The following is a 53,703-nucleotide window of genomic DNA, read 5'->3' on the forward strand; positions in this document are numbered from 1 at the left end:
GCCTCGGGGGTCCCCGCTCCGCCCACCTGCGCTGTAACGCGTGGGTCGTCGGGTGAGGCGCGCGAACGATCTGCGCGCCTGTGCCACTGGTGAGAAGCCGTGCGGAAGGGGGCCTGATATCGCCGGATGTGGCGCGCCGTGACGGCGCCCGCCGCGGGTCCCGCAAGAGACTCGCGGAACCTATCAGGATCTTGCGCCAAGCGGCGCGCCACCCCCCTCATCGCGAGGGGATTTCATGGGAGCCATGGGATGACAAATTAGGTCTCGTGGGCTTGGACCCCGCTAGACGGCATTGGCATGCTTGCGTGCTCCACCTTCTCATCGCCGGAACAAGCCCCGCGATTGACGAAGAAGGACGAGAAAGGACGAAAGGGTTTGTTGCCGACTGGACTGCTAGGATCGCCAGACCTGGACGCAACCCGCCCACACTTCTAAAAGAACCCATGTCGCACAACAGCTTCGGTCATCTCTTCCGCATCACCACCTGGGGCGAAAGTCACGGGCCGGCGATCGGCTGCGTGGTCGATGGCTGCCCGCCCGGCATTCCGCTGACCGAGGCCGACATCCAGGGCTATTTGGATAAGCGCAAGCCCGGCCAGTCGAAATACACGACCCAGCGCAAGGAGCCCGACACGGTCGAGATCCTCTCCGGCGTGTTCGAGAGCGAGGGCGGCGAGCAGGTGACCACCGGCACGCCGATCGCGCTCGAGATCAAGAACCAGGACGCGCGGTCGAAGGACTATGGGGACATCAAGGACAAGTTCCGCCCCGGCCACGCGGACTACACCTATTTCCTGAAATACGGCCTGCGCGATTGGCGGGGCTCGGGCCGCGCTTCGGCGCGGGAGACGGCGGCGCGGGTCGCCGGCGGCGCGGTGGCGCGCAAAGTCGTGCCGGGCTTGCGCGTGCGGGGCGCGCTGGTGCAGGTCGGGCCCTACGAGATCGACCGCGGCAACTGGGATTGGGACGAAATCGACAACAACCCGTTCTTCTGCCCCGACGCCAAGGCGGCGCGCGTGTGGGCCGACTTCCTCGACGAGGTCCGCAAGAAGGGCTCATCGACCGGCGCGGTGATCGAGGTCGTGGCCGACGGCGTGCCCGCGGGGCTCGGAGCGCCTGTCTACGGCAAGCTCGATCAAGACATCTGCTCCGGGTTGATGAGCATCAACGCGGCCAAGGGCGTGGAGATCGGCGCGGGCTTCGCGAGCGCGGCGCTGTCGGGCGAGGAAAACGCCGACGAGATGCGCATGCACCCGAACGGGACGCCGGAGTTCCTGTCCAACAACGCCGGCGGCATATTGGGCGGCATCTCCACGGGCCAGCCCGTGGTCGCGCGCTTCGCGGTGAAACCAACCTCCTCGATCCTCACCGCGCGAAGGACGATCGACACGGCAGGCGGCGATACCGAGGTGTCCACCAAAGGCCGGCACGATCCGTGCGTCGGCATCCGCGCCGTGCCCATCGGCGAGGCGATGGTGGCCATCGTGCTCGCCGACCACTATCTCCGCCACCGCGGCCAGACGGGCCAGGACTGACCCGCGGGTTCAATGCAGTTCGCCAGCATCGTCATCCTGACCGGCGCCGGGCTTTCAGCCGAAAGCGGGCTCGGCACGTTCCGGGGGCATGACGGCCTGTGGGATCAGTACAATCTCGAGGAGGTCGCCACGCCGGAAGGCTTCGCCCGCAATCCGCCGAAGGTGCATGAGTTCTACAATCTGCGCCGCGGCTGGCTGAAACAGGCCAAGCCGAACGCGGCGCATCTGGCGCTCGCGCGGCTCGAGCAGGAGCACACGGGCGCGGTCCTGACCGTGACCCAGAATATCGACGGACTGCACGAGGCGGCGGGCTCGCATCGCCTGATCCACATGCATGGCGAGCTCGGCCGGGCGCTCTGCGCCCGCTGCGGCACGAGCCTGCCCTGGACGCAAGATCTGTCGCTCACCACGTCCTGCCCCGTCTGCCACAAGGCGGGCTTCATGCGCCCGGACGTGGTGTGGTTCGGCGAGATGCCACGGGAGATGCCCCACATCGCCGCGGCAATCGACGCATGCGATCTGTTCGTGGCGATCGGCACCAGCGGCTCGGTCTATCCGGCGGCGGGCTTCGTGGCGGAGGCGCGCCGTGCGGGCGCGCATACGGTGGAGCTCAATCTCGATCCGTCCGACTGCGCGAGCCTGTTCGCCGAAGCCCATTACGGGCCGGCGACCGAGGTGGTGCCGGCCTTCGTCGGGCGGCTTCTTCACGGCTAGCGCTCGAGATGGGCGACCACCTCGATATGGGCCGAGAACAGGAACTGGTCCACGGGGACCACGCGGGTGAGCCGATAGCCGCCATCGACCAGGATGCGGAGATCCCGCGCCAGCGTGGCGGGATTGCAGGACACGGCGACGAGCCGTTTCACCTTCGACTTCGCCAATTGCTGGACTTGCGCCACGGCGCCTGCGCGCGGCGGATCGAACACTACCGCGTCGTAGCGGTCGAGCTCCTTTGCTCCGAGCGGCTCGCGGAACAGGTCGCGGGGAATGGCGCGCACCGGCTTCAGCTTCGGCGTATGGCGGGCGGCGTCTTCGAGAGCGGCAAGCGCGGCCTCGTCGGCCTCATAGGCGTCGACCTTGGCGGACCCTGCGAGCGCGAAGGTGAAGGTGCCAAGACCGGCGAAGAGATCGGCGATGCGCTTCGCGCTGCCCACCGCTCCCTCCCTGACCAGCTCGGTCATCACCGCTTCGGCCTCGGCGGAGGCCTGAAGGAAGGCGCCCGGCGGAATCCGCACCGCGGCCGGACCGAAACGGACTTCCGGCGGCGCACCGGGCAACAGGCTGTCGCCGTCCACGGTCACGCGCGCCACACCGAGACTGATCGATTGGCGCGCCAGCCCGGCCAAGGCAGCCTCCTTCGGCCGCACGCCTTCGACGACCACGTCGAGACCGGTTGCCGTCTCGGTGATGCCGATACGCGCCTCGCGCTTACTGCCGAGAAGCGGCGCCAAAGCCGATTTGAGTGCCGGCAGGCGGGCGACAATGTCCGGCGACAGGATCGGGCAGACCTCGATGTCGATCAGGTCGTGGGAGCGGGCGCGGCGATAACCCAAAGCAAGCCCATCCTGGTTGCGCCCGAGGGTGAGCATGGCGCGCCGGCGGCTCCCAAGCGGCACGGACCGCACCGGCTCGACCTCCGCCTCGAGCCCCCGCGAGCGCAACGCCTGAACCACCTGGCCGCGCTTCCAGGCGAGATATGCGCCCTCATCCAGATGCTGGAGGGCGCAGCCACCGCACACGCCGAAATGGGGGCAGATGGGCTCGACCGCGAGCGGCGCCTCAAGGACCGCGAGCAGGTCCGCATGCTTACCGTCGGCATCGGGCTCGACGCGGACACGCTCCCCTGGCAGCGCAAACGGCACGAAGAGCGCGCCGTCGGGCCCGTCGGCCACGCCGTCGCCTTGGGCGCCGAGCCGGTCGATCGTGACCTCAAGCACCATCGGGAACCCCATGACGCGCGCCGATGAGGAACTCGACATTGCCGCTGCCGCCTTCGATGGGCGATTGGATCGCGTCCAGCACGGTCCAGCCCTCGTTTGCGAGAAAGTCGCGCACCCGGGTGACCGCGCGCGCACGGTCCTGCTCGTCGCGGACGATGCCACCTTTGCCCACGGCTTCGCGTCCGGCCTCGAATTGCGGCTTCACCAGGACCACGAGCCAGGCATCCGGCGCGGCGCGCTTCAAGGCGGCGGGAAGCGCCTGGGTGACGCTGATGAAGCTCACATCGGCGACGATGACGTCCACGGGCTCTGGGATGGCTTCGGTGTCGAGGCTGCGCGCGTCGGTCGCCTCCAGCGACACAACGCGGGGATCGGCGCGGAGGCTCGCATGCAACTGGTCGCGGCCCACATCAACGGCGTAGACCTTGGCCGCGCCGCGGGCGAGCAGCACTTCGGTGAAGCCGCCAGTCGAGGCGCCGACATCGAGCGCCACCCGGCCTTGCGGGTCCAGGCCGAAGGCTTCGAGCGCGGCTTCGAGCTGAGACCGCCGCGGGAGACGTAGTTGCCGGCGCGGTGCCACGGCAAGGGCCGCATCCTCGGCCACCAAGGCACCGGGCTTGGTCGCGGGCTCGCCCGCCACGGTGACACAGCCCCGGCGCACGAGGTCGGCGGCGCGGGCGCGGGTGGGCGCAAGGCCCAGTTCCACCAATCGTCGGTCGATGCGCTTTTTTTTGTAGCTGGCCAAATGCGGTTCTCATATGCTCGCGTCGCGTCGGGAGTCCTCGCGCGCGGATGAAGGCCGGGAGCGGCCGGCGCCGCCTCAATATACATGCTGCGAAGCGCCCCGCTCGGCGCGTGATCGCGGAGGTCTCGTGAGCCCAGACTCGACGGCTTACCTTTCCGACAAATGCCAAGTCAAAAATCGTGACGTGACCGGCGGGCATTCCGTCGTCGCCCGACAGGTGATCGATCCCGGCGAGCTCATCGGCGTGTGGACTGGACGCATCGTGCCCGCCGACGCGCTCGACACGCTCCCCGAGGAAATCCGGCGTCACACCGTTCAGATTGAGGAGGAGCTTTACCTCGCCTCGGTCCACGCGAACGAGCCTCCGGATTTCATCAACCACTCTTGCGAGCCGAACGCAGGCCTCGATGGGCAGGTCGCCATCGTCGCCCTGCGGCGCATCATGCCCGGCGAGGAGGTGACCATCGATTACGCCATGTGCGATGGATCGCCCTACGACGAGTTCGAGTGCGGCTGCGGCTCGAAGATCTGCCGGCGCACGGTGACGGGTGACGACTGGCGCAACCCCGCTCTATGGGAGCGCTATGCCGGCCACTTCTCGCCTTACCTTCAGCGGCGCATCGATGCCCTGCGGACCGAACAGGCGCCGCGGCGGCCAAGGCGGAAGCGGGTTCTCGCCCTCGCAGACGAAGCCCGTAGCGGTGTCCGATGAAACCCGGCGACTGTCCCCCCGGGCGCCGAAAGGCGCCCAACTCCCTCCCCTCAGTTCGACAATCCTAGGAGCGCAGCATGCTGCTCATCAGCACCTACGTCGGCCCAGAGCCCCATCGAAGGTCTGGGCGTGTTCGCAGACGAATTCGTGCCGTGTGGAAGCCTGATCTGGAGTCTCAATCCGAAGTTCGACATCTTCGTTCATGAAACCGAGATCGGCGCCCTGCCGCCCCATATGCGAGGCTTCATTGCCCATTTCAGCTATCCGCATTTGGATCGGCCAGGCTACCGGGTGGTGGATGCCGACAACGGCCGTTTCATGAATCACAATCTCACGCCGAACACGGATTTCCGCATCTTCGACAAGGGCTATGCCCTGGCGGACATCGCACGCGGCGAAGAGATCACCTGCAATTATCACGAGTTCGATCCGGAATTCGTGGGCTTCCTGCCGAGCCTCGCCGGCGCGCCGGTCGACGCCGCGCTGCACGCCAGCGCGCCTTAGGGACTTTTGCCCAGGATCACGAAGGCGTTGATTAACCGGTTCCCGCGCAAAAGCGGCAGCGCGTTTGCCAAGCGCCGCCTGAGCGCCTAAGCAAGAGCCGACCCTTGAACCGTCTCGTATCCGTCGACGGCGGCGGAGCCTTGCGAGGAGAGCCCGCGAGTTTCCCATGACAGTGAGCCCCTTCATGCGCGCCATAGTAACCGCCGGCCTCTTTGCGGGAGCGCTCACCGGCGTCAGCCTCGCTCAAGACAGCTCGGTGTGGACCGCCAAACTGAACGGCGATTTCGTCACGCTGACCTACGGTTCGCTCAACCCGGACAAGAGTCCTCTTCTCATGATCGCCTGCTTCAACAGCATGGGCATCGCCGTGCTCAACGTGCATGCGGAGCTGCCAAAGATGAAGCTCGGCACACCGCTCTCGGTCGCGTTCGCGTCCGATGGAAAGACGGCGCCTGTCGATGCGGAGGCCGGACAGGACGAGGCCGAGGATCCCATTTATGCCGAGGCGACCGATATCACGCTCGCGCCGATCCTCGAGGTGCTCCGCAGCGACAAGCCGGCGACCGTCACGGTCGGCGAGGTCAGCGCCGAGCTCGCCGTTCATGGCCGCGCGGCGGCGGTCGAGCAGTTCACCAAGGATTGCAGCCTGGACTAAGCGAGGCGCACCGCGCCTGAGCCGCGGGCGTCCTTGCCGAGCGCGTCTTTGCCGAGCGCGGCGAAGACCGACGTGACGATGCCGCGCGCATCGAGTCCGGCCTCGACATACATGGCCGCCGGCTTGTTCTGCTCGATGAACCGGTCGGGCAGCGTCAACGTGCGGACCTTCAGACCGCGATCGAGCAGACCTTCCGCGGCAAGCGCCTGGAGTACTTGCGCGCCGAAGCCGCCGCTCGAGCCCTCCTCCACGGTGACCAGAACCTCGTGGTTCTTCGCCAACTGGCGCAAGAGATCCATATCGAGCGGCTTGGCGAAACGGGCATCGGCGACGGTGGCCGGCAGGCCGAAGCCGGCAAGCTCATCGGCCGCGGCGAGGCACTCTTGGAGTCGCGCGCCGAAGGACAGTAGTGCCACGGCGGAAGCTTCGCGCACGACGCGGCCCTTACCGATCTCTAGCGGCGTGCCGCGCTCCGGCAAGGCGACGCCGGTCCCCTCCCCGCGCGGATAGCGGAAGGCGGACGGCCCATCGTCGATGGCGGCGGCGGTCGCCACCATGTGCATGAGCTCGGCCTCGTCGGACGCGGCCATGACGACCATGCCCGGCAGGCAGGACAGATAGGCGACGTCGAAGGAGCCGGCATGGGTGGGTCCGTCGGCGCCGACAAGCCCGGCCCGGTCGATGGCGAAGCGCACTGGCAGATGCTGGACGGCGACGTCGTGCACCACCTGATCGTAGGCGCGCTGGAGGAAGGTCGAGTAGATGGCCGCGAAGGGCTTATAGCCTTCCGCCGCGAGACCCGCGGCGAAGGTCACCGCGTGCTGCTCGGCGATGCCGACATCGAAAGACCGGTCGGGAAACGCGTCTGCGAACTTGTCGAGACCGGTGCCCGACGGCATGGCCGCAGTGATGGCGACGATCTTGTCGTCGGCGCGGGCCTCGGCGATGAGCGCGTTGGCGAAGACCTTGGTAAAGCTCGGCGGACCGCCGGGCGCGGCCTTCTCCTGCGTGCCGGTGACGACGTTGAAGCGGCCGACACCGTGATATTTGTCGGCGGACTCCTCGGCGGGGCCGTAGCCCTTGCCCTTCTGCGTGACGACATGAACCAGGATCGGCCCGTTCTGCATCTTCTTCACATTGCGCAGCACAGGCAGCAGGTGATCGAGATTGTGCCCGTCGATGGGGCCGACATAGTAGAAGCCCAGCTCCTCGAACAGCGTGCCGCCGGTCCAGAAGCCGCGGGTGAACTCTTCCGCACGCGCCGCGCGCCGCTGCCAGCTCTCGGGCAGCAAGCTGTGCGCGAGTTGCTTCATCCAGCGTCGGAAGCTGCGATAGGTCCCGCCGGAGATGAGGCGCGCCAAGTGCGCGCTCATGGCGCCGACAGGCGGCGCGATCGACATGTCGTTGTCGTTGAGAATCACGATCAGGCGCGAATCCATGGCGCCGGCCGTGTTCATGGCCTCATAGGCCATGCCGGCGCTCATGGCGCCATCGCCGATCACCGCCACGACATTGTTGGTGCCGCCGGACAGGTCGCGGGCCACGGCCATGCCGAGGCCGGCCGAGATCGAGGTCGAGGAGTGGCCGGCACCGAACGGGTCGTATTCGCTCTCGGCGCGCTTGCAGAAGCCGGACAGCCCGTCGCCCTGGCGGAGCGTGCGGATGCGGTCGCGGCGGCCGGTGAGGATCTTGTGCGGATAGGCCTGATGGCCGACGTCCCAGATGACCTTGTCGCGCGGCGTGTCGAACACGTGATGCAGCGCCACGGTGAGCTCGACCACGCCGAGGCCGGCGCCGAGATGACCGCCGGTCACGGAGACCGCGCTGATGGTTTCCCGCCGCAACTCATCGGCCAGCTGCTTCAACTCGTTGTCGCCGAGGGTGCGCAAATCCTCCGGCGTCCGGATCCGGTCCAGCAGGGGCGTGGAAGTCTCTGCGCTCATTCGTTTATCTGCCGCATTTTTGGGAAAAACACTCGGAGGATCAGCACCTTAATCCACCCTAATCGGCCAAGGGCCAGGCTTGCAACTTTTCCGGCAGCCCGAAAACGCGCGCCTGGACCGGGCGAAGCAGCCGACCATAGCGGAGAGACCCGGCCGCTACCAGCGACAGACGCCTAGTCGTCGACGTCCAAGGGCTCGGTCCCGGTGGGCTCGCCGTTCTGGTTGAGGGAGATTTTCTCCACGCGGGCTTCCGCTTGGCGTAGCAGGCCATCGCAATGGGCGCGCAACGCCTCGCCGCGCTCGTAGATCACGATCGAGGCCTCCAACTCCACGTCGCCCTTCTCCAGGCGGTCGACAATGGTCTCGAGCTCCTTCAACGCCTGCTCGAAGCTCATGGATTTGATGTCGGTGTTGTCGGTCGGATTGGCCATGACTTGGCTTAGCCCTTTCCGTCGAGGACAATCAAGGGCTAGCTCCCGCCCATCAGCGTCTTCACGTGGACCGCTGTCGAATCCGCCAGCGCCTCAAGATCGTAGCCGCCTTCCAGGGTCGAGACGAGCTTGCCCCCGGTGTGCTTCGCCGCGGCTTCGAGCAGCTTCTCGGTAATCCAGGCAAAATCCGGCTCGAGCAGCCGGAGCTGGGCCAGGGGGTCCTTGAGATGGGCGTCGAACCCGGCCGAGACCAGGATGAAATCCGGGGCGAAGGCATCGAGCGCCGGCAGAACGCGCGCCTCATAGGCCGTGCGGAAGTCCTCGCCGTCGTCCCCGGGCTTGAGCGGCGCGTTGCAGATATTGCCGACGCCGGTCTCGTCCAGCGCGCCGGTGCCCGGAAATAGAGGCATCTGATGGGTCGATCCGTAGAACAGATCCTTGTCGGTCCAGAAGGCGGCCTGGGTGCCGTTGCCGTGATGGACGTCGAAATCGATCACGGCAACGCGCTTGGCCCCGTGGGCGGCGCGGGCATGAAGCGCGGCGACGGCCACGGAATTGAACAGGCAGAAGCCCCATGGCGCGGGACGCTCGGCATGGTGCCCCGGCGGGCGGATGGCACAGAAGGCGTTGTCCACCTTGCCCGTGGCCACTTGGTCGACGGCGTGGATGACAGCGCCGGTGGCCCGCAACGCCGCTTCCCAGCTTCCCGAGGAAACCACCGTATCGGGGTCGAGCCAGTTGTGGTCGCGCTTGGGGATCTCGGCGTGGACCATCTCCACATAGGCTTCTGGGTGCAGACGCTCGATCTGGCTGAGTTCGGCGCGCGGCGCCTGCTCCCGCTTCAGGCCGGCGAAGGCCTCGCCGGCCAGCGCATCGTCGATGGCGCGTAACCGGTCGGCGCGCTCGGGATGACCGAAACCGGTATCGTGCTCGAGGCAGGCGGGATGGGTCAGAAGCAGCGTGGTCATGCGCAGGGCGGGTTTCGGTTCACTGACATCGGGACTCTCGCTTGACCGGTCCCTGGTAACACGCGAAATGGGGGCCGACCATGCCCGTCCTTCAAGCCACAGAAGAGGCCATAGGCCAAGCCGCGCAGGCGCTTGCCAAGGGCGAGATCGTGGCGTTTCCCACCGAGACGGTCTACGGACTCGGCGCCAACGCGCTCGACGGGGCTGCCGTGGCGAAGGTTTTCGCGGCCAAGGACCGGCCCCGCTTCAACCCGCTCATCGTGCATGTCCCCGATCTCGCCGCCGCCGAGGGCTATGCGGTGTTTGACGCCACCGCCCGGAAGCTAGCGAAAGCCTTCTGGCCCGGGCCGTTGTCGCTGGTGCTGCCGAAGCGGGCCGATTGCCCCATCGCCGACCTGGTGACCGCGGGCCTCGACACCATTGCCTTGCGCGCGCCCAACCATCCCGTGGCGCAAGCCCTGCTCGCCGCCGCCAACATGCCCATCGCCGCGCCGAGCGCCAATCGGTCGGGGCGCGTCAGCCCCACGCGCGCCGCCCATGTGGCCGCGGAGCTCGATGAGCTTCCCGCCGTGATCCTCGATGGCGGTCCCTGCGCGATGGGGCTCGAATCGACCGTGGTGAGCGTGGCGGGGCCGGAGCCCATTCTCCTGCGCCTAGGCGCGGTGCCGCGCGAGGCCATCGAGGCGGTGCTCGGGGCAAGGCTGCCGCGAGCGAAGGCGGATGCCGCCATCGCCTCCCCCGGCCAGCTCGCGCGCCATTATGCGCCGAACACGCGCTTGCGGCTCGACGCGGCGGATGTGCGCGCTGGCGAAGCGCTGCTCGCCTTCGGGCCGCATGCGCCGCAAGGCGCGCAGCAGAGCATCAATCTCAGCCCCACGAGCGACCTCGCGGAAGCGGCGACCGCGCTGTTCGCGGCGCTCAGGGAGCTCGACGCTTGCGGCGCCTCGGCCATCGCGGTGATGCCGATCCCGAACCACGGCCTCGGCGAGGCGATCAACGATCGCTTGCAGCGTGCGGCCAAGGCGCGCTAGCCCTCACCCATGAGCGAGACCCCGAAACTCAGCCCACCCAGTCCGGACACGCTTGATACTCTGGTGCGCATTGTCGGCGAGAGCCATGCCGTCCGCGACCCGGCGGATATGGCGCCCTATCTCACCGAGTGGCGCGACCGCTATCAGGGCAAGGCGGCGGCGGTGCTCAAGCCCGGCTCGACGGATGAGGTCTCGGCCATCCTCAAATGCGCCAACGAGACGCTGACCGCCATCGTGCCGCAAGGCGGCAATACGGGCCTGGTGGGCGGGCAGATTCCGTTCGAGAGCGGCAGCGAGGTGGTCGTATCGCTGGAGCGGCTCACCCATGTGCGCGACATCGACCTCGCCTCCAACACCATGACCGTCGAAGCGGGCGTGGTGCTCCAGGCCGCACAGCAAGTGGCGGAGAGCGCCGGCCGGCTGTTCCCGCTCAGTCTCGCCTCGGAAGGGAGCTGCCAGATCGGCGGGGTGCTCGCCACCAATGCCGGCGGCGTGGCCGTTCTCGCCTATGGCAACGCGCGGGACCTCACCCTGGGCCTCGAAGTGGTCTTGGCGGATGGCCGCGTGCTGCACGGGCTGAAGCGGCTGCGCAAGGACAATACCGGCTACGACCTCAAAGACCTGTTCATCGGCTCGGAAGGCACGCTCGGTATCATTACCGCCGCGGTGCTGCGCCTGTTCCCCAGGCCGGTCGAACGGGTGACGTGCATCGCCGGGGTCAACGAGCTGGAACGGGCGACCGCGTTCTTCGCCCGGGCCTACGAGGCCGCCGGGCCGATGCTGACCGCTTTCGAAATCCTGCCGCGCGTCGGCGTCGAGTTCGTGCTGAAACATGCCGACCGCACGCGCGATCCCCTCTCCGCGCCGTATCCTTGGTATCTCCTGTTCGAGTTCTCCAGCCCGCGCGAGAGCGGCGAACCGCAGGCGATCGCCGAGGCGCTGCTGCAAGACGGCATCGAGGCGGGAGAGATCGCCGATGCCGCCATCGCCTCGTCGCTGAGCCAGGCCGGCGAGCTGTGGCGTTTACGCGAATTGATGAGCGAGATGCAGAAGCACGAGGGCGGCAGCATCAAGCACGATGTGTCCGTGCCGGTGGCACTCGTGCCGGAATTCATCGCCCGGGCCAATCAGCTCGTGGAGCTGATGATCCCCGGCGCGCGGCCGGTGCCATTCGGCCATCTCGGCGACGGCAACATCCACTACAACGTCAGTCAACCGGTCGGCATGGACAAGGCTGTTTTTCTGGCGAATTGGGAAGCGCTCAACGCCGCGGTGCACGAGATCGTGCTCGACCTCGACGGCTCGATCAGCGCCGAGCACGGCATCGGCCGCATGAAGCGCGATCTCCTGCCCCATGCCAAGGAACCGCTGGCGCTCGAGCTGATGCGCACGATCAAAGCGAGTTTCGACCCCAACGGCATTCTCAATCCCGGCAAGCTGCTATGAGCGAAAAGCCTCCCTACAAGACGCAAGACGACAAGTGGATCGCGATCGACGACTACATCGCGGAGAATTTCCTCGAGGCGGATCCCGCCCTTGACGCGGCCCTCGCCGCCAGCGAAGCGGCGGGGCTGCCGGCAATCCAAGTGGCGCCCTTGCAAGGCAAGCTGCTGATGATGCTGGCCGCGGCCATGGGCGCGCGCCGCATCCTGGAGATCGGCACGCTCGGCGGTTACAGCACAATCTGGCTGGCGCACGGCCTGGCGGAAGGCGGCCGCCTGATCACGCTCGACATGAATCCCGACTATGCGGAGGTGGCACGCGGCAATATCGCCAATGCGGGGCTGGCGGACCGGGTCGAGATCCGCGTCGGCAAGGCCCTCGATACATTGCCCCTACTCGAGGCGGAAGGCGCCGGACCGTTCGATCTCATCTTCATCGACGCCGACAAGCCGAGCACGCCCGACTATTTCGATTGGGCGGTGAGGCTCGCGCGTCAGGGAAGCCTGATCGTCGTCGACAATGTTGTGCGCGAAGGCGCGATCCTCGCCGCGCAGAGCGACAACAAGCATGTGAAGGGCTTGCGCGGCTTCTATGCGCGCGCCGCCGCCGATCCGCGCGTCACCGCCACGGCCATCCAAACCGTCGGCAATAAAGGCCATGACGGTCTGGCCATCATGCTGGTGACAGCGGAGCCCGACTAAACCGAACGCCTAGAGCTGGCCTTCCATTTTGCGCGTCACGCTGCGTGTCACCTGGCTTTTCGGCGCATTACACTTCTCGATATACGCATCCTTATCATCGCCGGTAAGGCTGCGATTGGCCGCTTGCTTCTGGCAAACTTCTGGCATTTCCGCAGCGGTCACCGCTTGGCCGCCACCCTCTCCGCTCTCCTCGTCTTCGGCGCGGACGGGATTTACCGCGAGCACGAGGCCCGAGATGGCGAAACAAATCGTCAGCAACGAGAGTTTGCGATTCATATTTCGAATCCTCTACGGTATGCTTCTTCGGAAGCATTATCGGTATCATACGGGGCATTGTACTCCAATCCCTCGCCGATAATGTAGGGCATTAAATTTTGGTCAGATCGACGCGAGCCCGAAACTTGAGAGCAGTAGATGGGAGGTTAGCCTTGAAAAAGATCAGCTTGGCCATTGCTTCAGTCGCGGTCGTCTTCGGTGTCATTTCGGCGGCGCCTCGCAGGCGCTTGCCTGCTATTGCGAGGCAAAGAGCAGCTCCGCGTGGGGTTGGGGCCAGTCCGCGTCTTGTGGCTGGGCGGAAAGCAAAGCTCTGGTCGAGTGCGCCAAGCGCACACCCCGGGGCAGCTATTGCTGGATTACTTTCTGCCAGGGATAGCGGACCGCGCTGTTAGACGGCCTCATTTCTGCGCGAGCAACTCCGCGTGGGCCTTCTCGATCGCTTCCATCTCGCTTTGGTCCAGCGTCGGGAATTTAAGATCGAGCGCCTCCATGTGCTCAGCGAGCGCGCCGGCGACGACGAGGCGTGCGAACCACTTCTTGTCGCATGGCACCACGTACCACGGGGCATCCTTGGTCGCGGTATTGCGGATCGTATCCTCGTAGACCTCTTGATACTGATCCCACAGCTTGCGCTCGGCCACGTCATAGGGCGAGAATTTCCAATGCTTGTCCGGATCGTCGACGCGGGCCAGTAGCCGCTTCAGCTGCTCTTCCTTGGAGATGTTGAGGAAGAATTTGAGCGGCACGGTGCCGCTGCGCGCGAGACGCTGCTCGAAATTGTTGATGTCCTGATAGCGCTCTTTCCAGATGTCCTTGGTGACAAGCTGCGGTGGAATGTTCTGCTTCGCCAGCAACTCGGGATGCACGCGCACCACGATGGTCTCCTCGTAATAGGAGCGGTTGAAGATGCCGATATGGCCGCGCATGGGCAGCGCCAAGTTGCAGCGCCAGAGGAAATCATGAGCGAGTTCCAGGTGGCTCGGCTGCTTGAAGGAATGCACCGAGCAGCCTTGCGGATTGACGCCCGACAGCACGTGCTTGATGACGCCGTCCTTGCCGGCGGTGTCGATGCCTTGCAGGACCATGAGGATGGCCCATTTTCCTTCCGCGTAAAGCCGTTCCTGGAGCCTGGCGAGCTTCTTGACGCCGACCTCCAGGATCTCCTTGCCGTCCTGCTTGTCGAAATCAACATCGCCGATATCGCTGGGGTCGAAGTCCTTGAGCTTGAACTTGTCACCGTCGGTGACGCGAAACCGCTCGATGATCTTGGATGGCAGCATGGTCCTCCCTCATTCTCGTTCTCTGCCGCTGCTCCCCTAGAGTAGAGAGAGCTGGAGCGGCTCCTGGATGCCCGGCTCGTCTTTTCGCGAATCGTTGATTTTCGGGTGCATCTCCACCGCCTCGAACAGATCGTCGGCGGCGGGTCCAAGGATGGCAAGCGCTTCCTCGGCGCTCACGCCCTCGACATCGAGCCACGCCTCGAACTGTTCCGGCTCGATCACCACCGGCATACGGTCGTGAAGCGCCGCGACGGTGCGATTGGCCTCACAGGTCAGGATGGTGACCGTGTCGATCTCGCCGCCGGCAGGGTCCTGCCAGGTCTCGTAAAGCCCGGCGAAAGCGATCAGGCGCGGTTCACGCGGGCGCAGGTGAAACGGCCGCTTCTTGCCCTTCGCGCCGGTCCATTCATAGAAACCGTCGGCCGGGATCAGGCAGCGCCGCCGGCGCATGGCGTGACGGAAGGAAGGCTTCTCCAGCACCGCCTCGGAGCGGGCGTTGATGAGCGTGGGGAACCGCTTCGGGTCCTTGACGAACGGCGGCAGCAGGCCCCAGCGCATCAGCCGAAAGCGGCGTGTTCCCTGCCCGTCGCGACACACCACGGGAATGGCTTGCGTCGGCGCGATATTGTAGCGCGCCGGAAAGTTCGGCTTGTCCGCATAGCCGAAATAGGCACGCACGCCTCCGGAGGCGAAGTCAAATTGTAGCGCGAGCACATATTGGTGCCTTCGGTAACCCTTTGGCAATCATGATGAGGCAGCTTCTAGTTGAAGCCCCTTAGGGAATACGCCATGTCCCCCGACGAGAATCGTAACGCCCGCGCGGTGGAAATCCAGGAAGATGTGACCCGCGAGGATATCGTCTCGGCCTTCCGGACCGCCATGGTCGGTCATTTCCGCTCGCACATTCCGGGCACCAACATCAACGAAACTACGCTGCTCGCCAGCGACTATCTCAATCATTTCCACGAACTCGTCATGCTGCTCGAGGCTCTGTCCTCCGAGCCGCAAGGATTCTCCGAGGATCTTCTCTCCTGGCGTCCGCTGACCTATGAGGAGCATTTCTCGCAGTCAGGATTCCGGGACAAGAATCTGGCGATCGCCGCCTATCGGCGCGCGCCGTCCAAGGTCCGGGCCCGGTTCGACGAGGCGGTGGCGCGGTTGCACGGCGAGGCGCTCACCCTGGTGGGCAGCGTCGGCGCTCAGCTCAATAGCGGTCAGAGCCTGGACAAGACCTGTCGAGAGGCCGCCTCGCGGCTGCGGATCCTGATCGACGAGGCCAATTCCATCGCCAATGGCGAGATCGCCGCCGACCGGGGCGATGCCGAGGCGCAAGGCGAGGTCGGCGGTCAGGCGGCCATCGACGCCCTGTTCGGGACCCGCTCGGCCTAGGCCAGCCAATCTGAACCGGCGCCAGGCCCGTTCGCTCGGCTAGATTTCACCATGAATTGGGGGTAGTGAGACCCCATGATCCTGCGCTCAAAACGGCGTTTCTGGCTTGGCTTCGCGGTGCTGTTCCTGGCCGCCGCCACCATGGCTTTCGCGCCCGTGGCCCAGGCCCAATTCTTTTGGTGGTTCGACCAGCCCCGCGCCAAGAAGAAGCAGCGTACCGTGAAGCCTCGGCCGCCGGGCGACGACCTGCCTCCGATCGTGCCGCGCGAGAGCACCGCGCCGCCGCCACCGGACGACCGGCCCTATGACAACAAGCTGATGCGGCTCGCCGAGATCCTTGGCGCGGTGCATTACCTGCGCGAGCTTTGCGGCGCCGACGAAGGCCAGTTGTGGCGCGGGCAGATGAAGGAGATCCTCAGAAACGAGGGCACCACCGCGGTGCGCCGCGCCAAGCTGGTGAACAGCTTCAACGACGGTTACCGGGGCTATCGCCGCACCTACCGCACCTGCACGCAATCGGCCACGCTGGCCACGCGGCGGTTCTCCACCGAAGGGGCCACCATCGCCGCTTCCCTGGCGCAGACCTCCGTTTTCGCCAGCGGACCGCCGGCTCAGGCCCAGAACGACGCGCCCCAGACGCGGCAGCACAAGGCGCCGATACCACCGCCGCCACGCCGCGCCGACGGACGCGGGCCCGGAACCGCCCGACTAGCCGCGTCCCAATTAAGTGTAACAGTTAACCGTTAGTTCACTCTGTCCCACAGGCGGCAGAACAGGGGTGTAATTGTGACCCCTGAGTTCCTGTCACCAAGGGGCATTACTTTGCGGACGGCGAAGCGATCACTGCAATCTTCGGCCGGCGACGCCCAGAAGCAGGCGGCGCTGCGCTATATCCTCGATGCCTGGGAGGAAGCCCTCCATGACGGCATCGAGCCGGAGATGCTCGCCAACGCGGCACTGTATGCGGCCCTTGCGGATCTGGTCGACGTTTATGGCGAGGACGCCGTGGCCAAGATGACCTCTGGTCTCTCGCGCCGCATTCAGCATGGCGAGTTCACGCTCAGGCGCACCGCTCAGTAACGCCCTTCCCTAGCGGAAATAGCGTAGCAATCCCTCGATAATCAGAGCCACGCCGAAGCCGAACAGCACGACACCGGCGATGCGGTTGATGACGTTCAGCCGGCTCTCGGTGAGCTTGTGGCGGAACGTGGCGATCAGTTCGGACAGACCGAGCCACCACAACAGGCTGCCGCCCATGATGGCGGCCACCAGAATCAGCGCCTCGAGATTGGTGTTGAGGCCGCCGATCAGCGAGCCCAAGCCGCCGATCATCGCCGCCATGCCGAGAATAGCGCCGGGATTGGTGACGGTCAGAACGAAGGTCTGCGGGATGATGCCGGCATGCTCGAAGAGATGGGACCGCTCGTTGACCGGTGTCGCCAGGACGGGCCGGCACAGGAGGAGAGCCAAGCCGAAGCCGATCAAGAGCAAGCCGCCGACGAATTGGATCGCGTCGCCATAGGAGACCATCACGTCGGAGATCGCCGCAATGCTGAAGGCGCCGGCGGCGGCGAGAACGCCGTCACCGAGAACCGCGCCCAATCCCGCGGCAAGGCCGCCCCAGAATCCGCGCGACACCGCCCGTTGAATGACGAGCACGTTGACGGGCCCGATTGGGGCGGCCATCAACACGCCGATACCAAGCCCGGCAAGCACCAGCTGAATGCCGGAGAGCACAATTTGGGCGCCTGCTTGCAAAGCCTCTGGCCTATTCGCCGGTCAAGAAACGGGCGGAAACGCCGCCGCCGCGCATTTGCGCCATCGAGAGCCGCACTTGCGCTTGTTCGCCGTTCTGCGAAATTGATCGAGCACTCATGGAGTGATGCATGAATCGCCAAAAAAATTTGTTCATGATTGCCCTGGCCGCATTGGTAGCGGGCGCTGCCGTGATTGTCTACGCTCAGGACGGCGAGAAATCCGCGACTCCGCAGCCCAAGCCGGCCGCGGGCGCAGCCGAAGCCGGGGGCGATCGCCAGGCCGAAGGGCCAGGCATTTCACCCGCCCCGAAGACGGATGCAGGCGCCCAGGACGGCAATGCGCCGAAGGCGCTATACGACCTGAGCGCGCTGCCGAAGCCCGTACAGCGCATGTTGACCGAGATCATCTTCGCGGCTGAGACCGGCGATATCGAGGCGATGCGCCCCGTGCTCGAATCGAACGAGCTGAAGCCCATGGTCGCAGCCGAGTTTGTGAGCGATCCAATCGCCTACTGGAAGAGCCAATCCGCCGACGGCACCGGCCGCGACGTGCTGGCCGCCATGCTGAACATGCTGGCTCGGGCTTCGTCCTCAGCGGCAAGGGCCATGACGCCACCTATGTCTGGCCGTATTTCGCCGAGGTCGACATCACCAAGCTGACGCCGGCGCAAGAGGTGGAGTTTTACCGGGCGGTGCCGCCGCATCTTGCCGTGCCCATGAAGAAGAGCGGCAAATACACCTACTACCGGCTCGGCATCTCGCCGTCCGGCGTATGGCATTATTTCGTGCAGTGATCAGTCCGCGATTTTGGGCAGCGCCTCGCCGAAGCGCACCGGCGCACCGCCGGCTTGCCCAAGCTCGCCTTCCCACATGGCGCGCCGTCCGCGCACCACGGTGCCAACTGGCCAGCCTTTGACCTTGCGCCCGGCGAACGGCGTCCAGCCGCATTTGCTGCCCACCCAAGGCGCCTCGATGACGCGCTCAGCCTTCAGATCGACGATGGTCAAGTCCGCGTCATAGCCCACGGCGATACGGCCTTTGCCGGCGATCCCGAAGAGCCGCTGCGCGCCGGCGCTGGTCAGATCGACGAAGCGGGCGAGACTCAAGCGTCCCCGCGTGACGTGATCGAGCATCACCGGCACCAGCGTCTGCACACCCGGCATGCCGGACGGGGTGGCCGGATAGGTGCCGCTCTTCTCTTCGAGCGTATGCGGCGCGTGATCGGAGCCGAGGACGTCGACGACGCCCTGGGCCAGCCCCCACCACAGAACGTCCTGATGAGCGCGGTCGCGCAGCGGCGGGTTCATCTGCGCGCGTGTGCCGAGCGTCTCGTACGCCTCGGGCGTCGACAGCGTCAAATGCTGCGGCGTGACCTCGACGCTGGCCACGTCCTTGTGGAGCGCCAAAAGTTCCATCTCGGCGCCCGTCGACACATGGAGGATGTGGATGCGTTTTCCCGCTTCGCTGGCGAGACGCAGCAACCGCTCGGTCGAAGCAAGGGCGGCAATCGGGTCCCGCCATTCGGTGTGGCTCGAAGGATCCCCTTGGCGCTGCACGGAGACGCGCTCCTTCAACCGCGACTCGCACTCGGAGTGGAAAGAAGCGCGCCGTCTAATCGTGGCGAAGACGCGCGCCAACTCCGCCTCGTCGTCAACGAGGAGATCGCCGGTAGAAGAGCCGGCGAAAACTTTGACCCCCGCCGCGCCCGGCAAAAGCTCCAGCTCGCCCAAGCGATCGATATTGTCGTGCGTGGCGCCGACGAAGAAGGCGAAGTCGCAATGCATGCGACCCGTCGCGGCGGCGACCTTGGCGGCAAGAGCCTCGGCGCTCGTGGTCGGTGGCTTGGTGTTTGGCATTTCGAACACGGCCGTGACACCGCCGAGCACCGCCGAGCGGCTGCCGGTCTCCAAGTCCTCCTTGTGCTCCATCCCCGGCTCGCGGAAATGCACCTGGGTGTCGATGACGCCCGGCAGAATATGGAGGCCGCGTACATCCACCGTCTCGCCGGCGAGGCCCGCGCCGATATCGCCAATGGCGCGGATTTGGCCATCTCTGACGCCAATGTCGGCCGGACCCTCGCCGTCCTGATTGACGACGGTCCCGCCCTTGAAAACGATATCGAAGGTCTCGGCCATGGTGCGGCTTGGCTTCCCTTGCGGGCTGGCGCCCACACTCCTAGATTCGTCCGCCTTGGTAGCAGAAGGACGTCCCATGAGCCATTGCCGAGCGGCACTCCTTTCCGACCGTAGCGTATTGCGCGTCACAGGCCCGGATGCCCACAAACTGCTGCAGGGGGTGATCACCAACAATCTCGACCGCACCCAAGACGGTGCCGCGATCCATGCGGGGCTGCTCAGCCCACAAGGCAAGATTCTTTTCGATTTCTTCGTCGTGACGGCCGGAGACGGCTATCTCATCGAAGTCTCTCGCGAAAAGGCGGCGGAACTGGTGAAACGGCTCGGTTTCTATCGCCTGCGCGCCAAGGTCGAGATTGCCGAGCTCCGGAGTTCAGCGTGGCCGCGGCGTGGGACGGCGAGGCCCATCCGCCGGCCGGCGCCATCGCTTATGCCGATCCGCGGCTGGCCGCGCTTGGAATCCGCCTGCTGCTGCCAAGCGGCGACAACCGTCGCCGATCTCGGCTGCGAGCCGGCAAGCGAGGACGATTACCACGCCATGCGGATCAAGCTCGGGGTTCCTGAAGGCGGCCGCGACTACGCCTTCGGCGATGCCTTTCCCCACGATGCCTTGTTCGACCAATTGAACGGGGTCGACTTCAAGAAGGGCTGCTTTGTCGGGCAGGAGGTGGTGTCGCGGATGCAGCATCGTGGCACGGCGCGGAAGCGGATCGTGCCGGTGGAGGGCGATGCGCCGCTCCAATCCGGCGGGGAGATCGAGGCCGGCGGCCTGCCGATCGGGCCGATCGGCTCGGTGAACGGCATCTTCGGCCTCGCCCTGGTCCGGCTCGATCGCGTGGAGGATGCCGTGGCCAAAGGGAATCCCCTCGCGGTGGATGGGACACGCGTCACGCTCCGCCGTCCAAGCTTCGCCACGTTCGACGTGCCGACGGGCGTGCCTGCGTGATGGCCGACGCCCGGCGATGCCCCTGGCCCGGCACCGACCCTCTGTATGTCGCCTATCATGACGAGGAATGGGGCGTGCCCGAGCGTGACGACCGCGCGCTCTACGAGAAGCTCGTTCTCGATGGCTTTCAGGCGGGGCTGTCGTGGATCACCATCTTGCGCAAGCGCGATGCATTCCGCCGCGCCTTCGACGGCTTTCAGCCTGAGAAAATCGCCCGCTACCAACCGAAGAAGGTCGAGGCCCTGATGCAGGACGCGGGCATCGTGCGCAACCGCATGAAGATCGACGGCGCAATCGCCTCGGCACGCGCCTGGCTCGAGATCATGGAGACAGGCGATGGCTTCTCGACGTTCTTATGGGACTTCGTTGACGGCAAGCCGATCGTCAACCGCTACCGGGCGATGGGCCAAGTTCCAGCGGAGACGGCGCTCTCGCGCGCCATCTCCAAGGAACTCAAATCGCGTGGCTTCAAGTTTTGTGGGCCAACGATCGTCTACGCCTTCATGCAGGCGACCGGCATGGTCAACGACCACCTGACGACATGTCACCGTCACGCGGCCTGCGCCGATCTCGCATGAGCGTGGTATCAGCCCCGGCCGCGCGGATCGGCGCTGCGCGGATAGGTGCGCTCTTCCTGAATCCTGCCGTCACGCTTTCTGATGCGGACCGATCCAAGCTTCTTGACGGCTCTCTCAAGAACGCCGCCCTTGGTGGCCGCCGCCTTGGTCTTAAACCGCTTGATGACTTCTCCTGAACCCTCTCGCTTCAATTCCCACTTCTTGTTCTTGTCATTGTAAGCGAGGGAAAATTTGGGCAGCCTTGCCATTGTGCGTTCTCCCGAGTCTGATTGAGATTGCCTCTACTCAAACGAGACCGGGTATGAATGACATTCGCAGCGCTGTTCGTCCATGTTTTTTCTAAGGGAGTCATTTGACTTGCTCGCGAACGATCAATCAGTGTCTTGCCATTGCTCGATGAGGATTGGCGATCATGAGTAGCGTTGCTGGCAATACAGCACCGCGTGCCTGGCAGCGCATGCTGAGCGGACGGCGGCTCGATCTGCTCGACCCCTCACCGCTCGACATCGAGATCGAGGACATCGCCCACGGGCTGGCCCGCGTCGCCCGATGGAACGGCCAGACGCGCGGCGATCATACTTTCTCAGTGGCGGAGCATAGCTTGCTGGTCGAGGCTATCGCTGGCGACCTCGATGGGAGCTTGCCGCAAGAGATTCGGCTTGCCGCCTTGCTGCATGACGCCCCGGAATATGTCATCGGCGACCTGATCAGCCCGTTCAAGGCCGCCCTTTCCCTCGATTACAAGGCTTTCGAGGAACGGCTGCTGGCCGCCATCCATCTGCGTTTCGGACTGCCGCCGGAGCTACCCGGGAGCGCCACGAAGCTCATCAAACGCGCCGACAAGATCGCCGCCTATTACGAGGCGACGTGCCTCGCCGGGTTCGCCCGCGAGGAGGCCCGCCGGTTTTTTGGCCAGCCCCGGGGCTTGAGCCCCGCTCTTGTCAACAGGCTGTCGCAGTTAAGCCCCCTTCCTGCGGCACAGGGAGAGGCGACCTTCTTGAAACGGTTTCATGAGCTTGCCAGATGAGGTGCGGGAACGCAGAAACTGATTCGGAAGGCAGAGCCCCATGGATACGCTGATTTCCTCAACGGTTCGGGCTAAAGTGCCGGCGGCCATGTCTCCAGAAACCATCTACGTCTCTCCGCTCAGCCTGGTCCAGACCACGGTCGTCGATGCGCGAGTCAGCCATCTGGTGACTCTCATCAACGGCGAGACCCTCATCGATACACCCCCGAGCATCGGCCCGGAGCGGCATCTCAGGCTCTCCATGAACGACATCAGCGAGCCGCGCGACGGGCTCGTCGTGCCGTGCGAGGACCACGTTGCGGAGCTGATCCAGTTCGCGCGCGATTGGGATCAGAAGGCGCCGCTGTTGATCCATTGCTGGGCCGGGATCAGCCGGTCCACCGCCGCGGCCTTCATTTCGCTCTGCGCCCTGAACCCGGATGCGGATGAGACTTCGCTGGCCCAGGCATTGCGCGGCGCCTCGCCCACTGCCACGCCGAACCGCCGTCTCGTGGCGCTGGCCGACAAGGTGCTGGCGCGCCAAGGGCGGATGACGGCCGCCGTCGAGCAGATCGGCCGCGGCGCGTTCGCCGAAGAAGGCCAAGTGTTCTCGCTGCCGGCGCGGCACGCCGCTTAGGCCATGGCCGAGGCGGGGCGCAACGAGGCAACCAACGCAGAGCCACTTTCTGGCGATCCTCAGATCGAGCTCGGGCTGAACGCCGCCATCGTCACGGTGCGCAACCAGCAGCCGCATATCCTTGTCGCCCGGCCGGGCACGGCGGGTCCGGGCACATGGGACGCGCTCCCCTTCGGCCCCTTCGCGCCGCGCGCGCACCGGACGCTCGAGATCGGCTTGCGCGAATGGGTGAAGCGGCAAACCGGTATCGAGCTCGGCTATGTGGAGCAGCTCTATACGTTTGGCGACCGTGGGCGGCATGCCGAGCCGGGCGGCGCGCATACGCTCTCGGTGGGCTACCTGGCGCTCACCCGCGGCGGGGCCGAGGAGATGATGGGGGCGCATTGGTCGCCCTGGTACGCCTATCTGCCGTGGGAAGACTGGCGCAATGGCAAGCCCGATATCCTGACCGAGGAGATCGAGCCCCGACTGAAAGAATGGGCCGAGCGGCCGCCCTCTCCCAACGAGTCGGCACGTCCCTTGCGGCGTCCCGAGCGGCTCAAGATCAGCTTCGGCATCGGCGGCGGCTGGGATGAGGAGAAGGTTCTGGAGCGCTACGAGTTGCTCTACGAGGCGGGACTCGTCGAAGAGGCGAAGCGCGATGGACGGTCGGCAGCTTCACAGTGGGAAGAGCTTCCCGCGCTCGGCCGGCCGATGGCGCTGGACCATCGCCGCATTTTGGCGACCGCCATGGGACGCTTGCGCGGCAAGCTGAAATACCGTCCGGTGGTGTTCGAGCTCCTGCCGCCGGAATTCACGCTCTACGACCTGCAGAAGACCGTCGAGGCCATTTCCGGCACGCTGCTGCACAAGCAAAATTTCCGCCGTCTGGTCGAGAAGGGCGGGCTGGTCGAGCCCACGGGCAATGTCTCGACGAAGACCGGCGGCCGCCCTGCCCGGCTTCACCGCTTCCGCCGGGAAGTAGTGCTGGAGCGCCCGGCGCCCGGCTTGCGGGTAAAGGCCGGACGGAGCTAAGCGCGGCTCAGGCGCGCTCGAGCGCCTCGGCGGGACTGGCCCGCGTCGCCACCCAAGCCGGATAGAAAGACCCGAGAACGCCGAGCACCACCGCCGCGATGGCGGTGATGGCGATGAGCGGAATCGTCGGTTCCACCGCCACGTAGCGGCCGATGGACGGAATCGAGCTCAAGAATTTCGAACCGGCCACGCCGAGCAAGATGCCGACCACGCTGCCGACGGCGGACAGGATGAATCCTTCGATCACCAGCGCCAGCATGATGCGTTCCTTCGACCAGCCGAGCGCCGACAGGATGCCGATCTCCCGGGTGCGCTCGAGAACCGCCATAAGCAGCGTGTTGAGCACCATGAGCACGCCCATGAACAGGGCGACCCACGCCATCGCGCTCGACACGGCGGTCAACAGGCCGAACAGGCTATCGTTACGCAGCATGCCTTCGCTCGGGCTCACGGTGAGCTTGTCCAAGGCTTCGACGGCTTGGCTCACGCGATCGGCCTCGGCTTGATCGCCGGGGTTCTCGAGCTTGATGGACAGGAATGTCACCGCCCCGGTGCGGAAGGTCAGCTCTTGCAGATCTTCGAGCTTCACGATCACCTGGTTGCGGTTGATGATGGAGTGGTAGTCGGTGAGGCCGACGATCTTGAACTTCTCGCCGAGCAGCGTGATGTCGTCGCCGACAGTCTTGCCCATGGTCCGCGCGATCTCGCTGCCCACCAGGGCAACCTTGGTCTCGTCGGGCTTGGGGATACGTCCCGCCTTTAGCGGCGCGCCGGTCCAATAGAAGCTATCGGGCGACCAACCGACGGCGAGCACGTTGTCGTCGTTGTCGGTGGCGGCGAAGGTGAGGAGCTGGCCGGCCACATCCTCCACGCCAGGAATCTTCTTGATCTCGGGGATGATCTCCTGAGGGATCGTCCCGCCGAAGGGCTCGGCGATACCCCGGCGCTTCACGGTGAGGTCCGTGCCATGCTCGTCGAAGCTCCGCTCCACATTCTCATGCACACTGCGCGACAAGCCGTAGAGCGTGATGAAGCTGCCGACGGCAAACGCCACGCCGAGGATGGTGAGGATGGATCGCGCGCGCCGGCGCCTGAGATTGCGATAGGCGAGTTCGAGATGGTTCACGGAGCCTCCTCATGCGCCGCGCCGGGGCAAACGTCTGATCGACCACCTGACCATCCTTCATGTTGACGTGCCGCGCGCAGCGCCGAGCCTGGTCCGGCGCGTGAGACACCATGATCAAGGTCGACCCGCGCGCGCGCTGCAAATCGAACATGAGGTCCAGAATCGCCGCCGCGTTCTTGCTGTCCAGATTGCCGGTAGGCTCGTCGGCGAGAATGAGCTTCGGATTGTTGATGATGCTGCGGGCGATGGCGACCCGCTGGCGCTCACCGCCAGACAGCTCCTGCGGCAAGTGCGTGGCGCGGCGGGCAAGACCGACGGTATCCAACGCCTCCTCCACCCGGCGCTTGCGTTCGGCCGTGCTGGCGCCCGAGCCGAACATCGCCACCTCGACATTCTCCGCCGCCGTGAGGGTGGAGAATAGATTGAAGTCTTGAAACACGATGCCAATCTCCGTGCGGCGCAGATCGGTCCACTGCCGAAGCGTGGAAATGGGCTCGCCCCGCCAACGCAGCACCCCGCTCGTCGGCGTCCTGATGCCGCACATGACGAGGATGAGCGTCGTCTTGCCGCTGCCGCTCGCGCCGAGAATGGCGACCGACTCGCCCTCGCCGAAGTCGAGATTGACGTCGCGCAGCGCGACGATACGCCCGGCGTCGAAGGTGTGATTGACATGCTCAAGTTGAAGGAGATGGCTTGAAGTCATTCGGCCTGAACTGGTCTTGCCGCGCGTGTGCGCATGAAATCGAGGACGGCATCGATGCTGCCGTCATTGTCGATGAACACTGAACCGTATTCCTGGCGCTGGGTCGAGAGTGCGCTGTGCCCATCCACAGAGAGATCGGTGACGCGCCATGAGGCGCCGTCGGGACTAAGCCACCAAATCCAGATCTGGTCGGGCTTGCCCGGCACGGTCCGGCGGCTCGCCGCCAGCTGCTCTTTTTCCACCGGCTTGCGATACCCGACGAACTCGAGCTTCGTGCCCGCGCCCGCATGCGCCGCAGAAAGGCCGTGACGATCTCTTCCCTGAGGCCGCCAAGAGCTCCTCGCGCTGCTCGGCGTTCGCCTGCTCCCAGGCTCTCGCCAGGGCGTACTCAGCCATTTTGGGCACGTCGAACGAGGAGGCCAGCAAGGCGCGGACGCGCTCCCGGGCGTCGTCATCGGTGCCGGAGCCGAAGAAATTCATCGAGCTTCGTTGATGCCCTCGACAAAGGCGCGCACCGAGGCCTTGGTGTCGTCGGCGTTGCCGGCCGCAAGGACCGGCCCCGGAGTGAGGTAGGCGGCCACAAGCAACAGAGCCCCTATGGCGCGCACAATCGCATGGGGACGCCTTGAACTGGCAGAATGTGCAAACGACATGAAAAACTTCGCTTCAGGGTAAAAGGCTCAGGGTACCGGGCAGTCACCGGCCAGACAGGTGATCTTACCCTTGGAGATCGCGCCAATTTTGTTGCAATAGAGGAACATTAGCAACGGTTGGCGGCTTTGAATGCGTTATCAGTGTCGCCGATCTTTAAGACTGAGAAATCAGCGGAGACCATGATGCTCATCAAGGCGAAACTCGGGCTGGGCCGCCTTCAGGCCGGGCGAAGCGCCGCGCTGGCGTTGCTCGCGGCGGCGATGCTGCCCGCATGCGGCATGGCTGAAGACCGGGTCATCGACACCGAGATCGGCAAGATCAAGGTCGAAACCCTCGCCAGCGGCCTGAACCATCCCTGGGGCCTCGCCTTCCTCCCCGATGGGCGCATGCTCGTGACCGAGCGGGCGGGCCAGTTGCGCCTCCTTTCCGGCGACGGCGTGCTGTCCGATGCGCTGGAGGGCGTTCCCGAGGTTGCGGCCAAAGGCCAAGGCGGCCTGCTGGACGTCGCCCTGGATCCCAAATTCGACGACACGAAGCTCGTCTATCTCTCTTACGCGGAGCCGGGTGATGGCGGCGCCGGAACGGCCGTGGCGCGCGGGCGGCTCACCGACAACGGGCTCGCGGACGTTCAAGTGATTTTCCGGCAGACGCCTAAGGTCGGCGGCGGCAACCATTTCGGCGGCAGACTCGCCTTCACGCCCGACGGCAAGCTGTTCGTGACGCTCGGCGAGCGCTTCAAGTTCGAGCCGGCGCAGGATCTCACGAGCCATCTCGGCAAGATCGTGCGCATCAACCCGGACGGATCGGTACCGGCGGACAATCCCTTCATCAGCCAGAAGGACGCGCAACCGGAAATCTGGTCCTACGGTCACCGCAACCCGCAAGGCATCGCCATCCATCCCGAGACGGGAAAACCCTGGGAGACCGAGTTCGGCCCCAAAGGCGGCGACGAATTGAACCTTCCGGCACCCGGCGCCAATTACGGCTGGCCGGTGGTGAGCTGGGGCACCCATTACGACGGCAAGGACATTCCCAACCCGCCGACGCATCCCGATCTCACCGACGCCATACGGCATTGGACGCCAGTCATCTCGCCCTCGGGCATCGCCTTCTACACCGCCGACACCATCCCGAGCTGGAAGGGCAATCTCCTGATCGGCGGACTGTCGTCGGAAAGCATTGTTCGGCTCAAGCTCAATGGCGAGAAGGTCATCGGCGAGGAGCGCATCGCCATGGGCACACGCATCCGAGACGTTGCCCAGGGGCCTGATGGCGCGGTCTACGCGCTGACCGACGAAGACGACGGCAAGGTGCTACGCCTCTCCCCGGAATATCCGTGAAACCGCCGCTGTCGATCGGCATCTTCGGACGCTTCGGCCGCTCCGCATCGTTGCGCGCCCTCGACACGGCGCTGCGCGCGGTGGACCTGCATCCCAATCTCGTGCCGGAAGCGGTGAAACTCACCACGGTGAGGATGCTCATCGATGAGACCGGGCGCGAGGATCCCGGCGCGGAGGCCACCCACGCGGCGGCGGAGATCGTCGCCTATTGCCTGATCGGCGCGGACGCCTTTGCCGGCGCGAACGGCACGGTGCTCACGCGCGAGGTCGAGCGGCGGATCGACGCAGCGCTCGCAAGCGGCATCAGTCTCGCGCCCGGCTGGTCCTGCTCACACTTCACGCACGCGTGATTCAGCCAAGCGTCGTGGAGCACTTTAGGCTAGAAGTCGCTTCCGACTGACATCGACCGCGACCCCATTCTTGCCGTACTGGTAGCCGATTGAAGCCGCCCCGCCCGCCTCGCCACGACGCCCCTGCCCGACCAGGCCTCGCTCATGCCGCCGATCATCTCCGTCAAAGACCTCTCGAAAACCTACGCTACGGGTTTCCAGGCGCTCAAGACCATCAATCTCGACATCGACAAGGGTGAGATCTTCGCCCTGCTCGGGCCGAATGGCGCCGGCAAGACCACGCTGATCAGCATCATCTGCGGCATCGTCACAGCAAGCTCCGGCTCGGTGACGGTGGACGGCCACGACATCGTCAGCGATTACCGCGCCGCCCGATCGATGATCGGCTTGGTACCGCAGGAGCTAACCGCCGACATGTTCGAGACGGTGTGGACCACGGTGTGCTTCAGCCGCGGCCTGTTCGGCAAATGGCCCAATCCGGCCTTTATCGAGAAGCTGCTCAAGGATTTGTCCTTGTGGGACAAAAAGGACTCCAGGCTGATGACACTGTCGGGCGGCATGAAGCGCCGGGTGATGATCGCCAAGGCGTTGTCGCACGAGCCGACCGTGCTGTTTCTCGACGAGCCAACCGCCGGCGTCGACGTCGAGCTGCGCAAGGACATGTGGCAGTCGGTGCGCGCCTTGCGCGATTCCGGCGTCACCATCATCCTCACGACCCATTACATCCGCGAGGCCGAGGACATGGCCGACCGGATCGGCGTCATCAACAAGGGCGAACTCATTTTGGTCGAGGACAAGCGCGAGTTGATGCACAAGCTCGGGCAGAAGCAGTTGACGCTCCAGCTCCACGAAGCCCTCACCGAGATCCCGGCGTCGCTCAATGCGCACCACCTGACCTTGGCCAATGAGGGCAACGAGCTTGTCTACACCTATGACAGCCAAGGGCCGCGCACGGGCATCACCAGTCTCCTGACCGATCTCGCGCATGCAGACATCCGGTTCAAGGATCTCGATACGACGCAAAGCTCGCTCGAGGACATCTTCGTCGATTTGGTAAGGCGAGACCGATGAACTTCCCGGCAATCAGAGCGATCTACAAATTCGAGATGGCGCGGTGGGGACGCACGCTCCTGCAGAGCTTGGTCGCGCCCGTCATCGCCACGTCGCTCTATTTCGTGGTGTTCGGCTCGGCCATCGGCTCGCGCATCAACGATATCGAGGGCGTGCCCTATGGCGCCTTCATCGTGCCGGGGCTCATCATGCTGATGCTGCTCACCCAGAGCGTCGCCAACGCCTCGTTCGGCATCTACTTCCCGCGCTTCACCGGCACCATTTACGAGCTGCTGTCGGCGCCGATCTCCTATGTGGAGATCGTCACGGGCTATGTGGGGGCGGCGGCCACCAAGTCGATCATCCTGGGCCTCATCATCCTCGCCACCGCTGCCCTCTTCGTGCCGCTGCAGATCGACCATCCGGTCTGGATGGCGGCCTTTCTCGTGCTGACGGCCATCACCTTCAGCCTGCTTGGCTTCGTCATCGGCATTTGGGCCGACGGCTTCGAGAAGCTGCAACTCGTGCCGCTTCTCATCATCACGCCGCTAACCTTTCTCGGCGGAACCTTCTACTCGCTCAACGTGCTGCCGCCGTTCTGGCAAACCGTGTCGCTGTTCAACCCGGTCGTCTATCTGGTCAGCGGCTTCCGCTGGAGCTTCTACAGCACCTCGGATGTGAGCGTGGGATTGAGCCTGGTGATGATCGGGCTGTTCCTCGCCATCTGCCTCGGCCTGGTGTGGTGGATCTTCAAGACCGGCTACCGGCTGAAGAGCTAGGTCGGCCCAGGCTTCAGCGGGCGAACGTGCGAGCCGCATTCTGGGCTTACCCGTGCTCGGAATTGGAGTTGAGACCAGGGGGCCGTTCAATTCGCGGCCACAGGCGGAAAAACCTCAAGTTTTCGGCCAATTACTGGTCAAAAAGCAGGGATGCAGCAATTCAACGCATTCCCGCGCCTAGTTTTTAGCCTTTGAAACGCCTATATATGATCTGTGGATAGCTACGCCGCGTCCCAAATATTCTCCGTTATTTCTTGGTCTCAGAAAGCAATACGCCATGTCGTCAATCGATTTCACCGCATCTGCCGAGCTCTTCCCTGCCAGAAGCTGGAAGGCCAGGTCGCGCGGTATTAGTTACAAGCGGTTCGCCGACGCAGCCGAAGCCGTTCGCTTTGCCATCGAGGAACTGCCGCCGGAGTGTCTGCTGGGCACCTATCTTGAGGTCGACGAGGAGCGCTTCGACAGCCGCGGAATCCGGCGCCTTTACGATAGCGCCGACTATGCCCGCGCCCGGGCCCCCCGCGCCAAGACGAAGCGCGCGAAACGCGCCTAACGCGCGTCGCGCCCGTTCCAACCGCCACGCTTCAGAGTAAGATGATTTGACGCCTTCGCGCGCGTCATCTGCGCTGAAGCAGCTGGCGGGAGGACTACCCCGAATGAAAACCTATGTCGCCGAGATCGACGGCCGCGCGATCTTCGCTTTTCGCGCCTTCAGCGACGTGTCCGCGCAAGCGTGGCTCGACGTACATGCCGTCATGCGTCACCGGCTCGAGCAGCTCGAGAGCGGCGGCCGGCGGATCTGGAACGGCCATGCGAACATCGTCGCCCGCGAAGCAAGCGCGGAGGAAGACACGATTTGGAACCGGCTGAGAGACGAGGCCGTCGAGGAGGACGCCAATGCGTTCCCGGACAGCATCACGGTCTGGCTGATCCCGACATCGGATGAGCGGCGGACCGGAAAAGACGCCTAAAACTAACAAGCCGCCCCCGAAGGGGCGGCTCTTTTTTCGTCAAGGCTAGCGTTCGTCGATTAGGACTTACGCGGCCTTAATGTTGGCAACCGCGGTCTTGCCGCTGCGCTGGTCAACTTCGGTGTCGAACTGCACCTTCTGGCCTTCGGAAAGGCCAGACATGCCTGCGCGCTCGAGAGCAGTTGCGTGGACGAAGACGTCCTTGCCCCCATCATCCGGCTCGATGAAGCCAAAACCCTTTTGCGTATTGTAGAATTTCACAGTGCCCGTGGTCATCGGGTAGTCCTTTCGTCTAGTCGGTACAGTGGTGCCTAAACCCGGACGCTTGGCCCAGGCTGAAGCGTGATGTCGATGTTTGGGAGGTCTGAACGTGCGCCATAGCGCGACGGCCACATTGTCCGGCCAAATGTCGATGAACATCACATAAGCGCAAAGCGTGGCTTTTACAAGGCATGAAACGCCATGCCGTGGTAGAGGCGGAGGTCAGGGCGGACAAGGGGGTGCCATGGCTAACGAAATCAAAACGGACGTCTCGCAGGGAGTGGCGGGCGAGCCGGCGCTCCATCGCTCGATCGGGCCGACACAGATGGCCCTTTATGGGCTCGGCAGCATGCTTGGCGCCGGCATTTACGGCCTGATGGGCAAGGCGGCGGGCCAGGTCGGCAACGCCGTATGGCTCGCCTTCATCATCGCCCTCATCGCCGCGCTGCTCACCGCGTTGTCCTATGCCTCGCTGGGCTCGCGCTATCCGCGGGCCGCCGGGGCCGCCTATGTGACCCAGCGCGCCTACGGCTTCCCCCTGCTCAGTTTCATGGTCGGGCTGGCGCTCGTGTGCTCCGGCCTCACCTCGATCGCCACGCAGAGCCGCGTGTTCGCCGCCAACCTAGCCGATCTTTTCGGCATCGAAGGCGTCCCCATCGCTTGGCTCGCCCTCGGCTTCCTTCTGGTCACCACCGGCATCGTGTTTCGCGGCATTCGCGAGTCGATGTGGGTCAACGTGGTGTGCACCCTGGTGGAGGCGGGCGGTCTCATTCTGGTGATTGCGGTCGGCATCTCCTATTGGGGCTCGGTCGACTATTTGGAGACGCCTGCGGGCCCCGTGGACGGAGAGACTTGGCTGATCGTGGTGCAGGGCGCCGTGCTCGCCTTCTTCGCCTTTATCGGCTTCGAGGACATGTACAACGTCGCCGAGGAAGTGCGCGATCCGCAGCGCACGATTCCCTTGGGGCTGATCCTGGCCATGGCCGCGGCCGCCCTTCTCTACATGGGGGTGGCCATCACGGCGGTCTCGGTCGTGCCCTGGCAGGAGCTGGCCGTGGCGCCCGGCCCCATCACCGAGGTGGTGGCGCGCGCGGCACCGATGATCCCGCCGGTCCTCTTCACCGGCATCACGCTGTTCGCCGTCGGCAATACCGGCCTCGTGAACTACATCACGTCCTCCCGGCTGCTTTACGGCATGGGACGCCAAGGCCTATTGCCGGCGTTCTTCGGCAAGGTCCATGACGACAGACGGACCCCCCATATCGCGATCCTCGTGCTGTTCCTCATTCTGGCGCCGCTCGCCCTCACCGGCACCATCGCCGAGCTGGCATCGGCGACAGTGCTGCTGTTGCTCGCCGTGTTCACGGTGGTGAACGGGTCGCTATTCGTCTTGAAGCGGCGCCAGGGCGAAAAAAAGGGCCGGTTCGAGGTGCCCCTCTTCGTGCCGGCGCTCGGCGCCGTCGTCTGCGTCAGCCTCATCGTCGTGCGCGTCTCGACCGGAGACTGGCGCGCCCCGGCGATCGCCGGAGCGCTGCTGCTCGGTTGCTTCGTCATCTATATGGTGATGCGCGCACGCGCCGGCGGACCGTTACATCCGACGGTGGGAGAGAACGAAGACGCGGACTAAAGGCGCGCTAGCGTTCAAGCCTATGGGGCGGATGTCGCTGATCGCCGCGGCGATTGAGCCGGCGCACATAGGTGATCATCGCCTCCGGCCGCTCGGCCTTGACCTTGAGCGCCGCGATCAGAGCATCCTCGGCCCTAACCACGATCCGGTCGCCCTTGCCTTCCGTATTGATGCCGACAGTGAATTGCGACTGCATGGACGCCCCTTCCTCTTCGGCTGCGTCAAGCCTAGCCAAATCGGGCCTGTTTGGCACCAACGATTCACGTGAGGAGGAACGGCTTCGGCTGTGCGTGGAAAGGCCGGTCAGGGCGTGGACGCAGCGAGGCTTTCGCTTGCAGGCTTGCGCGGCGGAACCGGCGCCGTCTGGGCAACCGCCGGCACCGCGTCGCCCTTGCCGAGGACGGCCTTCGCGACGATCCCGTCGAGCTTGTAGATATCGGCATAGGTCGTCACCTTGCCGTCCGCATCGGCCACGGCGGTGAAATAGGTCGTGTGCACCGGGATGGGATGGTCGAGGCTAATGGACGCGTCATAGCCTTTGTCCAATAGCTGATCGACCTTGGCCTTGGGCCAGCCTTTATCCTCGGCGAGCAGGACGGCGGCCACCGTGCCCGGGTTGTCGACGCGCGGACAATTGTGGCCCTCGGCCCGAACCGTCTTCTTCAACAGGTCACGCTTGATGGTGTCGTGCATATAGACGACGTGCTTGTTGGGATAGATGAACTTCACCTTGCCCAGCACATTGGTCGGCCCCGGTGCCTGATGGAAGCTGATCGCCGCGAGGTTCACCTTGTTCCAGTCGACGCTGCTCGCGTCCACCGGCTTGCCATTGTATTTCACCTTGAGCCCGTGCTGCTTCAGGATCGACGTATTACTGCTGAACCAGCCACCGCCACCGCCGCGCAATTTGGGCAGCAAATTCTCCCGCACGATCGTGGGCGGCACCGTCCATTCCGGGTTGAACACGATATTCTTCATGTCGGCGGAGAACACCGGGGTGGCATAGACCAATTTGCCGACGACAATCTTCTCCGAATGGATGTCTTTGCCGTCCTTGACCACGTGCATCATGAACTCCGGCGTGTTGAGCCAAACATAGAAGGATCCGAGATCCTCCGGCATCCACCGCCAGCGCTCCATGTTGATCAGGATCTTATTCATGTCCTGGGGCTTGGCCTCACCGTTCGCGCGCGCCTTGAGCAGCGCCTGGCGCAGATACTCGAACTGCTGGTGCTTGGGATGCAGTCCCGTGAGATAGGTGTCGGGCGTATCGGTCGCTGAGATCTCGGTCAGCACGGTTGTCGGATCGCGCAAGGGCGCCGTCTGGTCGATCAGGCTGCTGAGGGACGCGGGATTCGCGCGGCCGCCGCGCGCCTGGCGGGCATATTTCAGAATGGCGAGGCTGACGGCGATCTCGGCGGCGGCCTGGTCCTCGGCGACGGCCGGCTGGTAGCTCGCCGGCGGCACCACGAAGGCGCGCGCATCGAGCCCCCAATCGCCGGCCTCGGCCATCTCGGCGATGATGCTCTGAGCTTGCGGGGTGAGCCCGGCGCTGGTCACCCACAGGGCGGGACCGCTATGGCCGGCGTAGAACGCCTCGACCGCTGCGAGATCGTCCGCATGGGCGCCCTTCCGTAGCGCCGGATCGGTCAGCCGGGTCCGGATCGTATCGGCGATCAAAAGTTTCTCGGGAAGACCCGGCTCTGCCGCCATCACCTCTTCGGTAGCCGGCGTCTCGTCAGCAGCGCTGGGCAGGCTGGCAATGACCTCGGCCTCTTGCGCCTCGGTCGCCGCCAAGCGGCCGGATTGTCGGGTATATCGACGATCGTGGTGGCCGTTTGCGTCTGGCTGCCGGCGGCAAGCCACACCGCCAGCGCCGCAACAAGCGCAAAAACGCCTGCCGCACCAAGGATCGCGACTAAGGACCGTCCACGCATCCTACTTACCCCGCTCGTAGGGGTAGGTTAGTCGCAAGAGGCGGCGACGGCCACCTAGAATTGCCTATGTGTTAACCATACGGCGAAATTTCGGGGTCTCAGCCGCCGGGGCCCTCGTGCGCCCCTCGCCCTCGCCCTCGCCCATGCCAGACCCCCTTGAAGCCGGTCCTCGATGGCCTATACTCCATTTGAGAATAGGGGTTGGCCGGCCTTGTGCCGGACGTTTTTAGACCCATATATACTCATTATGAGCATTATTACAGGAGGCCTTGGCCCGATGCCGACAGTTCAGACCGGCACCCCGGAGTGGGAAGCGAAGGCGCAGGCCGTTTTGCCGCCCGCGCTTCTGCCCGATCTCACCTATACGCCCGAGGTGGCGGCCGAGACCGCGCATCTGTACGAGCGCGTCAAGCGCGTGATCCCGCCGATCGAGTGGCCGGGCTTTGCCCCCTATATCAAGGCCATCAACGATCTGAAGCGGGCGCGGAACGCGGTCGTGCTGGCGCACAACTATATGACGCCCGAGATCTTCCATTGCGTCGCCGACGTCATCGGCGACTCGCTGCAGCTTGCCCGCGAGGCCTCCAAGGCCGACGCCGAAGTCATCGTGCAGTGTGGCGTGCATTTCATGGCCGAGACCTCGAAGCTGCTGAACCCCGACAAGACGGTGCTGATCCCCGACATGCGCGCCGGCTGTTCGCTGGCGGCGTCGATCACCGGCGCCGACGTGCGGGCGCTGCGTGAGGCTTATCCCGGCGTGCCGGTGGTGACCTATGTGAACACCTCGGCCGACGTGAAGGCTGAGTCCGATATCTGCTGCACCTCGTCGAATGCGGTGCGCGTGGTGGAGTCGCTGGGCGCCAAGCGGGTGATCGTGATCCCGGACGAGTTCCTCGCCAAATGGGTTCAGACCCAGACCGACGTGGAGATTATCACTTGGAAGGGCCATTGCGAGGTGCATGAGCGCTTCACGGCGGATGAGCTGCGCGCCTACCGCGAGGCCGACCCGGGCGTGAAGATCATCGCGCATCCCGAATGTCCGCCCGATGTGATCGACGAGGCCGACTTTACCGGCTCGACCTCCGGCATGATCAAATGGGTGGAGGACAACCAGCCCTCCAAGGTGTTGCTCGTGACCGAGTGCTCGATGAGCGACAACGTCGCGGTCGACGCGCCGAACACCGAGTTCGTGCGGCCGTGCAATCTCTGTCCGCACATGAAGCGCATCACCCTGCCCAAGATCCTGGATAGCCTCGTCTTCATGAAGGAAGAGGTGACCATCGATCCGGCCGTCGCCGACCGTGCGCGCATGGCGGTCGAGCGCATGATCAATCTCAACCATTAATGAGGGCGTGCCCGTGAGGCGCGAGGCTCCCGTGACCAGTTTCGGCAAGCCGCCAACGCACGCGCTGAGCGCAGGCAATGGCATCGTCGTGGTGGGCGCCGGTTTGGCCGGCCTGTTCACCGCGCTGAAGCTCGCGCCCCTTCCCGTGACGGTGATCTCGCCGACGCGGCTGGGGGAAGGCGCCTCCAGCCTATGGGCGCAGGCTGGCATCGCCGCGGCGCTCGCCGAGGGCGACACGCCGGAGGATCACGCCGCCGACACGATCCGTGCCGGCGCCGGCATTGTCGACGAGGCCGTAGCCTTGTTCATGGCGCAGGAGGCGCGCGAGCGCATCGAGGATCTGTTGCGCTACGGCGTGCCCTTCGACAAGGACCTCGAAGGCCGCTTGAGCCTGAGCCACGAGGCGGCCCATCGCAGCCGCCGCATTCGCCACGTCAAGCGGCGACACGGCCGGCCGCGCCATCATGGGCGCGATCACGGCGGCCGCGCGCGCCACGCCCTCGATCACCGTGCTCGAAGCTATACCGCTCGCGATCTCATCGTGCGCCACGGCCGGGTCCGGGGCATCGCGCTGGCGCCGGCCGACGGCGAGACCAGGACGCAAGGGCTGGTGCTGCCCGCGCGGGCCGTGGTGCTGGCGACCGGTGGCGCCGGACAGGTCTATGCTATCACCACCAATCCGCATGAAGCCCGCGGCGAAGGCGTCGCCATTGCCGCACGCGCTGGAGCGGTGGTCGCCGATGCGGAATTCGTGCAATTCCATCCTACCGCCATCGATATCGGCCGCGATCCCGCGCCGCTCGCCACCGAGGCGCTGCGTGGCGAGGGCGCGCTCCTGATCAATTCCAGGGGCGAACGCTTCATGCGCGCGGTGCATGAGGACGCCGAGCTCGGCCCGCGCGACGTGGTGGCCCGCGCCGTTCACCGCGAGGTCGTCGGCGGCCGCGGCGCCTTTCTCGATTGCCGTCCTTTGGGGCCGGCCCTCGCCGATCACTTCCCCGCGGTGGTGGAGACGTGCCGGTCCGCCGGCATCGATCCCGTCACCGAGCCGATCCCGGTGGCGCCGGCGGCCATTACCACATGGGCGGTATCTCACCGACGGCACGTGGGCCGCAGCACGGTCGACGGGCTGTGGGCGTGTGGCGAGGTGGCCTCGACCGGCGCCCACGGCGCCAACCGGCTGGCCTCCAACTCGCTGCTGGAGGCGGTCGTGTTCGGGGCGCTCGCCAACGATATCGCGGCCACCCTGCCCCCGTTGCCGTCCCGGACGGTCGCGGCACAAGCGCCGCTGGACGCCCCGCGGCATCACAATGCGAAAGCCGAGCACACGCTTCGCCACACCATGGCGGCCGACGCCGGCGTGGTGCGGGACGCCCAGTCCCTCATCACGGCGCTCACCACCATCGTTGCGCTCGAACGCGAGAGCGAAGGCGATCCGCAGCTGGCCAATATGCTCACCACGGCGAAACTGATCGCATCCGCCGCTCTGGTGCGGACGGAGAGCCGTGGCGCACAGTTCCGCAGCGACTATCCGGCATCGATTGACGCCCAGGCGAAGCGGAGCTTCCTCACTCTCTCGCAGGCGGACGCCATCGCCCGGAAAGCCGCAGGCGCCTCGAGCCCCCCGCGCCTGCGCGTGGTGGCGCAGTGACGAAGGAGACGCATCCCAAGCTCGAGCTGCCCAAGCTGCTCGTCGACCAAGCGGTTCGCACCGCGCTGGCCGAGGATCTCGGGCTCGCGGGAGACATCACCACCGATCCCATCATTGCGCCTGATGCTCAAGGCGAGGCGACGATCGTTTCGCGGCAACCGGGCGTGGTCGCCGGTCTCGATCTCGTCGAGGCCGCGTTCAAGACGCTCGATCCGCAAAGCTCGGTCGCGCGGGTGGTGGACGATGGCGGTAAGGTCGAGTCTGGCGGCGCCATCGCGCGCGTTCAGGCACGCACACGCGCGCTACTCACGGGCGAACGCACCGCCCTCAACTTCCTGGGCCGTCTCAGCGGCATCGCCACGCTGACGCCGCCTATGTGGCGGCGGTCGAAGGCACGGGCGCGCGCATGCCTGCACGCGCAAGACGACGCCGGGCTTACGCGCCTCGAGAAATACGCGGTGCGCTGCGGCGGCGGGGTCAACCACCGCTTCGGCCTCTATGACGCCGTTCTGGTGAAGGACAACCACATCGCCGCCGCGGGCGGACTCGCGGCGGCGCTCGAGCGGCTGCGCCCGCGCGCCGGTCACATGGTCAAGGTCGAGGTCGAGGTGGATACGCTTCAGCAGCTTGAGGAGGCTTTGCGCTTCCCGATCAATGCGGTGTTACTCGACAATATGGACGTGGAGACGCTCAAGAAGGCGGTGACGCTCGCGAAGGGCAAGGTGCTGACCGAGGCGTCGGGCGGCGTCAATCTAGAGACAGTGGGGAAAATCGCGGCGGCGGGGGTCGACCTGATCTCGGTCGGCGCGCTTACTCACTCCCCGCGTAACCTAGACTCATCACTGGAGTGGGCGCCGGACCGCTAGTGCCGGCGACGGCGCTGACCGATCCGGTCACTGAATCGGTCACCGCACTCACGGACCCCGTGACGGCACTCACCGCGGATGCGAGCGAAAGCGTCGGGGTGAGCAAGTAGCCTGAATCGTCGGAGTTGGTGCTGCTGTCGGCGTCATCAGCCGCAGCCTCGACCACATACGGCTCCTCGTTGCGCTTCTTATAGAAGATGTGCCGGCCGATCTTGTCGATCTTGTTCATCTGGCGGGCCCAGCGCGGGTTCACATAGTTCGCATGATAGAAGGTGGAATATCCCACCTCGGGGAGCCATTGCTCGCCAGACATGATCTCTTTGGCGAGATCCTGGGCCAGCGCCCATTGCTCGTTGTTGCGCGGATTGTCGGAATGACCATCACAGGCGAATGAGAACTGACAACCTTTGCGCATTTGGCCTTGATAGACGACGCCGCAAATGGTCTCCGGGAAGAGCGGGCTGCGCACGCGGTTGAGGATCACCTGACCCACGGCGATCTGGCCGCGTTTCGGCTCGCCGCGCGCCTCGAAATAGATGGCAGTGGAGAGACAGCGGCGCTCGCGGTCCTCGAACTCGGCTTGGGTCTCGCCCTTGTAGCGGAAGTCGAGCGCATCGGAGCTGGCCTGATAGGCGAGTTCGTCGGGTGAAGGCCGGAACGCGTCGACTTGGAAGTCGGCGTTGAACGGCGAGGAGTAGCTCGCGTTCATGAAAAGAGAATTCTCGGAGCGGCCCGCGGGCGGAACCTTGAGCGCCACCTCGGTGGTGGCCCTGAGGCGGTCGCCCTTGGCATCGCGGCTCACGGCCGAGACGGCCTCGGCCAGGTTGGGACCCCCGGCGAGGCTTGCGGTCACAAGCTGCTTGCCAGCGTCGGCCGCAGCCTGCGTGGTGACGTAACGGTCGGCGCGAGGCCCTTTACGGCCACTGGTGAAGAGTTCTTCGGCTTGGCGCGAGATCTGGCTGGGTGTCGCGGATGCGTCTGCGGTCCGGGCCGCCGTTGTCACGGCGCCGGGGTCCGACAAATAAAGCTCGACCTCGGTGGCGAGGGGGCTGCCCGGAAAGGCAACAAAATAACCCATGCCAATGAGGGGAAGCGGCACGAACGCAGCTATTGCGTGCCACATCCGACGAGACGAGCGTCGGCCCATTATCCCTCCAGGTCCCCAAAACCCGTGGGAAACCGCCGGCAGAGCCAGACGTCCCCCACATTTACCTTACCGGCGCGCAGCATCAGCGGCGAAAGTAAGGCGTCCCCTTATCACCCAGGCAAATTGGTGGGGAAATCAACGTCTTAGCTTAGAAGTCCCCCACCGGTACATGCCCGGAGTCCCGTCTATTGCCGTAAACGTTGCCCGAGAATTTAGGGCAAATTGTGGTTATCGGCAACGGTCGCCTATTTCGGCTGGTAAGGGCTAATTATCCGTTAGCGCTGCGTTTTTGAGTGTGGCTTGGGCCGCGGCAAGGCGCGCCACGGGCACCCGGTAGGGCGAGCAGGAGACATAGGTCAGAGCGATTTTCTCGCAGAAATTAACGGTATCCGGGTCGCCGCCATGCTCGCCGCAGAGCCCGATCTTGAGGTCCGGGTGGGTGGCGCGGCCACGCTCGACGGCGATCTGCATGAGCTCACCCACCGCCTCGTCGAGCGTCACGAAGGGATCGTGGGGGATGATCCCCTTGTCGGCGTACTCGCTCAGGAAGCGCCCGGCGTCGTCGCGGCTGAGACCGAAAGTCGTCTGAGTGAGGTCGTTGGTGCCGAAGGAAAAGAACTCGGCGCTGCGGCCGATTTCGCCGGCCATCAGGCAGGCGCGCGGCAGCTCCACCATGGTGCCCACCTGGAAGGCGACGCTCGTCTCGCGCTCCTTCTCGACGGCGCGCGCGGTGGCGGCGATGCGTTCCTTGACGATATCGAGCTCGGCCTTGACGCTCACCAGCGGCACCATGATCTCAGGCGTCACCCGGTCGTGCAGGGCTTTGCCGGTCTCGATGGCCGCCTCGAAGATGGCGCGGGCCTGCATCTCGACAATCTCGGGATAACTGACGAGCAGCCGCGCGCCGCGTTGGCCGAGCATCGGGTTGAACTCGCTCAGGACGGCGATGCGCCGCTTCAGATGGGTCAGGCTCACGCCCATGGCATCGGCGACGGCGGCGATGGTGTCCTCGCCGTGGGGCAGGAACTCATGCAACGGCGGATCGAGCAGACGGATCGTGACCGGCAAACCCGCCATGATCTCGAAAAGCTCGATGAAATCCTGGCGTTGCGACGAAAGGAGCTTCGCCAGTGCCTTGCGGCGGCCTTCGGAATTCTCGGCGAGAATCATCTCGCGCATGGCGAGGATGCGGCTCTCCTCGAAGAACATGTGCTCGGTGCGGCAAAGCCCGATGCCCTCGGCGCCGAATGCACGGGCCTGGCGGGCATCGTCGGGCGTGTCGGCGTTGGCGCGGATCCGCAAGCGCCGGAAGCCGTCGGCCCATCCCATCAGCGTGGTGAAGTCCGGCGACAGGTCCGGCTCGCGCATGGTCACGCGGCCCTTCATGATCTTGCCCGTGGAGCCGTCGATGGTGACGATATCGCCCTTGCGAAGCTGCATGCCCGCCGCTTCCAGGATCTCTCGCTCCGGATCGATATGCACCGCGGCGGCGCCGACCACGCATGGCCGCCCCATGCGCGGGCGACGACGGCGGCGTGGCTCCGTCATGCCCCCCCGCGTGGTGAGAATGCCGACAGCGGCGTGCATGCCTTGCACGTCCTCCGGCGAGGTCTCGACGCGCGCCAAGATCACCGTGTGGCCTTGCGCCTTCAAATGCACCGCCTCGTCGGCTGCGAAGACGAGCTCACCCGAGGCGGCGCCCGGCGAAGCGGGCAGCCCCTTGGCGAGCACCGTCATCTCGGCTTTCGGATCGAGCGTCGGATGCAAGAGCTGGTCGAGCTGGTTGGCGTTGAGGCTCAGCACCGCCTCCTCGCGGCTGATCAAGCCCTCGTCAGCCATGTCGACGGCGATCTTCAGCGCGGCCTGCGTCGAGCGTTTGCCCGCACGCGTCTGCAGCATGAAGAGCTTGCCTTCCTGCACGGTGAACTCGATGTCCTGGATGTCGCGGAAACGCTTCTCCAGCGCCGCGCATGAGCGCTTCAGCTCGGCGAAGGCCTCGGGCAGCAGCGCCTCGAAGGACTGCTTGCCGTTGCCGGAGGCACCGCTATCCGCCTCGGTGAGCGGTTGCGGGGTGCGCAAGCCCGCCACCACGTCCTCGCCTTGGGCGTTGAGCAGAAACTCGCCATAGAGCTCGTTGGCGCCGGTGGACGGGTTGCGGGTGAAGACGACGCCGGTGGCGCTGTTGTTGCCGCGATTGCCGAACACCATGGTTTGGATGGTGACCGCGGTGCCCCAATCGTCGGGAATGTCGTGGAGCCGCCGATAGGCGATCGCCCGCGCATTCTGCCAGGAGCCGAACACGGCGGCGATGGCGCCCCAGAGCTGCTCGTGCAGGTCCTGGGGAAAGGGCCGCTCCAGCTCCCGCTCGACGACCGCCTTGTAGCGGGTGACGATCTCCGCCCAATCGTCGGCGGCGAGCTCTGGGTCGAGCTCGAAGCCCTTTAAATTCTTATAGTTTTCGAGGATCTCCTCGAATAGGCCGTGATCGATGCCGAGCACCACGTCGGCATACATCTGGATGAAGCGGCGATAGGTGTCGTAGGCGAAGCGGCGGTCGGCCGTGCGCCGCGCCAGGCCTTCCACGGTCTGATCGTTGAGGCCGAGATTGAGCACCGTGTCCATCATGCCCGGCATGGAGGCGCGGCTGCCGGAGCGAACCGACACCAGCAGCGGATCGTCCACGTCGCCGAAGCGCGCGCCGGCGATCTGGCCGACGGCGTCGAGGGCCGCATCCACCATGGGTTTGAGCTCATCGGGAAGCTTGCGGCCGAGCTCGTAATAGACCGCGCAGACTTCCGACGAGATGGTGAAGCCGGGCGGCACGGGCAGGCCGATGCGCGACATCTCGGCCAAATACGCACCCTTGCCGCCGAGGAGATCCTTGTCCTCGACGGAGCCGTCGGCGCGCCCGTCACCGAAGGTGAACACCCATTTCGACGGTGCTCCCCCGGCCTTTTCGGCCTCAGTCATTGCTCGTTCCATGGTTCTCCCGCCAAGTCCGACCTTTTAACCTTCCGGCGGGCTTCACACAAACGGGGGCAAGGGGGAAGGCTCAAGGACGAACGGGCCGCCGCATCCTTGCGTTCCGGTGGGCGATGAAGTCGCCGCTGGGAATGAGACGCACCGCCGGCGCTTCGCGCACGCCGTAAGCCCAGGCGGTCAACCTGCCGCCGCCGGCGAGCGTCACCTCAAGGGAACTCCGCGCATAATAGGCATCCCCACCCTCGTAGGTATCCAATTCGACAAGCAGACGGCCCCCGAGCGGAAGTGCGAAGACGTCGCCCACCACCATGCGCCTTTCGGCCGCATCGAAGACCGCGGCGGGATACCAGCCGAAATCATAGAGGCGTCCGGGCGCGGTGCCCTTGCCGATGAGGCGCGCCTGCGACGAAAGGCGGCGCGCCATGGGATGGTCGCTCTCGGAGCGCAGCGTGCCGTAGACGAAGATGTGACTCGGGTCGGCGTCCATGGACGGCACTATAACGTTACCCGGAGATCTTGGAGAAGTCGGCGACCGTTTGCGTGGTGGCGCGGATGCGGTTCAGCAGCCGCAAGCGATTCTCGCGCAGCTTCGGATCGTCGGCATTGACCGTGACGGAATCGAAGAAGGCATCGACCGGCGCGCGCAGCAGTGCCATGGCGGACATGGCCGCCTCGAAGTCCTCGTTGGCGACGGCCGAAGCGGCCGCCTGCTCCACCTCGTCGACGGCTTTGGCCAGCGCCTTCTCCTCGGGCAGCTCGAGCAGCGCCGGGTCGGGCGCCTGATCGTATTTGCGGCCATCCTTCTTCTCTTCGATGCGCAGGATGTTCTCGGCGCGCTTGGTGCCGGCCAATAAATTGGCGCCGTCGTCGCTGTCGAGGAAGCGGCCCAATGCCTCCACGCGGGCCACGATCATCAACAAATCGTCGCCGCCGAGCGCGAACACGGCATCCACCAGATCATGGCGTGCGCCTTGGTCGCGGAGATAGACCTTGAGGCGATCGGCGAAGAAGTCGAGAAGGCTCTGCGCAACTTGATCTTTTTGCCTAGCGTCGCCGGGGAGTTGCGCGCGAATCTGCCGCAACAATGGCAGCCGCACTTCGTTCTCGAGAATGATGCGGATGACGCCGAGCGCGGCACGGCGCAGCGCATAAGGATCTTTCGAGCCGGTCGGCTTCTCGTCGATGGCCCAGAAGCCCACCAGCGTATCGAGTTTGTCGGCGAGCGCCACGGCGATGGCGACAGGATCGCGCGGCACCGCGTCGGTGGGCCCTTGCGGCTTGTAATGGGCGGCGATGGCGTCGGCGACGGGCAGCCGTTCCTTCTGGTCGAGCGCGTAATAGCGGCCCATCACGCCTTGCAGCTCGGGAAACTCGCCGACCATGTCGGTGACGAGGTCGGCCTTGGCCAGGATCGCGGCACGTTCCGCGTCATCCGGATCGGCGCCGACCAAAGGCGCCAGCGCGCGGGCAAGACGGAAGATGCGCTGCACGCGCTCATATTGGCTGCCGAGCTTCTCGTGGAAGGTGATCTCTTTCAGATGCACCACGCGATCCTCGAGCGAGAGCTTGCGGTCCTGGTCGTAGAAGAACTTGGCGTCGGCGAGCCGGGCGCGGATCACCCGCTCATTGCCCTCGGTGATTTTCTTGCCGCCGTCCTCAGCCTTGAGGTTGGCGACGAGGATGAAGCGGTTGGCGAGTTTGTCGCCCTTCTTGAGCGAGAAGCATTTCTGGTGCGCCTTCATCGCCGTGGCCAGGACCTCCGGCGGCACGGACAGGAAGTCCGCGTCGAACTCGCCCATGAGGACCACGGGCCATTCGGTGAGCCCGGCATTCTCGGCAAGCAGCGCTTCGTCCTCGATAAGGGCCAGATCCTGCTTGGCGGCGAGCTTGTGGGCCTGCTTCGAGATCAGCGCGGCGCGCTCCTCGCCGTCGAGAATGACGAACGCCTCGCGCAGCTTCTCCGTGTAGTCCTTGAAGCTTTTCACGGCGAAGGCCTTGGGCGCCATGAAGCGATGGCCACGCGTCTCCTTGCCGCTTTTCAATCCGTCGATGTCGAAGTCGACCACCTTGCCGTCGAGCAGGCAGAGGATGGATTGGAGCGGCCGCACCCAGCGGAGCTTACCGGAGCCCCAGCGCATGGATTTCGGCCAGGGAAAGTTGCGGACGATGTCGGGCACGATCTCGGCCACGACGTCCGCCGTCGGGCGCCCGGGCTTCTCGATCAGCGCGACGTAATAGCTTCCCTTCTTGTCCTCGCGCACTTCCGCCTGATCGACGGAAGCGAGCCCGGCGGATTTCAAGAAGCCGGCGATCGCTTGCTCGGGCGCATCGACGCGCGGGCCTTTGCGCTCCTCGCTGACATCGGGGGAGCGCTTGGGAAGGCCATCGATCATGGCGGTTAGGCGGCGCGGCGTGGCGAAGGTCTTGATCTCGCCGAATTCGAGCCCGGCGGCTTTGAGCTTGTCGCCGAGCAGGCGCGCAAGGTCCGCGCGCGCGCGGTTTTGCATCCGCGCCGGGATCTCCTCGGAGAAAAGTTCAAGCAGAAGCTCAGCCATGGGCCCCGCCTGCTTCGGTCTTGAGCCATGCGGCGCAGCAGGCCTTGGTGAGATCGCGCACGCGCAGGATATAGGCTTGGCGCTCGGTCACGGAGATGACGCCGCGAGCGTCGAGCAGATTGAAGATATGCGAGGCTTTGATGGCCTGGTCGTAGGCCGGCAGCACCATGAGATGGCGCGCGCCCTTATCGCCCTTGGCCAACAGCGATTTGCACTCGGCCTCGGCGGCTCGGAAATCCTCGAGCAGCTTGGCGGTGTCGGCATGCTCGAAATTGAAGCGTGAATATTCCTGCTCGCTCTGCAGGAACACGTCGCCATAGGTGACCTTGTCGTCGCCCACTCCGCCGTTGAAGTTGAGATCGTAGACGTTGTCGACACCCTGCACATACATGGCCAGGCGCTCGAGCCCATAGGTCAGCTCGCCGGAAACGGGATCGCAGTCGAAGCCGCCGACCTGCTGGAAATAGGTGAACTGCGACACTTCCATGCCATCGCACCACACCTCCCAGCCGAGACCCCAGGCGCCGAGCGTCGGGCTCTCCCAGTCGTCCTCGACGAAGCGGATGTCGTGGTTCTTGGGGTCGATGCCGATAGCGTAGAGGCTCTCCAGATAGAGGTCCTGGATGTCCGGCGGCGACGGCTTCAGGATCACCTGGAACTGGTAGTAGTGCTGCAAACGGTTCGGGTTCTCGCCATAGCGGCCGTCCTTGGGCCGCCGCGAGGGCTGCACGTAAGCCGCGCGCCAATGCTTCGGCCCCAGAGAGCGCAAGGTAGTGGCCGGGTGAAACGTCCCCGCCCCCATTTCCATGTCATATGGCTGGAGGATGACGCAGCCGTGGTCGGCCCAGAAGCGCTCAAGCCTGAGGATCAGGTCCTGAAAGGACGGCGCAGGCTTGCGCCCCTCGGATTTCTCAAGTTTGGCCATGTCGACTCAAAGGCGTGACGGGATTTCGCGCGCACGCTATTCGCCTATGCGCGCCAAGGGAAGCCATAAGGGAAGCCATGCTTTGTCGAGGATAACAATGGCCGGGCCGTTAACGGCGCAAGGCTAGCACGCCCTCAATGCATCTGCTTCGGCCGGTAGACGCCGGTGACCGGGTCCTGCTCGAGCGGCACGGCGCTGTCGAGCTCGCGGCGCTCCATCGCCTCTTGGGCCGAGCGCAGGTCGGCGGCCACGCGGTCCTGCTCCTTGCGCAGGAAACGGCGGGCGAGCCACAGCCCGGCGCCGGCGGCAATCAGGAGAAGGACCTGCGGCATGGCTTACAACCCAAAGCGCGACCAAAGCGCCCGCGCCTCGATCGCCGAGATAGCGTCGGCGGCGAGCCCGCCCGGCGACAAGCCGAAGTCGAGCAGACCGCTCTGCGTGAACACGCTCCGCTTGCGGCGGAACCAGGAAGTGGACGGCGCCACCAGCTTGAAGCGCACGTCGTCGCCGAAGACTTCGCGCATCTTGGAGCGCAGGTCCGAGAGCCCGTCGATCAGGCCGAGCTCGAGAGCGGTCTTGCCGGACCAGAACTCGCCGGTGAACAGCTCATCGTCGGGCTTGCTGATCTTGGCGCCGCGCCGGGACTTGACCAGATCGATAAAGGCCCGATGCACGTCGAGTTGGATCGCCTTGATGCGCTTCACGTCGGCCGGCTTCTCGGGCAGGAAGGGATCGAGCACGTCCTTGTTGGCGCCGGCGGTATAGACGCGGCGCTGCACACCGACCTTCTCCATCAGCCCGGTGAAGCCGAAACTGGCGCTGATCACGCCGATCGAGCCGATGATCGAGCTCTCGTCGGCGTAGATCTCGTCGCCGGCACAAGCCAGCATGTAGCCGCCGGACGCCGCGACATCCTCGGCGAAGACGTAGACCTTGAGGTCCTTCTCCTCGGCAAGCGCTCTGATGCGTTTGTAGATCAGCGTCGACTGCACCGCCGATCCTCCGGGGGAATTGATCTGGATGGCCACGGCCTTGGCGCCGCGCATCGTGAAAGCTTCTCGATCGCCGCGGCCGCCGTCGACAGCGAGAGGCCGGGCTTGAGCGGCATGGTCATGCCGATGGGCCCGGTGAAGCGGAGCACGGGGACGAGCGGCCCGGACTTGGTCCAGGACTCCGGAAGATAGGATTTCATCACCTTGAGGACGCCGCCGCCCTCGCCTGCCGCGCTGCTCATATTGTTCACCGTATCTTTCTCACAGACCCAAATCAAAGATGCTCCTCATTCTGTGCCAATAAAGGCCAGAGGGGGGCAAGCTTGAAGCCTTTAGTTAAGCCAGAAGCGCGTCGGACATAAGCCCGTCGGGATAGCTTGATATAGTCCGTCTCAATGGTGGGCGTTAGCCCGCCTCGAGCCCGCGCGCTCGATTGCCGCGCCGGTTCTACGAGGAGGACATTGAAATGAGAAAGTTTGCGATCATGGCGGCATCGGTGGGCGTGCTGGCGTTCACGCTGGTGTCGCTGGCGCCGCCGTCCGCCGACGCAGGATGGCGCCGCAAGGCCTGGCGGAACGGTTACGGTCCGGGCGTGTCGGTCTATGTCGCGCCGCGTTATGGCTATTACGCGCCGCGCCGAACCTATCGGTACAACCGGCCTTACAACTATCCCTACGCCTACTATCCCTATTGGCGGAATCGCTACTGGGGCGGCTGGTACTAGGCGAGACGCAACCGCCACAAGCGACGAATTCAAGGGCCGTTTCCTTCGGGGAGCGGCCCTTTTCTCTTTATGCGCCGGCTTCTTCGGCGCGTCCTTTATGCGGTGAATGCCCGATGAATGGACGCCTCAGCTTCGGTTCAGGCCAGGCCGCCTAGAACGGCACCATGAGCGAGGGACAGCACCTCGCCGTTTCTGAACCCAAACGCGCGCTTCTGCGCCAAGCTGGAGGTTACATCGATGCTGAAGACAACCCTTCTTGCGGCTGCCGCCTTGTCGTTCGTGGCGCTCGGTGTCCCCACTGCCGTAGTGCCGGCGGCGGTCACCATGGCGGTGGCGGCGGCCATCACGGTCACCACAACAAGTGGCACAACGGCCCGATCTGGCTGAATTACTCCTGGCACTCGTCCTGCCACTACGAGACCAAGAAGGTCCGCATCAAGGTCTGGGACCGCTACGGAAACCCGCACTTCAAGTGGGTCTGGCGTGACGTCAAGGTCTGCTAGTCAGCCGACCTTGCTGGCCCGAGAGCTCTCCTCACGCTCGGGCGAAATGGGGCTGCCGCTTCACCCCCCGAAGCGGCGGCCCTTTTTCTTTTGCGGCCCCGCGAGCGGCAAAGCCGCACCACTTCTGAGCACCGCTTCGGCTTCTGCCGTGTAGGCGCCGCCGGGTTCATGCAAGACGAGCCCCCGCAGCAGCCGCGAACCGGCACGGCTGCCTTTGCGGCCCTGGACGATGATGCGCGTGGCCGGCTCGTCGGCTTTGGGAAAGAGCGGGAACACCGCCACATCGCCGAACCGGCCCTCAAGCTGGCCGAGAAGCTCGCCCAGATAGTCGGCCCGGTGGATCAGGGTCAGCCGGCCCTTCGGCGCGGCCATGGTGGTGAGAAACCGCACCCATTTGGCCAGTTCTCCGTGCGCCATGACATGGGCCACCGCACGTGACGGCTCCGGCGCCGCGCGCACCGCGCCCTGGGCATAAAAGGGTGGATTGGCAATGACATGGTCGTAGCTTTCACGCACGAGACCCGCCGCACGCAGGGCCTTGGCGGGCGCGGTGACATCGGCCTCGATGGCGGTGAACCGGCCGGCAAGACCGTTCTTCGCGGCATTGTCTTGGGCAAGAGCGGATAGCGCCGGGTCGATCTCGACGGCCGTCACGGTAAGCTCCGGCACTCGGGAAAGAAGACAGAGCCCCGCGACACCGACCCCAGAGCCCGCCTCGAGCACAGTTTCGCCAGCGCCGGCCGGCACCGCCGCGGCCAGAAACACCGCATCGCTGCCGGCGCGGTGGCCGGCGCGCGGTTGCACAACCGTCAGCCGTCCGCCGAGGAAATCGTCGGCCGTGGCGCCCGCACCCCCTGGGGCGCTAGCTTTTTTCTTTGTCGGTGATGTCATGGCCGACGCCGGCCTCGGTCAGCAGGCTGCGCGCCTGATCCATGGAGTCTTCCTCAACCAACACGCGCCGGGGGAGGATCCCGATGGAACCCTCCATCACGCTCATATTCGTATCGAGGACGATAAAGGCGATATCGGCTCCCTCCAGCAAGGCGCTGACAAATGACAGAAGCACGGGATCGTTCGTGCGCATCAGTTCCTTCATCGTCTCACCTGCCTTTGTCGCAGGCCCAGGGGCCTGTCGCGCCTTGACCTTCGCCGCTCAGCCCCGACAATATCCCCGACACATAGCCTTTCCGGCACTGAAGGAGAACTGACCCTTGGGAGTCGTCGTCAAACTTTCCGGCAAGCGGGATTCGACTGCGAGCCTTGCGCCGCTTGTGGCGCTTGTCGAGGAGGACATGAGCCATGTCAACCGCATCATCCTCGACCGGGCTCGCTCGAATGTCGATCTGATTCCCGAGCTGGCTCGGCATCTGATCGATTCCGGCGGCAAGCGCCTGCGCCCCATGCTGACGCTGGCCGCGGCGAAGATGTGCGGCTATGGCGGCGACGGCCATATTCGGCTGGCGGCAAGCGTGGAGTTCATGCACACCGCCACGCTGCTGCATGACGACGTGGTGGATGAGAGCAACCTGCGCCGGGGCAAGACCACCGCGCGGCTCCTTTGGGGCAACGAGGCGAGCGTGCTGGTCGGCGATTATCTGCTCGGTCAGGCCTTCAAGATGATGGTAGATGTCGGCTCGCTCGGAGCCTTGCGCATCCTGTCGGATGCGCGGGCGATCATCGCCGAGGGTGAGGTGATGCAACTCATCACCGCCAAGAATACCGAGACCACCGAAGACGATTATCTCGCCGTCATCGACGCTAAGACCGCGGCTCTGTTCTCCGCGGCGGCCGAGGTCGGCGCGGTCATCGCCGAACGCCCGAAGTCGGAGGCCGCGGCATTGCGCTCCTACGGGCGCAATCTCGGCGTCGCCTTCCAGCTCGTGGATGATGCACTCGACTATTCGGGAGAGTCGTCGACGCTCGGTAAGAGCACGGGAGACGATTTCCGCGAGGCAAGATCACCCTTCCCGTGGGTGCTGAGCTACCGGCGCGGCAACGCGGAGGAACGTGCCTTCTGGGAGCGCACCTTGAAAGAAGGCGATATCGGCGAGAACGATCTTGCCGAGGCGGTCGATTTGATCGCGCGGCATAATGCGCTCGCAGACACCATGGAGCGCGCCCGCCATTACGGGGCGATCGCCCGCGACGCGCTCGCCATTTTCCCGGACGGCGAGATCAAGTCCGCCCTGCTCGAGGCCATCGAGTTTTCGGTCGACCGGCCGTTCTAGGTCTCAACCAATCTTGGGATCGCCGAGCGTACTGGCGGTGATCCACCAGTGGGGCTCGTTCTGCGCCAGGGCGGTGGCGGCGCGAAGCGCCTGGCGGGGGGTGGCGAACAGGGCAAAGCAGGTCGCCCCGCTGCCCGACATCCTGGCGAGACGCACGCCCTCCAACGCCCCGAGTGTTGCCAGCACGTTCCCAATTTCCGGCGCCAAGCGCGTGGCGGCGGCTTCGAGATCGTTGGCGCGCGCGGTCGCATATCCGATCAGCTTCTCGAAATCGCTGGCAAAGTCGGGCGGCGGCGAGCTTCGCGGCGGGCTGGACAGCGGCGAGGCGTCAAGCGCGCCATAAACATCGGCGGTGGAGAGCTTCAAGCCGGGATTGGCAAGCACGACGCCACAAGCCGGGAAGCCTTGCACGGCGGTGACGATCTCGCCGCGTCCGGTAATCAGCGCCGGCTCGCTCCCGAGACAGACGGCCACATCGGAGCCGAGGCGCGGGGCAAGAGCGGCCAAGGCTGCGTCGCTCAGCACATCCGGATTGGCGCGGGCCATAAGCCGTAAGGCCGCCGCGGCGTCGGCCGAGCCGCCGCCGAGGCCCGCTGCGACCGGCAGCAACTTGACCAAACGGAAGCGTCCCAGGGCGAGTCCGGGCGCCACAATCTCGGTGGCGTCGGCCGCGCCGGCAATGAGATTGGCGCCATCGAGCGCCATGGCGAACGGACCTTCGACCGTGAGAGAGAACGCATCGTCTGGCTCGCGCTCCACGGTGTCGCCGACGCCGGCGAAGGCGACCAGGCTTTCGAGCTCGTGAAAGCCGTCCTCCCGGCGGCCCAGCACCTGAAGTGTGAGATTGAGCTTGGCCCAGGCGATGTCCCGGAGCGCGTCTATTGCGAGGTCTTCTGGTCCGCGTGGGAGGTGGTGCGATCCGCCGCCGCCTTGGTCTCGGCGGCATCCTCCAGCCCTGAAGCGATCTTCTTCTTCAGCGTTTCTTCCTGCTCGGGCTCGGGCTCCAGCGACATGGCCTGCTCCCACTGGTATTTCGCTTCGAGCGTGCGCCCGACGCGCCAATAGGCATCGCCGAGATGGTCGTTGATGATAGGATCGTCGGGGCGGAGCTCGACGGCGCGTTCCAGCTGCTCCACCGCTTCAGTCATGTTGCCGAGGCGGTAATAGGCCCAGCCCAGGCTGTCGACGTAATAGCCGTCATCCGGCTTCAGCTTCACGGCCTTGCGGATGTAATCCATGGCCTGCTTCAGATTGAGGCCCTGATCGACCCAGGAATAGCCGAGATAGTTCAGGATCAGCGATTCGTCGGGCGCCAGCTCCAGCGCTTGCTTGAAATCGGCTTCGGCGGCGGGCCAGTCCTTCAGCCGCTCGTTGCAGACGCCGCGCGAATAATAGAGCGCCCAATTCTCCTTGCCCGGCTTGTCGACGAGATCGACCGCGCGCGAGTAATACGCCCGGGCCTCCTCGTAACGCTCGTGAGAGCGCAGGATGTTGCCGAGCGCATCGAGGGGACGCATGTCCTTGGGGTCGCGCGCGATGAGCGTCTCGAGCAGCGCCTTGGCCTCGTCGACCTTCTCAAGCGAATTGAGGGCGAAGGCTTTCTGGATCTGCACATTGATCCAAAGGGGCGAGTCCTCGGGGATCTGGTCGAAGGCCGCGATCTCGGCATCGTATTTCTTGGCGCCCTCATAGGCTTCCGCCAGCGCCACATTGGCGAGCGGGAAATCGGGCCTCAGATTGAGCGCGAATTGCAGAAAGACGATGCCCATGTCGAGGCCGCCTTCGCCCGCAAGCGCATCGCCGATGCCGTAGAATACCTCGCAAGACCTTCGGTAGGATTGGCCACCGTAAGGGGCGGGGTCTCGCCGTTCTCGATCTCCGCAAGCAGCGCCTCGGAAATCGGGTGCGGCGCCGTCTTGCCGATATGCGCCTTGATGATCTTCGTGGCCAGCTCCCGGTCGTTGGCGTTGACCGCGTGGCGCGCGTAGGCGTCGGCCACCCTGAGCGTGGTCGGGTTGTGCTTGAAGGCCTGGGCGTAAGCCTGGCCGGCCAGCCGATGCCGCCCGGCGACGTCGGCGATCAAGGCGCGGTGATAGCGCTGATAATACTGAGCCCAATCGGCGCTGCTCAGGGTGTCGAGCGCGGCGAAAGCCTCGTTGTGCTTACCGTCGGCTTCCAGCACCCAGGCGCGGGCCAGCGTCGAGGTCAGATCGGCGATCGGGCCTTGCCGGGCAGCGGAGAAGCGCTCTTCGGCTTCCTTGTATTCGCCCTTCTTGAAGGCCTCGATGCCAAGGAGGAATTGCGCGATGCGATGGGACGGCTCGACCTTGACCAGGTCCTTGGCCAGCTCGATGGAGCGGTCCCAGCGGGCCGCCGCCGTCTCAAGCAAGAAGGCCTGTTCGAGGATGACTTCGTTCTCGGGGTCGCCGTCCAGAGCCTTGGAATAATACTCGGCCGCGGCGAGCGTATCGTGATTGCCGCGTGCCACCGGCCGGAAAGGTAGTTGCCAAGCAGTGTGCCAGTATCCGAAGCGCCGTTATCGGCCGGAATGACCTCCGAATAGGCGGCAGGCGCAACGAGAATGGCGGCAATGAGTAGAGACCTCCGCGCCCACTTGCGCAGAGACCCGCTTTCGGAAGTCATCATGTGCTCGGCTCGGCTATCCGCCGTCCCATTTGTTGGTTCGTTGGCCCCCGAGCAAGGGTAAGAGCTTTTCCAACCCCTGCAAACCATAAAGCTTTTGAAGGCTAATCGCGGCGCGTTTATGGCTCCCACGGCATGTTAACAGGCGAATTGCCCTACATATTTGCGTAGTTGGGCCCATCGCCGCCTTCGGGCGGCACCCAGGTGATGTTCTGGGCGGGATCCTTCACGTCGCAGGTTTTGCAGTGGACGCAGTTCTGCGCGTTGATCTGGAAGCGCACGGTGTCGCCCTCCTCGACCACCTCATAGACCGCCGCCGGGCAGTAGCGCTGCGCCGGCTCGGCGAACTCGGGCAGGTTCTGCTCGATGGGGATCGACGGATCGGTGAGCTTCAGATGGACCGGTTCGTCCTCGTCGTGATTGGTGTTTGACAGGAACACCGACGACAGAATGTCAAAGCTGAGCGCGTTGTCAGGCTTCGGATAGTCGATGGGCTTCGACTTCGCCGCCGGCCGCAAGCTCGCATAGTCGGCCTTCTTGTGCTTGAGCGTGTGGCCGAGGAACGGAAAGATCGTGTTGAGCCACATGTCGATGCCGCCCAGCATGACGCCGAGCCGCGTGCCGAAGCGCGACCAGAGCGGCTTAACGTTGCGAACCTTCTTGAGCTCCTTCGCCATCGAGCTCGTCTCCACGGCGCCGATATACTCCACCAGCGTGT

General features: G+C 65.0%; 60 protein-coding genes and 1 pseudogene (1 of these 61 only partly in view). 30 read left to right on the plus strand and 31 right to left on the minus strand.

From position 1 onward, the window contains the following. The first annotated feature begins 443 nt into the window (after nt 1-443). The gene (gene aroC / locus AUC69_RS15035) at nt 444-1,535 is read left to right on the plus strand and encodes a chorismate synthase (RefSeq protein ID WP_069442880.1); all 1,092 of its coding nucleotides are present in this window, start codon (nt 444-446) and stop codon (nt 1,533-1,535) included. Nucleotides 1,536-1,547: 12 nt separating this feature from the next. Beyond that, nucleotides 1,548-2,249, plus strand: a complete 702-nt coding sequence (locus AUC69_RS15040; protein WP_069442881.1) for an NAD-dependent deacylase — start codon at nt 1,548-1,550, stop codon at nt 2,247-2,249. Here the strand turns inward: AUC69_RS15040 and AUC69_RS15045 are convergent. Together AUC69_RS15045 and AUC69_RS15050 are read right to left on the minus strand one after the other, a co-directional pair. After that, nucleotides 2,246-3,475 (minus strand): class I SAM-dependent RNA methyltransferase, encoded by a 1,230-nt coding sequence (locus tag AUC69_RS15045; RefSeq protein WP_069442882.1) that lies wholly within the window; start codon nt 3,473-3,475, stop codon nt 2,246-2,248. The genes AUC69_RS15040 and AUC69_RS15045 overlap by 4 nt on opposite strands. Further along, nucleotides 3,465-4,220: a TlyA family RNA methyltransferase gene (locus AUC69_RS15050; RefSeq protein WP_069442883.1), complete on the minus strand. Its 756-nt coding sequence runs from the start codon at nt 4,218-4,220 to the stop codon at nt 3,465-3,467. The genes AUC69_RS15045 and AUC69_RS15050 overlap by 11 nt, the downstream gene beginning before the upstream one ends. 184 nt (nt 4,221-4,404) lie before the next feature. On the opposite strand from AUC69_RS15050, the gene AUC69_RS15055 reads away from it, so the two are divergent. From AUC69_RS15055 to AUC69_RS15065, 3 genes are all read left to right on the plus strand, one after another. Continuing rightward, complete coding sequence (locus tag AUC69_RS15055) at nt 4,405-4,932, plus strand: SET domain-containing protein (protein WP_244500292.1); 528 nt, start codon at nt 4,405-4,407, stop codon at nt 4,930-4,932. 129 nt (nt 4,933-5,061) lie between these two features. Further along, a complete protein-coding gene (locus tag AUC69_RS15060; protein ID WP_244500293.1) occupies nt 5,062-5,436 on the plus strand; it encodes an SET domain-containing protein-lysine N-methyltransferase in 375 nt (124 codons plus the stop codon). A gap of 166 nt (nt 5,437-5,602) precedes the next feature. Beyond that, nucleotides 5,603-6,091: a hypothetical protein gene (locus AUC69_RS15065; protein WP_069442884.1), complete on the plus strand. Its 489-nt coding sequence runs from the start codon at nt 5,603-5,605 to the stop codon at nt 6,089-6,091. Here AUC69_RS15065 and dxs read toward each other — a convergent pair. The 3 genes from dxs to AUC69_RS15080 form a co-directional block, all read right to left on the minus strand. Beyond that, nucleotides 6,088-8,034, minus strand: coding sequence for a 1-deoxy-D-xylulose-5-phosphate synthase (dxs, locus tag AUC69_RS15070; protein WP_069442885.1), 1,947 nt, complete (start codon nt 8,032-8,034; stop codon nt 6,088-6,090). The genes AUC69_RS15065 and dxs overlap by 4 nt on opposite strands. Before the next feature lie 173 nt (nt 8,035-8,207). Then, the gene (locus AUC69_RS15075) at nt 8,208-8,465 is read right to left on the minus strand and encodes an exodeoxyribonuclease VII small subunit (RefSeq protein ID WP_069442886.1); all 258 of its coding nucleotides are present in this window, start codon (nt 8,463-8,465) and stop codon (nt 8,208-8,210) included. 38 nt (nt 8,466-8,503) lie between these two features. Beyond that, nucleotides 8,504-9,433: a histone deacetylase family protein gene (locus AUC69_RS15080; protein WP_069442887.1), complete on the minus strand. Its 930-nt coding sequence runs from the start codon at nt 9,431-9,433 to the stop codon at nt 8,504-8,506. Nucleotides 9,434-9,513: 80 nt separating this feature from the next. Between AUC69_RS15080 and AUC69_RS15085 the strand changes: the two genes are divergently transcribed. The 3 genes from AUC69_RS15085 to AUC69_RS15095 are packed head-to-tail and all read left to right on the plus strand — an operon-like array spanning nt 9,514 to nt 12,608. Beyond that, a complete protein-coding gene (locus AUC69_RS15085) occupies nt 9,514-10,464 on the plus strand; it encodes an L-threonylcarbamoyladenylate synthase (protein WP_069442888.1) in 951 nt (316 codons plus the stop codon). A gap of 9 nt (nt 10,465-10,473) precedes the next feature. Next, entirely contained in the window at nt 10,474-11,910 is a 1,437-nt protein-coding gene (locus AUC69_RS15090; protein ID WP_069442889.1) for an FAD-binding oxidoreductase, read from the plus strand. Further along, the gene (locus tag AUC69_RS15095; RefSeq protein WP_069442890.1) at nt 11,907-12,608 is read left to right on the plus strand and encodes an O-methyltransferase; all 702 of its coding nucleotides are present in this window, start codon (nt 11,907-11,909) and stop codon (nt 12,606-12,608) included. Before AUC69_RS15090 ends, AUC69_RS15095 begins: the two co-directional genes overlap by 4 nt. A 9-nt stretch (nt 12,609-12,617) precedes the next feature. On the opposite strand, the gene AUC69_RS15100 is transcribed toward AUC69_RS15095, so the two are convergent. The 3 genes from AUC69_RS15100 to AUC69_RS15110 all read right to left on the minus strand — a co-directional run bounded on the left by AUC69_RS15100 (nt 12,618) and on the right by AUC69_RS15110 (nt 14,878). Next, nucleotides 12,618-12,884, minus strand: a complete 267-nt coding sequence (locus AUC69_RS15100; protein WP_069442891.1) for a hypothetical protein — start codon at nt 12,882-12,884, stop codon at nt 12,618-12,620. Between the two features lie 398 nt (nt 12,885-13,282). Further along, complete coding sequence (locus AUC69_RS15105) at nt 13,283-14,164, minus strand: polyphosphate kinase 2 family protein (protein ID WP_069442892.1); 882 nt, start codon at nt 14,162-14,164, stop codon at nt 13,283-13,285. Between the two features lie 36 nt (nt 14,165-14,200). Next, complete coding sequence (locus AUC69_RS15110) at nt 14,201-14,878, minus strand: SOS response-associated peptidase (protein ID WP_069442893.1); 678 nt, start codon at nt 14,876-14,878, stop codon at nt 14,201-14,203. A gap of 75 nt (nt 14,879-14,953) precedes the next feature. Between AUC69_RS15110 and AUC69_RS15115 the strand changes: the two genes are divergently transcribed. The 3 genes from AUC69_RS15115 to AUC69_RS15125 all read left to right on the plus strand — a co-directional run bounded on the left by AUC69_RS15115 (nt 14,954) and on the right by AUC69_RS15125 (nt 16,633). Continuing rightward, nucleotides 14,954-15,553, plus strand: coding sequence for a hypothetical protein (locus tag AUC69_RS15115; protein ID WP_069442894.1), 600 nt, complete (start codon nt 14,954-14,956; stop codon nt 15,551-15,553). Between the two features lie 75 nt (nt 15,554-15,628). Then, nucleotides 15,629-16,300 (plus strand): TIGR02301 family protein, encoded by a 672-nt coding sequence (locus AUC69_RS15120; RefSeq protein ID WP_069442895.1) that lies wholly within the window; start codon nt 15,629-15,631, stop codon nt 16,298-16,300. Between the two features lie 39 nt (nt 16,301-16,339). Then, nucleotides 16,340-16,633 (plus strand): hypothetical protein, encoded by a 294-nt coding sequence (locus tag AUC69_RS15125; protein WP_425283556.1) that lies wholly within the window; start codon nt 16,340-16,342, stop codon nt 16,631-16,633. 9 nt (nt 16,634-16,642) lie between these two features. Here the strand turns inward: AUC69_RS15125 and AUC69_RS15130 are convergent, their stop codons facing one another. Next, a complete protein-coding gene (locus AUC69_RS15130; RefSeq protein ID WP_069442896.1) occupies nt 16,643-17,290 on the minus strand; it encodes a LysE family translocator in 648 nt (215 codons plus the stop codon). Between the two features lie 149 nt (nt 17,291-17,439). Here AUC69_RS15130 and AUC69_RS15135 point away from each other — a divergent pair, with 149 nt between their 5' ends. Next, nucleotides 17,440-17,970 (plus strand): hypothetical protein, encoded by a 531-nt coding sequence (locus AUC69_RS15135; protein WP_069442897.1) that lies wholly within the window; start codon nt 17,440-17,442, stop codon nt 17,968-17,970. A gap of 134 nt (nt 17,971-18,104) precedes the next feature. On the opposite strand, the gene AUC69_RS15140 is transcribed toward AUC69_RS15135, so the two are convergent. Beyond that, nucleotides 18,105-19,445 carry a dihydroorotase gene (locus AUC69_RS15140; protein WP_069442940.1) on the minus strand — a complete coding sequence of 447 codons (1,341 nt, stop codon included), beginning with the start codon at nt 19,443-19,445 and terminating at the stop codon, nt 18,105-18,107. Between the two features lie 76 nt (nt 19,446-19,521). Between AUC69_RS15140 and ygfZ the strand changes: the two genes are divergently transcribed. Both ygfZ and AUC69_RS15150 read left to right on the plus strand, forming a co-directional pair. Continuing rightward, a complete protein-coding gene (gene ygfZ / locus AUC69_RS15145) occupies nt 19,522-20,391 on the plus strand; it encodes a CAF17-like 4Fe-4S cluster assembly/insertion protein YgfZ (RefSeq protein ID WP_342018618.1) in 870 nt (289 codons plus the stop codon). Next, nucleotides 20,391-20,969: a DNA-3-methyladenine glycosylase I gene (locus AUC69_RS15150; RefSeq protein ID WP_069442898.1), complete on the plus strand. Its 579-nt coding sequence runs from the start codon at nt 20,391-20,393 to the stop codon at nt 20,967-20,969. The genes ygfZ and AUC69_RS15150 overlap by 1 nt, the downstream gene beginning before the upstream one ends. Nucleotides 20,970-20,977: 8 nt before the next feature. Here the strand turns inward: AUC69_RS15150 and AUC69_RS15155 are convergent, their stop codons facing one another. Further along, entirely contained in the window at nt 20,978-21,217 is a 240-nt protein-coding gene (locus AUC69_RS15155; RefSeq protein WP_069442899.1) for a DUF2188 domain-containing protein, read from the minus strand. A gap of 164 nt (nt 21,218-21,381) precedes the next feature. On the opposite strand from AUC69_RS15155, the gene AUC69_RS15160 reads away from it, so the two are divergent. From AUC69_RS15160 to AUC69_RS15170, 3 genes are read left to right on the plus strand one after another with little or no spacing between them, the layout of a single operon-like run. After that, nucleotides 21,382-21,996: a YfbR-like 5'-deoxynucleotidase gene (locus tag AUC69_RS15160; protein ID WP_069442941.1), complete on the plus strand. Its 615-nt coding sequence runs from the start codon at nt 21,382-21,384 to the stop codon at nt 21,994-21,996. Nucleotides 21,997-22,036: 40 nt separating this feature from the next. Next, entirely contained in the window at nt 22,037-22,612 is a 576-nt protein-coding gene (locus AUC69_RS15165; protein ID WP_244500294.1) for a tyrosine phosphatase family protein, read from the plus strand. Nucleotides 22,613-22,615: 3 nt separating this feature from the next. Continuing rightward, nucleotides 22,616-23,626 (plus strand): NUDIX hydrolase, encoded by a 1,011-nt coding sequence (locus tag AUC69_RS15170; protein WP_069442901.1) that lies wholly within the window; start codon nt 22,616-22,618, stop codon nt 23,624-23,626. Nucleotides 23,627-23,633: 7 nt separating this feature from the next. Here the strand turns inward: AUC69_RS15170 and AUC69_RS15175 are convergent, their stop codons facing one another. From AUC69_RS15175 to AUC69_RS19855, 4 genes are read right to left on the minus strand one after another with little or no spacing between them, the layout of a single operon-like run. Further along, nucleotides 23,634-24,680 (minus strand): ABC transporter permease, encoded by a 1,047-nt coding sequence (locus AUC69_RS15175; RefSeq protein ID WP_069442902.1) that lies wholly within the window; start codon nt 24,678-24,680, stop codon nt 23,634-23,636. Further along, nucleotides 24,622-25,455: an ABC transporter ATP-binding protein gene (locus AUC69_RS18810; protein WP_069442903.1), complete on the minus strand. Its 834-nt coding sequence runs from the start codon at nt 25,453-25,455 to the stop codon at nt 24,622-24,624. Before AUC69_RS18810 ends, AUC69_RS15175 begins: the two co-directional genes overlap by 59 nt. Beyond that, nucleotides 25,452-25,697 (minus strand): hypothetical protein, encoded by a 246-nt coding sequence (locus tag AUC69_RS17695; protein WP_069442904.1) that lies wholly within the window; start codon nt 25,695-25,697, stop codon nt 25,452-25,454. The genes AUC69_RS18810 and AUC69_RS17695 overlap by 4 nt, the downstream gene beginning before the upstream one ends. After that, entirely contained in the window at nt 25,621-25,935 is a 315-nt protein-coding gene (locus AUC69_RS19855; RefSeq protein WP_141700844.1) for an ABC transporter substrate-binding protein, read from the minus strand. The genes AUC69_RS17695 and AUC69_RS19855 overlap by 77 nt, the downstream gene beginning before the upstream one ends. Before the next feature lie 356 nt (nt 25,936-26,291). On the opposite strand from AUC69_RS19855, the gene AUC69_RS15190 reads away from it, so the two are divergent. The 6 genes from AUC69_RS15190 to AUC69_RS15215 all read left to right on the plus strand — a co-directional run bounded on the left by AUC69_RS15190 (nt 26,292) and on the right by AUC69_RS15215 (nt 30,599). Continuing rightward, nucleotides 26,292-27,449 carry a PQQ-dependent sugar dehydrogenase gene (locus tag AUC69_RS15190; RefSeq protein ID WP_069442942.1) on the plus strand — a complete coding sequence of 386 codons (1,158 nt, stop codon included), beginning with the start codon at nt 26,292-26,294 and terminating at the stop codon, nt 27,447-27,449. Further along, nucleotides 27,446-27,799: a hypothetical protein gene (locus AUC69_RS15195; protein ID WP_244500296.1), complete on the plus strand. Its 354-nt coding sequence runs from the start codon at nt 27,446-27,448 to the stop codon at nt 27,797-27,799. Before AUC69_RS15190 ends, AUC69_RS15195 begins: the two co-directional genes overlap by 4 nt. Before the next feature lie 144 nt (nt 27,800-27,943). Beyond that, nucleotides 27,944-28,870, plus strand: coding sequence for an ABC transporter ATP-binding protein (locus AUC69_RS15200; protein ID WP_069442905.1), 927 nt, complete (start codon nt 27,944-27,946; stop codon nt 28,868-28,870). Beyond that, on the plus strand, nt 28,867-29,628 hold the full coding sequence (locus AUC69_RS15205) for an ABC transporter permease (protein WP_069442906.1): 762 nt from the start codon (nt 28,867-28,869) through the stop codon (nt 29,626-29,628). The genes AUC69_RS15200 and AUC69_RS15205 overlap by 4 nt, the downstream gene beginning before the upstream one ends. Nucleotides 29,629-29,905: 277 nt before the next feature. Then, the gene (locus AUC69_RS15210) at nt 29,906-30,181 is read left to right on the plus strand and encodes a hypothetical protein (protein ID WP_069442907.1); all 276 of its coding nucleotides are present in this window, start codon (nt 29,906-29,908) and stop codon (nt 30,179-30,181) included. A 103-nt stretch (nt 30,182-30,284) separates the two neighbouring features. Further along, nucleotides 30,285-30,599 (plus strand): hypothetical protein, encoded by a 315-nt coding sequence (locus AUC69_RS15215; protein ID WP_069442908.1) that lies wholly within the window; start codon nt 30,285-30,287, stop codon nt 30,597-30,599. 66 nt (nt 30,600-30,665) lie between these two features. On the opposite strand, the gene AUC69_RS15220 is transcribed toward AUC69_RS15215, so the two are convergent. Beyond that, the gene (locus tag AUC69_RS15220) at nt 30,666-30,875 is read right to left on the minus strand and encodes a cold-shock protein (protein ID WP_069442909.1); all 210 of its coding nucleotides are present in this window, start codon (nt 30,873-30,875) and stop codon (nt 30,666-30,668) included. Nucleotides 30,876-31,104: 229 nt separating this feature from the next. Between AUC69_RS15220 and AUC69_RS15225 the strand changes: the two genes are divergently transcribed. Further along, entirely contained in the window at nt 31,105-32,487 is a 1,383-nt protein-coding gene (locus AUC69_RS15225) for an APC family permease (RefSeq protein WP_069442910.1), read from the plus strand. Between the two features lie 7 nt (nt 32,488-32,494). Here the strand turns inward: AUC69_RS15225 and AUC69_RS15230 are convergent, their stop codons facing one another. Further along, nucleotides 32,495-32,683, minus strand: coding sequence for a hypothetical protein (locus tag AUC69_RS15230; RefSeq protein WP_069442911.1), 189 nt, complete (start codon nt 32,681-32,683; stop codon nt 32,495-32,497). A gap of 107 nt (nt 32,684-32,790) precedes the next feature. After that, nucleotides 32,791-34,284, minus strand: a complete 1,494-nt coding sequence (locus tag AUC69_RS15235) for a L,D-transpeptidase family protein (protein WP_069442912.1) — start codon at nt 34,282-34,284, stop codon at nt 32,791-32,793. A gap of 417 nt (nt 34,285-34,701) precedes the next feature. Between AUC69_RS15235 and nadA the strand changes: the two genes are divergently transcribed. From nadA to nadC, 3 genes are read left to right on the plus strand one after another with little or no spacing between them, the layout of a single operon-like run. Continuing rightward, complete coding sequence (nadA, locus tag AUC69_RS15240) at nt 34,702-35,769, plus strand: quinolinate synthase NadA (protein WP_069442913.1); 1,068 nt, start codon at nt 34,702-34,704, stop codon at nt 35,767-35,769. A 13-nt stretch (nt 35,770-35,782) separates the two neighbouring features. Continuing rightward, nucleotides 35,783-37,420 (plus strand): L-aspartate oxidase, encoded by a 1,638-nt coding sequence (locus AUC69_RS15245; protein WP_244500297.1) that lies wholly within the window; start codon nt 35,783-35,785, stop codon nt 37,418-37,420. Then, nucleotides 37,417-38,286 carry a carboxylating nicotinate-nucleotide diphosphorylase gene (nadC, locus tag AUC69_RS15250; RefSeq protein WP_193427426.1) on the plus strand — a complete coding sequence of 290 codons (870 nt, stop codon included), beginning with the start codon at nt 37,417-37,419 and terminating at the stop codon, nt 38,284-38,286. The genes AUC69_RS15245 and nadC overlap by 4 nt, the downstream gene beginning before the upstream one ends. Here nadC and AUC69_RS15255 read toward each other — a convergent pair. The 7 genes and pseudogenes from AUC69_RS15255 to AUC69_RS15285 form a co-directional block, all read right to left on the minus strand. After that, the gene (locus AUC69_RS15255; protein ID WP_204377344.1) at nt 38,231-39,385 is read right to left on the minus strand and encodes a cell wall hydrolase; all 1,155 of its coding nucleotides are present in this window, start codon (nt 39,383-39,385) and stop codon (nt 38,231-38,233) included. The genes nadC and AUC69_RS15255 overlap by 56 nt on opposite strands. Nucleotides 39,386-39,697: 312 nt before the next feature. After that, complete coding sequence (ppdK, locus tag AUC69_RS15260) at nt 39,698-42,403, minus strand: pyruvate, phosphate dikinase (RefSeq protein WP_069442915.1); 2,706 nt, start codon at nt 42,401-42,403, stop codon at nt 39,698-39,700. A gap of 82 nt (nt 42,404-42,485) precedes the next feature. Next, nucleotides 42,486-42,902 (minus strand): gamma-glutamylcyclotransferase family protein, encoded by a 417-nt coding sequence (locus tag AUC69_RS15265; RefSeq protein WP_069442916.1) that lies wholly within the window; start codon nt 42,900-42,902, stop codon nt 42,486-42,488. Nucleotides 42,903-42,918: 16 nt separating this feature from the next. Further along, on the minus strand, nt 42,919-44,970 hold the full coding sequence (gene glyS, locus AUC69_RS15270; RefSeq protein WP_069442917.1) for a glycine--tRNA ligase subunit beta: 2,052 nt from the start codon (nt 44,968-44,970) through the stop codon (nt 42,919-42,921). Continuing rightward, nucleotides 44,963-45,895 carry a glycine--tRNA ligase subunit alpha gene (locus AUC69_RS15275; protein WP_069442918.1) on the minus strand — a complete coding sequence of 311 codons (933 nt, stop codon included), beginning with the start codon at nt 45,893-45,895 and terminating at the stop codon, nt 44,963-44,965. Before AUC69_RS15275 ends, glyS begins: the two co-directional genes overlap by 8 nt. Before the next feature lie 134 nt (nt 45,896-46,029). Continuing rightward, nucleotides 46,030-46,227, minus strand: a complete 198-nt coding sequence (locus tag AUC69_RS15280) for a hypothetical protein (protein WP_069442919.1) — start codon at nt 46,225-46,227, stop codon at nt 46,030-46,032. A 3-nt stretch (nt 46,228-46,230) separates the two neighbouring features. Continuing rightward, nucleotides 46,231-47,087, minus strand: a pseudogene (locus tag AUC69_RS15285) (S49 family peptidase). Nucleotides 47,088-47,353: 266 nt separating this feature from the next. Between AUC69_RS15285 and AUC69_RS15290 the strand changes: the two are divergent. Both AUC69_RS15290 and AUC69_RS17200 read left to right on the plus strand, forming a co-directional pair. Next, complete coding sequence (locus tag AUC69_RS15290; protein WP_141700845.1) at nt 47,354-47,611, plus strand: hypothetical protein; 258 nt, start codon at nt 47,354-47,356, stop codon at nt 47,609-47,611. Nucleotides 47,612-47,775: 164 nt separating this feature from the next. Continuing rightward, on the plus strand, nt 47,776-48,114 hold the full coding sequence (locus AUC69_RS17200; RefSeq protein WP_141700846.1) for a hypothetical protein: 339 nt from the start codon (nt 47,776-47,778) through the stop codon (nt 48,112-48,114). Between the two features lie 60 nt (nt 48,115-48,174). On the opposite strand, the gene AUC69_RS15300 is transcribed toward AUC69_RS17200, so the two are convergent. Both AUC69_RS15300 and AUC69_RS15305 read right to left on the minus strand, forming a co-directional pair. Continuing rightward, a complete protein-coding gene (locus AUC69_RS15300; RefSeq protein ID WP_244500298.1) occupies nt 48,175-48,918 on the minus strand; it encodes a tRNA1(Val) (adenine(37)-N6)-methyltransferase in 744 nt (247 codons plus the stop codon). Between the two features lie 58 nt (nt 48,919-48,976). Continuing rightward, nucleotides 48,977-49,210, minus strand: coding sequence for a putative signal transducing protein (locus AUC69_RS15305; RefSeq protein ID WP_069442922.1), 234 nt, complete (start codon nt 49,208-49,210; stop codon nt 48,977-48,979). A 115-nt stretch (nt 49,211-49,325) separates the two neighbouring features. Here AUC69_RS15305 and AUC69_RS15310 point away from each other — a divergent pair, with 115 nt between their 5' ends. Further along, nucleotides 49,326-50,342, plus strand: coding sequence for a polyprenyl synthetase family protein (locus tag AUC69_RS15310; protein ID WP_069442923.1), 1,017 nt, complete (start codon nt 49,326-49,328; stop codon nt 50,340-50,342). 3 nt (nt 50,343-50,345) lie between these two features. On the opposite strand, the gene AUC69_RS15315 is transcribed toward AUC69_RS15310, so the two are convergent. The 4 genes from AUC69_RS15315 to AUC69_RS15325 form a co-directional block, all read right to left on the minus strand. Further along, nucleotides 50,346-51,173, minus strand: a complete 828-nt coding sequence (locus AUC69_RS15315; protein ID WP_244500299.1) for a 4-(cytidine 5'-diphospho)-2-C-methyl-D-erythritol kinase — start codon at nt 51,171-51,173, stop codon at nt 50,346-50,348. Between the two features lie 47 nt (nt 51,174-51,220). Beyond that, a complete protein-coding gene (locus tag AUC69_RS16715) occupies nt 51,221-52,111 on the minus strand; it encodes a tetratricopeptide repeat protein (protein WP_083239520.1) in 891 nt (296 codons plus the stop codon). Continuing rightward, the gene (locus AUC69_RS16720) at nt 52,075-52,830 is read right to left on the minus strand and encodes a tetratricopeptide repeat protein (protein ID WP_083239521.1); all 756 of its coding nucleotides are present in this window, start codon (nt 52,828-52,830) and stop codon (nt 52,075-52,077) included. The genes AUC69_RS16715 and AUC69_RS16720 overlap by 37 nt, the downstream gene beginning before the upstream one ends. 310 nt (nt 52,831-53,140) lie before the next feature. Continuing rightward, nucleotides 53,141-53,703 carry the final stretch of an electron transfer flavoprotein-ubiquinone oxidoreductase gene (locus AUC69_RS15325; RefSeq protein ID WP_069442946.1) on the minus strand. It continues 1,072 nt past the right edge of the window, so only the last 563 of its 1,635 coding nucleotides appear in the window; the start codon falls outside the window, past its right edge; its stop codon occupies nt 53,141-53,143.

Source organism: Methyloceanibacter superfactus (assembly GCF_001723305.1).
Taxonomy (GTDB): domain Bacteria; phylum Pseudomonadota; class Alphaproteobacteria; order Rhizobiales; family Methyloligellaceae; genus Methyloceanibacter; species Methyloceanibacter superfactus.

Excerpts from the sequence above, each read along its gene's own strand:
- aroC (WP_069442880.1), top strand. The coding sequence starts at position 444 with ATGTCGCACAACAGCTTCGGTCATCTCTTCCGCATCACCACCTGGGGC.
- AUC69_RS15040 (WP_069442881.1), top strand. The coding sequence starts at position 1,548 with ATGCAGTTCGCCAGCATCGTCATCCTGACCGGCGCCGGGCTTTCAGCC.
- AUC69_RS15045 (WP_069442882.1), bottom strand. The coding sequence starts at position 3,475 with ATGGTGCTTGAGGTCACGATCGACCGGCTCGGCGCCCAAGGCGACGGC.
- AUC69_RS15065 (WP_069442884.1), top strand. The coding sequence starts at position 5,603 with ATGACAGTGAGCCCCTTCATGCGCGCCATAGTAACCGCCGGCCTCTTT.
- dxs (WP_069442885.1), bottom strand. The coding sequence starts at position 8,034 with ATGAGCGCAGAGACTTCCACGCCCCTGCTGGACCGGATCCGGACGCCG.
- AUC69_RS15075 (WP_069442886.1), bottom strand. The coding sequence starts at position 8,465 with ATGGCCAATCCGACCGACAACACCGACATCAAATCCATGAGCTTCGAG.
- AUC69_RS15080 (WP_069442887.1), bottom strand. The coding sequence starts at position 9,433 with ATGACCACGCTGCTTCTGACCCATCCCGCCTGCCTCGAGCACGATACC.
- AUC69_RS15085 (WP_069442888.1), top strand. The coding sequence starts at position 9,514 with ATGCCCGTCCTTCAAGCCACAGAAGAGGCCATAGGCCAAGCCGCGCAG.
- AUC69_RS15090 (WP_069442889.1), top strand. The coding sequence starts at position 10,474 with ATGAGCGAGACCCCGAAACTCAGCCCACCCAGTCCGGACACGCTTGAT.
- AUC69_RS15095 (WP_069442890.1), top strand. The coding sequence starts at position 11,907 with ATGAGCGAAAAGCCTCCCTACAAGACGCAAGACGACAAGTGGATCGCG.
- AUC69_RS15100 (WP_069442891.1), bottom strand. The coding sequence starts at position 12,884 with ATGAATCGCAAACTCTCGTTGCTGACGATTTGTTTCGCCATCTCGGGC.
- AUC69_RS15105 (WP_069442892.1), bottom strand. The coding sequence starts at position 14,164 with ATGCTGCCATCCAAGATCATCGAGCGGTTTCGCGTCACCGACGGTGAC.
- AUC69_RS15115 (WP_069442894.1), top strand. The coding sequence starts at position 14,954 with ATGTCCCCCGACGAGAATCGTAACGCCCGCGCGGTGGAAATCCAGGAA.
- AUC69_RS15120 (WP_069442895.1), top strand. The coding sequence starts at position 15,629 with ATGATCCTGCGCTCAAAACGGCGTTTCTGGCTTGGCTTCGCGGTGCTG.
- AUC69_RS15135 (WP_069442897.1), top strand. The coding sequence starts at position 17,440 with ATGAATCGCCAAAAAAATTTGTTCATGATTGCCCTGGCCGCATTGGTA.
- AUC69_RS15140 (WP_069442940.1), bottom strand. The coding sequence starts at position 19,445 with ATGGCCGAGACCTTCGATATCGTTTTCAAGGGCGGGACCGTCGTCAAT.
- ygfZ (WP_342018618.1), top strand. The coding sequence starts at position 19,522 with ATGAGCCATTGCCGAGCGGCACTCCTTTCCGACCGTAGCGTATTGCGC.
- AUC69_RS15150 (WP_069442898.1), top strand. The coding sequence starts at position 20,391 with ATGGCCGACGCCCGGCGATGCCCCTGGCCCGGCACCGACCCTCTGTAT.
- AUC69_RS15155 (WP_069442899.1), bottom strand. The coding sequence starts at position 21,217 with ATGGCAAGGCTGCCCAAATTTTCCCTCGCTTACAATGACAAGAACAAG.
- AUC69_RS15160 (WP_069442941.1), top strand. The coding sequence starts at position 21,382 with ATGAGTAGCGTTGCTGGCAATACAGCACCGCGTGCCTGGCAGCGCATG.
- AUC69_RS15165 (WP_244500294.1), top strand. The coding sequence starts at position 22,037 with ATGGATACGCTGATTTCCTCAACGGTTCGGGCTAAAGTGCCGGCGGCC.
- AUC69_RS15170 (WP_069442901.1), top strand. The coding sequence starts at position 22,616 with ATGGCCGAGGCGGGGCGCAACGAGGCAACCAACGCAGAGCCACTTTCT.
- AUC69_RS18810 (WP_069442903.1), bottom strand. The coding sequence starts at position 25,455 with ATGACTTCAAGCCATCTCCTTCAACTTGAGCATGTCAATCACACCTTC.
- AUC69_RS19855 (WP_141700844.1), bottom strand. The coding sequence starts at position 25,935 with ATGAATTTCTTCGGCTCCGGCACCGATGACGACGCCCGGGAGCGCGTC.
- AUC69_RS15190 (WP_069442942.1), top strand. The coding sequence starts at position 26,292 with ATGCTCATCAAGGCGAAACTCGGGCTGGGCCGCCTTCAGGCCGGGCGA.
- AUC69_RS15200 (WP_069442905.1), top strand. The coding sequence starts at position 27,944 with ATGCCGCCGATCATCTCCGTCAAAGACCTCTCGAAAACCTACGCTACG.
- AUC69_RS15205 (WP_069442906.1), top strand. The coding sequence starts at position 28,867 with ATGAACTTCCCGGCAATCAGAGCGATCTACAAATTCGAGATGGCGCGG.
- AUC69_RS15210 (WP_069442907.1), top strand. The coding sequence starts at position 29,906 with ATGTCGTCAATCGATTTCACCGCATCTGCCGAGCTCTTCCCTGCCAGA.
- AUC69_RS15215 (WP_069442908.1), top strand. The coding sequence starts at position 30,285 with ATGAAAACCTATGTCGCCGAGATCGACGGCCGCGCGATCTTCGCTTTT.
- AUC69_RS15220 (WP_069442909.1), bottom strand. The coding sequence starts at position 30,875 with ATGACCACGGGCACTGTGAAATTCTACAATACGCAAAAGGGTTTTGGC.
- AUC69_RS15225 (WP_069442910.1), top strand. The coding sequence starts at position 31,105 with ATGGCTAACGAAATCAAAACGGACGTCTCGCAGGGAGTGGCGGGCGAG.
- AUC69_RS15230 (WP_069442911.1), bottom strand. The coding sequence starts at position 32,683 with ATGCAGTCGCAATTCACTGTCGGCATCAATACGGAAGGCAAGGGCGAC.
- nadA (WP_069442913.1), top strand. The coding sequence starts at position 34,702 with ATGCCGACAGTTCAGACCGGCACCCCGGAGTGGGAAGCGAAGGCGCAG.
- ppdK (WP_069442915.1), bottom strand. The coding sequence starts at position 42,403 with ATGACTGAGGCCGAAAAGGCCGGGGGAGCACCGTCGAAATGGGTGTTC.
- AUC69_RS15265 (WP_069442916.1), bottom strand. The coding sequence starts at position 42,902 with ATGGACGCCGACCCGAGTCACATCTTCGTCTACGGCACGCTGCGCTCC.
- glyS (WP_069442917.1), bottom strand. The coding sequence starts at position 44,970 with ATGGCTGAGCTTCTGCTTGAACTTTTCTCCGAGGAGATCCCGGCGCGG.
- AUC69_RS15275 (WP_069442918.1), bottom strand. The coding sequence starts at position 45,895 with ATGGCCAAACTTGAGAAATCCGAGGGGCGCAAGCCTGCGCCGTCCTTT.
- AUC69_RS15280 (WP_069442919.1), bottom strand. The coding sequence starts at position 46,227 with ATGCCGCAGGTCCTTCTCCTGATTGCCGCCGGCGCCGGGCTGTGGCTC.
- AUC69_RS15290 (WP_141700845.1), top strand. The coding sequence starts at position 47,354 with ATGAGAAAGTTTGCGATCATGGCGGCATCGGTGGGCGTGCTGGCGTTC.
- AUC69_RS17200 (WP_141700846.1), top strand. The coding sequence starts at position 47,776 with ATGAGCGAGGGACAGCACCTCGCCGTTTCTGAACCCAAACGCGCGCTT.
- AUC69_RS15305 (WP_069442922.1), bottom strand. The coding sequence starts at position 49,210 with ATGAAGGAACTGATGCGCACGAACGATCCCGTGCTTCTGTCATTTGTC.
- AUC69_RS16715 (WP_083239520.1), bottom strand. The coding sequence starts at position 52,111 with ATGGGCATCGTCTTTCTGCAATTCGCGCTCAATCTGAGGCCCGATTTC.